The following is a 57,245-nucleotide window of genomic DNA, read 5'->3' as shown; positions in this document are numbered from 1 at the left end:
CAAATCCGCAGCACCTTTTTAAATCACTGGGACTTTCGCTCCCAGAGAAGTATATTGATTTTAGTGCAAACATTAATCCACTTGGCCCTCCTCCTGCCCTAAAAGAGAAATGGAATGATTTTTATCAGGAAATTACCGTGTATCCAGATCCATTTGCAGAAAAGCTAAGGAATAGGATTGCGGATAGGGAACAAATTTCGGCAGATTCTGTTCTAATTGGAAATGGAGGGGCCGAACTTATTACCCTGGTTGCAAGGTTTCTTTCCGGAAAAAAGGTTATAGTGGCAGAGCCGTCTTTTTCTGAATATGAAAAGGCTTGCCGAGTTAACGATTGTGAGATACAGTACCATCCATTAATGGGACCTCATTTCGAGTTAAGTATAGATGAGTTACATCCAAGCTTAAGCAGTGCAGACGCATTATTTTTATGTAATCCAAACAATCCTACTGGTATTCAATATCCAGTGTCAACGGTACTTTCAATCATACAGGAATGCGAAAAACAAAATTGCTTTGTGATTTTGGATGAAGCTTTCTATGATTTTTTAGTAAACTACGAATCTTTTATCCCTTATATTAATAAGTTCTCAAATTTGATCATTATACGGTCGATGACAAAAATGTTTGCCATTCCAGGAATTCGTCTAGGATATTTGGCTGCAGCTCCAGCTTTAATCGCAGAAATTAACAAATACCAGCCTCATTGGAGTATTAATACTATTGCGTTATTGGCAGGGGAATTATTTTTACAAAATGAAGAATTTATAAAAATGACACAAGTCTATATTTCGGAAGAACGGGAGAGATTGTTTACATTTTTTAAGAAGCATCATTTTGTGATGACTTCGTCACAAGTTAATTATTATTTGTTACGGGATTCAAATCTCCATGAACAAAAAAACTTATTTAAATTCTTATTGCTCAAGGGAATCATTCCCCGCCATACTTATAACTTCCCTGGTTTAGAAGGAAAATGGTTACGTTTTGCTATAAAAAGTAAGGAAGAAAATAGTAAATTAATGGAGGTATTGTTGGAATGGCGACAGCTTCATTAATTTTTATTACAGGCGGAGTAAGGAGCGGGAAGAGCAGCTTTGCCGAAAAAATGGCTGTAGAACACGCAAAGGAAAATGGCGGGCAATTAAACTATTTAGCGACCGGTGTCGCTTCGGACCCAGAAATGAGGGAACGAATCGCACAGCACCAGTATGACCGAGGATCTGGAAAGTCTCGTTGGAGAACGATTGAACAGTCACAAAATATTGGTGAGAGTGCAGCTTATTTTAATAAAGAAGATATTATTCTAGTCGATTGCGTGACGACTCTTTTAAATAATGAACTGTTTTCTTCGAAACAGGAATGGGATGAGTCTTTTTTAGCACACGTAATGGAAACGATCATAACAGGTATAAATAAGATACGAGAAAGTCCAAAAGTTTTAATTGTTGTGAGTAATGAAGTTTTCTATGAGTCAATCGCAGAGAATAATCTCGTTTTCTCCTATTCACGAATTCTAGGAAAGATCCATCAACAGTTGGTGAAGGAGGCTGATCAAGCCTTTTTGGTTGAAGCAGGTATACCCATCAACATGAAGGGAGTTAGGAAATGAAAGGAGTTATGATACAAGGAACCTCATCCGATGTCGGTAAAAGCCTCATTGTGACAGCTCTTTGCCGAATGTTCGCCAATGATGGCAGAAGAGTTGTACCCTTTAAATCTCAAAATATGTCCAATAACTCTTATGTGACAAAAGACGGAAAAGAAATTGGCAGGGCACAAGGAATCCAGGCGGAGGCAGCAAAAACTGAGGCCACTGTATGGATGAATCCGATATTATTAAAACCTCGCTCGAATCAAGATTCAGAGATTGTGTATTTAGGAAAGTCATTAAAAACTCTTTCGGGAAGAGGGTATCGGGATACTTTCTACGAAAAAGGACTAGAGGTGATAAAGCAGTCTTTAGACCAATTATCGAGTGAATACGATCTAGTAGTCATTGAGGGAGCTGGAAGTCCAGTTGAAATCAATTTGAAGGATCGAGAACTTGTGAATATGAAGGTTGCCGAACTGGCGGATGTTCCAGTTGTGCTTGTAGCCGATATTGATCGAGGCGGGGTTTTTGCCAGTATTGTTGGTACACTTGAGCTTTTGGATCCAGAAGAAAGACAAAGAGTGGCAGGAGTAATCATTAATAAATTCCGCGGGGACATCAGTTTATTTGAAGATGGGATTGACTGGCTGGAAAAGAAAACGGGAATTCCAGTTTTAGGGGTTTTACCATTTGTAGAGGATCATATGATTGATGGTGAAGATTCCTTGTCATTGAACAATCAATTTTCCAGCAGGAAAAAAGGAAATCTGGATATTGCAGTGATTTGGCTCCCATTTATCTCAAACTATAGTGATCTGGAACCATTTTTATATGAAGAAGATGTGTCCATCCGCTGGGTGAAACAGGCTTCTGAATTTGGCAGCCCTGATGCCGTTATTATTCCAGGGACAAAGAGTACAATCAATGATTTGAAGAGTATAAGAGATAGAAAGTTAGACTCTTTGATACAAACCCATATTGAAAATGGCGGCTATGTTGTCGGTATTTGTGGCGGCTATCAAATACTTGGGGAAGAAATCATTGATGAAGCCGGTTCAGATACAGGGATAGCGAACAATTCCGTGAGAGGATTGGGATTTATTCCAGGGACAACAATCTTTTATGAAGAAAAAGAAACGGTAAGAGCGGCTGGTGTGTACCACGAAAATACAGGTTTGATGGCTGATAGAAACCTGGAAGGGTTTGAAATTCATTTAGGAAAAACGGTTTTACACGAGGAAGGATGCTCATTTTTATCGCTTGAGAATGGTAAAGACGACGGTTATTTTAGCAGAAATGGTCAAATCATTGGGACGTATCTTCATCATCTTTTTCATAATGACGAATGGAGAAATACTTGGTTAAACTTCATTCGGAAAAGCAAAGGATTACATACGAAAGAAACCACTTATATTAGAGAACATTTAGATAAAAGATACGATGAGATTGCAAACCGAATGAAAGAACATTTAAACTATGAAATGCTAAATGACATCATCAACAAGTGGTGCAAGAAATGAGAAAACTTTTAAAGGGTTTCTTAATCAATTTGCAATTTTTCACTGCCATTCCCGTACATCTTGAATTACCAATGGACAAACCACATCTAAAAAGTGCTGTTCAAGCTTTCCCGCTGCTAGGTCTGCTTCAAGGGGGAATATATGCTGGGTTATTGTATCTATTGCTAGAATATACTCCTTTTTCGAATCTCGCAGCGGCATTCTTGCTTTGGCTGATGAGTATTCTTTTAACAGGCGGGATCCACTTGGATGGCTGGATGGACGCAAGTGACGGCTATTTTTCTTACAAAGATCAACAAAAGAGACTAGAGGTAATGAACGACCCTAGAACCGGTGCATTTGGGGTAATTTCGGTCATTGTTTTGTTAAGCTGCCGTTTTCTATTTATATATGAGATAACCGTAAATGTACATGCTGCATCATATCTGATGATTGCTGCCATCCCGCTATTTAGTAAAAGCGTTATGGGTCTGCTGTTATTAACAGTAAAGTCTGCAAAAAAAGAAGGACTTGGAGCGCTTTTTCAAAGTGCGGCCTCACCAAAGGATTTATGGACCTATGCTGTATATATAATTGGATTCCTAGCTCTCGTGATATTGTATGATGGTGGACTCTATTATCTCTCCATATCGCTTGTTGCAGCATTACTTATTTTGCTTTTTTGCCGCCGAAAAGCAATAAAGTGGTTTGGCGGAATTACGGGCGATATTTTAGGGGCAGCCGTAGAAGGGACTGAGTTATTTCTATGGATGACACTGTGGTTGTTGCATTATTTCGTCATGGCCTAACGGGGGAGAATAAACGCAAAGCCTATTTAGGGTGGAATGATTCCCCTCTATGTTCTGAGTCAAAGAAAATCAGCATAAGCAACAGGTATCAGCGCTATTTTTCGAGCGATTTGTCAAGGTGCATAAGCACAGCAAATATTCTTTTTCCAAATAATGATTTGTACCTTCTAAGTCATTTACGAGAAATGAATTTTGGTAAATGGGAAGGAAAAACCTATGAAGATTTAAAGGAAGTCCCTCTTTACCAGCGCTGGCTCTCGGATCCTATATCCTATTGTCCTCCAGAGGGGGAGTCATTTATGGACTTCACAAGAAGGGTTTCTATTGGATGGGATAAGATTACTAAAGAGATTCTCTCTCATAACATTCAAGGATGTGCATTAATGACTCACGGCGGGGTGATTCGATATTTATTATCTGAATTTGCTCCTCAGCACAGTGATTTTTGGTCGTGGCAAGTACCTCATCATCAAGGATATGAACTTGTTTTTGCAAAAGAAGCATTTAGGAGGCGTGAACGTTGCACTTTATTACGGGAGGTGCCTTTAACGGCAAAAGGGCTTGGGTAAAGGAAAATTACGGGTTAAGCGGTACTTGGCTTTCAGCCTATCAGGACCATCATCTGACCACTGATCGTAACCAAATACAAAGTAATTTGCTCGTTTTAGAAGGTATTGAAGTTTGGCTGAAGGATTTAACGAAATCCTACGATTCTTACAGGTGCCGTGAAATCTGGAATAGCATCATGAACGATTGGCTTATCTGGGAGAAAACAGAGTCTAACCGAAAGCTTGTGGTGATTGGGACGGATATTACTAAGGGAATTGTCCCGTTGGAGAAAGAAAATCGTCTATGGCGGGATGTAACAGGCTGGGCATATCAAGATCTGACTGCAAAAGCAGATAAAGTAGATATCATTTGGTATGGTTTAAATCAAACAATCAAAAAAACGGGGGATGGAAAGCTATGAGACTTTATACGAGAACTGGTGACAAAGGAAAGACAAGTATTATTGGAGGAAGAGTCGACAAGGATGATATTCGAGTGGAAGCTTACGGAACCGTAGATGAAGTCAATTGCTTTGTCGGCCAAGTGATGACTGAACTAGCTGTAGAATCATTTAAGGATGTACTAGCTGATCTTGAAAAAATACAGCATGAATTATTTGATTGTGGAGGGGACCTTGCCAATATCTCTGACAAGATTGAGTATAAGCTGCAGAACGATGCCATTGACTATTTAGAAACCAAAATTGATGAATATATTCAAGAAGCTCCAGAGCTGGAAAGGTTCATTTTACCTGGTGGAACGAAACCAGCAGCTTCGATTCATATTGCTAGGACAGTGACCAGAAGAGCAGAGAGATTAGTTGTTTCCTTAATGAAGACCGACGAAAAAACTCCTGAATTAGCGTTAAAATATTTAAATCGTCTTTCCGATTATTTCTTTGCATTAGCAAGAGTAGTAAATTATCGACTTAACGTAAAAGATGTAGAGTATGTTAGAAGTGCGAAAGTATTCAGGGATGGGAAACGTAAAGATGACAAGTAGAATGTTAAGTTTACTGGCATTGTTTTCTGCACTATCCGCAGTAGGTGCTGCGGTAAAAATTCCTGCCATCGTAGGCAGTGTCGCTTTTGATGTGTTTCCAGCTTTGCTTGCTGCAGCCTTGCTAGGCAGCGGGGCAGGAGCAATGGTCGGTGCGTTAGGGCATTTGTTATCGGCCTTAATCGCAGGTTTTCCATTAGGTCCAATGCATGTATTGATTGCAATCGAAATGGCCATTCTTGTCTATATCTTTGGTGTTCTTTATAAAAAGAATAAAAAAGGTACTGCTGGTATTCTCTTTATCCTTGCCAATGCATTTGCGGCACCCTTGCCGTTTATCATTTTAATGAATAAAGCTTTTTATGCTGCAGTAGTTCCATCCTTGTTAATCGGTTCAATCATTAATACGGTTATCGCTTTAATAGCTATTCCACGGCTAAAAGCTTTCTTTAAACAAGATTTGATGAATAAAGATGTGAGATTATGAGGGATATCATTACCATACCGATTACTAGTGCCGAGTCGCTTATCATCGCAAGTGATAATAGCGGCGGCATTGGTATGAAAGCAGAGGATCATGTCCAGGTTTCATACGAAACGGTAGCCTATTATTCATTTAGAGTAGCAGCAATGGAATGTATGGCTGCAGGAGGAGTTCCAGTTTCAGTTGTTCTCCATAATTTTTGTGGAGATCACACATGGAGTGAACTTATAAAAGGCATTCAAAAAGGTTTAGCAGAATTAAATCTAGAGGATGTAGCGATTACAGGCAGTACGGAGAGTAATTTTCTTTTACAGCAATCCGCGGTTGGATTAGTGGTTCTCGGTAAAAGGTCTATATCTAAAAAATCGGAGAATATTTTTTCTAATCAGATGAAGTTCGCCGTAATTGGCAGCCCATTAGTTGGGAATGAAGTAATGGACCATGGTGATCAGGTCGCACCTTTATCGGTTTTTCGAGAAGTCAATAAACTTGAAGAAATCATCATTTGGCCTGTTGGCTCAAAAGGAATCTTATATGAGTTTAATCAAATTTTTACAAATAAAGAATTTACGAAAGAAATGCTTCATACGAAACTTGACGTATTAAAATCATCTGGACCTGCAACCTGTTTTATTATTGCCTTTGAACAAGATCAAGAAGAGGAATTGAAAAAAACTACAGCAGGGTATTACCATTCCATTACTGTTAAATAAAATAGCACGCCGCTGCGGCGTGCTATTTGTTTAAACCTTGAAGTTTTTGGATGATCGTATCAATGCCTTTTCCGATTGAAAACATGGCATCCTCGAAGCCTTTTTTCCAAACGGGAGCTTGTTCTTGAAGCTTTTCACCTAGTTTTTGGGCATTTTGATTTAATTCCTCTTTTATTTTTTCTGCCTGCTTTTTGATTTCTTCTCTTGTTTGAACTTTTCCAGCCAATTGGTCATTGATTGAAATAACATCAAATTGTTCATTTTCTCTATGCGGGATTGATGCCCTCATGATTTCCTTGAAAATCGGAACCACATTTCCAGAACCGCTGCTTGGCAGATAATGTTGTCGATCGGTTTGGTCATAACCAATCCATATTGCTGCCACCAAATTAGGCGTATATCCAACCATCCATTGATCCTTCGTACCATTAATATCATTAAATGGAAGCTGGGTGGAACCTGTTTTTCCTGCGATCTGAACATCTGGAATACGTGCGTTTTTGCCAGTACCAGTTTCTACCACGTTTAGAAGCATGGCGGTCATCTTATCAGCATTGTCTTTTGACGTTACCTTTGTGGTTTCCGGTTCACGTTCCGCAATGATATTTCCGGTAGGACCTACAATTTTAGTGATCAGATGGCTGTCTTGCCGCTTACCGCCATTTGGATAGGCGGAGAATGCATTTGCTAATTGAAGCGGTGATATTCCTTTGCTCATTCCGCCTAGTGCAATCGCAAGGTGTTTATCTTCTTTTTCGACTGGCAGTCCGAAGGTTTTGAGCTTGTCTAATCCTTTTTCAAGACCAATCTTATTTAAGAGCCAAACTGCTGGGACATTTAACGATTCCTCTAAAGCTTTGTACATCTGAACCTTACCTTGATAAGTTTTTGAGAAATTTTCTGGTCTGTATTCTCCAAAAGAAGTAGGCTCATCAACGAGCTCTGAGTCAAAAGTATAACCTTCCTCAAGGGCTGGTGTATAAACCGCGAGCGGCTTAACCGTTGAACCTGGCTGAGCTTTTAATTGGGTGGCGCGGTTAAAGCCTCTAAACACATGCTCACCCCGTCCTCCCACAAGGGCGAGTACACCTCCCGAAGCAGGGTCCATAAGAACAGAACCACTTTGAACAATGGTATCACCAGAACTTTTCGGAAAAAGTGACTTATTATTGTTTACCTTTTCGAGGCCAGTTTGCAGGTTTTGGTCTAATTCAGTATATATCCGATAACCCCTCGTTAATATCTCTTCCTGTGTTAATCCATATTTAGAAATCGCCTCATTTAGTACAGCATCAACATAATAAGGATATTTCCGTTCAACCAAACTTCCACTTCCGATATTGATCTTATTCTTTTCGTTTTTTGCCTCATTGTACTGTTCCTTGGTAATCATACCAAGTTCGTTCATCTTGCCTAGGACCAGATTTCTCCGTTTGATTGCCACGTCATAATTTTTTGTTGGATCAAGGTAACTCGGTGATTGCAACAGCCCAGCGAGCAGTGCTGCCTCGCTAATCGTAACTTCCGTAATCTCTTTATTAAAATATCTTTGTGAAGCATTACCAATTCCCCATGCGCCATTTCCAAAATAAACTTGATTTAAGTACATTTGTAAGATTTCATCTTTTTTATAGACTTTTTCAATCTTCACGGCTAAAAATAACTCTTCCGCTTTTCGTTTATAGGTTTGTTCAGGGGAAAGCAATGCGTTTTTCGCTAATTGCTGTGTGAGTGTACTGCCGCCGCCAGTAATCTCTCCCGCAAATAAATTGTTGAACAAAGCCCTCGTAATGCCCTTAAGATCAAATCCGTTATGTTCATAAAAGCGCTCATCTTCAATCGCAACAACCGCACCTGGAACATATTTCGGGAGCTCCTCAATCTTAACCCCCTGAGTCCGATTGGTTGCAACATTTGTAGCGACACTTTCATTACGATCATAAATGACGGTCGGCTGGCTAAGACCTTCCTTTAATGTCTGGACATTTGCTCTTGATGCGAGCCAGCCGAAATAAACAATGGTTACAAGTACAACAATCAGAATCACTAATAATAATAGCTGTGTGACATGCTTCTTTTTCCAGAAACGGACAATCATTTCCCAATATGGGCGTAATTTTTCCATTGTGTCTCCTTTCCTTCAAAAGGATTTTTGCTTTATTCATTATAAATTTTTTAGCGTAAAAACTCCAATAATAGCCTTTTTTGGCGAATACCACGAAAAATTACATAAAACTGTAGGGGTCTGGTAAAGAGCCATCGTCTATTAAGGTGAAGTAGGGGAAACAGGAGGAAATTATGATTACAATAAAACATTTAAGCCATGAATTTGTGATAGGTAAAAAGGGAAAACAAACATTTATACCTGTCCTAAAGGATATTTCTTTCGAGGTTGAAAAAGGGGAGATTGTCACGATAGTTGGTCGGAGCGGATCTGGTAAATCCACTTTATTAAATCTAGTAAGTGGTTTTATTCATCCAAAAGAGGGTGAAATCTGGATTAATGGCGAAATGGTTTCGCAAATGAATGAGACAAAATTTGCTGATTTTAGAATTAAAAACCTTGGCTTCATTTTTCAAAGCTTTCAGTTGATTCCTAGTATGACTGCTTTTCAAAATGTTGAACTTCCATTAATTTTAAAAGGAGTCAGTGAAGCTGTAAGGAAAAAACAGACAGAGGAGATGCTGGCGAAGGTCGGATTGCTAGATTACCAGGACCACTATCCTGGAGAATTATCAGGGGGGCAACAGCAAAGAGTAAGTATTGCTCGTGCGTTAATCGTAAATCCACCTATCATTCTAGCGGATGAACCTACGGGAAGTCTAGACAGTGAAACAGAAGAAGATTTATTGAAGTTTATCAAGGAGTTAAACACTGAACTAGGAATAACATTTCTAATTATTACACATGACGAAAAGGTTGCTAATATCGGTCACCGGACGATTGAATTGAAAGATGGACAGATTAACGAGGGGGTGCTTGCATGAAGCTTAAAGATCAATTCCGTTTCGTCCGCCAAAACATGAAGAAAAATAGAACACGAGTTTACATGACCATCCTAGCGACAGCAATGGGCTGTGCATTCTTAATTGTCCTTGCGTCTGTTGGCTTCGGATTACAAAAATCTGTGGTTAAGGAAATGACAGAACGACGAATCATGACACAAATTGATGTCTACGGTCAAGAAACAAATGAGAATGGCGGGTATCGTCAGTTAGATGGTAAGGACGTTCAGGTATTTGAAGAAATGTCTGACGTGAAAGCCGTAACTAGAAGAAAAATGCTGCAGCAGGAAGGCTTCTATTCGATTGGAAATTACCAGCAGAGCACACAAACAGTGGTAGCAAACTTTCCTTCTGAAATAAAGGCTGGTTTTGAATTGTCAGAAGGAAGCCTTGGAAAGGATAAGGCTGAAGTAGTGGTTGGATATAATTTTCCACTCAATCTTGCGGTGAAAGGTGAACAAACAGAAGAAATGTTTGACGAACAAGGTCAATTAAAAGAAGAGTTCCGCTATAACGGAAAGCTAATTGCAGAAACCATTGAATTAACGGTTAGTAAGATGGAAGATGGGAAACAGATAGAAAAAGTATTTCCAGTAAAGGTCGCAGGGATATCTAAAAAGCCAACGAAGGAATGGGCAGAAGACAGGAGTGTCTATATTTCGGAGGAACTATTAAAGGATATCGAGGCGTTTACCGGAACACCAAAAGGAATCGTTTTGGATTCAGCAAATCAGGTAAATCTAGCAGATTTAGAAACTTCAAAAAATACCTTTGATGATGTAAAGGTCTATGCGAAAAACATGGAAGCGGTCCAGGGTATTGTGGATAAACTTAAGGAAAAAGACTATGCCACCTATTCCGTAGTCAATGAATTAAAAGAAGTTAATTTGATGTTTGCGATAGCGAAGGCAGGACTTATCTTTATCGGGACCATTGCGATTCTGATTGCTTCTATTGGAATATACAATACGATGACGATGGCCGTAACAGAACGTGCACCGGATATCGGAATTATGAAAGCAATTGGAGCAAATCCTCGTACCATTAAGAGAATCTTTTTGTTAGAGAGCAGTTATATTGGTTTGATTGGGGCATTCATTGGGACCGTCGTTTCCTATTGTCTTAGTTATGCAGTCAACTTTGTGATACCCATAATCATTAAACAGGCTTTTGGGGAAGAAACACCTCCTGACATTGTTTTTAGTGATATTCCACTGAGTCTTCCAATTATCTGTATCGTCATCTGTTATGGAGTAACCATACTCTCAGGTCTTCGTCCTGCCCAAAGAGCAACAAAAGTAGATGTACTCAGAGCCATGAGAAGAGAAGTTTAATTGTCGATTCTGTGATATTGGCGGACAACCATTTTCAGTCCAAGCATACCTTAATAGAAAGAACGTCTTTAACATAGAAAGGGGATGTGAGAATGATCAACTGGAAAGTCCGCTTTAAGAACAGAAGCTGGGTGGTGGCCTTTGCTGCTCAGTTGATGATAGTGGCGCAAATGCTTTTGCAAGGATTAAATGCATTAGGGATTACTGAGTTTCAACTTACAGATGCGATACAGCAATCCATTTTAACCTTTATTAATGCAGTATTTATTTTATTATCATTGATGGGCATCGTTCAGGATCCAACCACTAAAGGTATGAGTGACAGTGAACGTGCAAAAACATATAAAGAACCAAACTAATCATATAGAGTGAAGAAACGCTTGGATGCTGAATTATAGGCAAAGTTCGAGCGTTTTTTTATTTATGTAGAATTTTGTAAAAATAAGGAGATTTAAATTTCTGAATTGTCGAAGGGGTAGGGGGTATAATGAAGATGGGAACAATTTACAGAAAAGGGCAGGCAATACATGAGAAAGGGGTTCTTGATATGTGGTACTGGATTTCGATAGCAGCAGGAATATATATTCTTTTTATTATCCTTGAGGAGTCTGTTTATTACCTTTGGAATCGTTATGTTTACGGTCCAAAAGAGAGAAAATCAAGCCGTTGGAAAAGTTTCATATTGGGAATGGCCTTTATCATTCGATTACAGATAATAGAAATACGACGTAAACATATACAAAAAGTAAGTTCAGGTAAACAATCTGCATAAAAAAGTTCCTTTACAATTCGTAAAGGAACTTTTTTTATGCAGTTACTTTTGAATGACCGCTGGCAGCTGTTGAATTTTGTTCCACAGGTAAGGTAATGTTAACGGTTGTTCCGACGCCAATTTCACTGTTGAAAACGATATTTCCTTTGTGGGATTGAACAATTTTATAGCTGACTGTTAATCCTAAGCCTGTCCCTTTTTCTTTTGATGAATAGAAGGGTTCACCGATCTTTTGCAGTCGTTCCTTTGAAATACCACAGCCATGGTCCTTTACGGTAATGGCTAATCGGTTATCTTCAATTAGACCAAGACAAATCGATATTTTACTGTCACTTTTCGAAGCTTCAATTGAATTTTTGATTAAATTAATAAATAACTGCTTCAACTGATTTGGCTCGCATTCAATGATGATATCCTCTTTTGGAAAATTTGATTCAATCTGCACATTGTAAAGGGTTGCTTCAACGGCTAATAATGAAATGACATCGTTTAGTATTTTTTGAATCGCTGATTTTGAATATTTTAAATGCTGCGGTTTCGCCAAGAGCAGGAGCTCGCCTACAATATGATTAATTCGATTTAATTCATCTAGCATAATTTGATAATAATCTTGGTGTTTATCATCTTCCATTTGCAATAATTGCACAAACCCTTTTAACGAGGTTAGGGGATTTCTAATCTCGTGGGCGACACTGGCAGATAATTCACCGACAACGGAAAGCTTTTCCGTTCTGCTAAGACGCTCTTCTGTCTGTCTTAGAGTCGTAATATCGCGGCCAATAATAACTAGTCCTTCCCTGCTTCCATCCTCATGAAACAACGGAACTTTAATCGTATCAAATATTTTAGATGTTCCATCGGGCAGTGGAACAACCTCTTCACAGCGTGTTACGGTACCATTTTGCCACGTTTCCTCATCAGATACTTCACAGTATTTGAGTGCGTCTGAATAGAACTCCGTGTATTCTGCCAATTCAGAGTCTTTTTTCCCCAGGTAATCAACATTCTCAAGCTGAAACAATTTCAGTCCAAAATCATTGGCTTGAATCCAGCGGCCTTCGCCATCTTTAAAGTTTACAAAATCCACCATTGAGTTAATGAGGGTAGATAAGCGTTTTTCTTGTTCTTTCGTCGTATCAAGTTCTTCTTTTTTAAGGATGAAAAAATAGAAGATTCCACCCGTTACAAGAATATAGAAAATTTCTTTCCCTCGTTCTAAATAATTATTAAGGGGCGAAGGGATATAATGTGCCAGGATATAGTTACTTGCGTAAATCCAAATTAAGCTAGTAATTAAGAAAAGAATTACTAATTTCGTTTTCTTCATTATTACTCCTATCCTCTCTTGGAAGGAAAGTTCCTTGATTTTCATAGTTGCACATTCTATACTACTAAAAATTTAGGTAATTGGGAATATCTGAAACCTGGAAATCTACATAATTACATTAAAAAGGTTACAAATAGGTAACATCCTAGGTGAAAAGTGGTTACCGATGTGTAACCCTTTTATTGGTAAAAAAAAGTAACCAGGAACATTTTAACGAAAGCAGCAAGTTAACGAAAGAGAACTTGCTGTTTTTTCTGTGGTTTGATTAATTTTGATGATTTAAGAATAAAAAACTTGTTTTATCTGAAAGTTCAGAATAAAATAAAATAGACATACCAACCGGTAGGTATGTATCCGGTTTTGCCAGCATAATTATATTTAGCGGCTATTATACTAAATTCTAAAAAATGAATGGAGTGAAAGGTATGCATTTACGTCTGACAGATGAGCAAAAAATGGTCCAAAAAACAATTAGAAGATTTGTAGAAAAAGAGTTAATTCCCTTAGAAAATGATGTGCTAAGAAATGAAAGAGAAGGAAAGCCAAGTCTTCCTCTAGGTATACTGAAAGAACTCCAGTTAAAAGCAAAGGAAGCGGGTTTCTGGGGTATAAATACACCAGAAGAGTATGGCGGAGCGGACCTTGGACAAATGATGATGGCCATCGTATTGATGGAGGTTTCAAAGACGTTTGTTCCCTTTAGCTTTGGCGGATCGGCAGACAATATCCTTTATTACGGTAACGAAGAACAAAAGAAGAAATATCTAATTCCAACTATTAATGGTGAGAAAAAATCTTGCTTTGCGATGACGGAACCAGGTGCAGGGTCCGATACGAGAAATATTAAAATGACAGCAGTAAAAGATGGAAATGACTGGGTGTTGAATGGGGAAAAAACATTTATTACAGGTGGTAATGAAGCAGACTTTGTTATGGCGATTGCCATCACAGATAAAAACCTTCACCAATCAACACAGGGGCGGGAAGGGGTTACCTGCTTTATTGTTGACCGGGATATGGGCTGGAAATCGGAGTATATACATACCATGGGAGAATGGGGACCAGCCGGCCTTGTATTTGAGAATGTTCGAGTACCAGAAGAGAATATTCTTGGTGAATTACACAAGGGTTATAATCTAGGATTGGAATGGATAGGATTTGCGAGATGGGTAGTCGGTGCCAGAGCTGTAGGTGCAGCAGAGCGATTATTACAAATGGCAATTGATTATTCTAAGGAACGGATCACCTTTGGGAAGCCAATTGCGGAAAGACAAGCCATTCAGTGGCAAATTGCTGACTCTGCTGTTGAAATTGAAGCAGCTAAATGGCTGGTACTAAATGCAGCCTTCACGCTTGATAACGGAGAAGATAATCGCCACTTGGCATCGATGGCAAAACTCTACGGCGCGAATATGGGGAATAATGTTGTCGACCGTGTTCTGCAAATTCATGGAGGAATGGGCTATACAAGAGAACTGCCAATCGAGCGCTGGTACCGAGAAGCAAGACTCTGGAGAATTTATGACGGTACAGACGAAATTCAACGCATGATTATTGCAAGAAATCTAATTAAAGGACATGTTAAAGTAGGTCAATACGTATGATTAATTTTGAAAGCGTTATCTAAAAAATAGGTTAATAGATTTTGTTAGGAGGAAGAGAAATGGCAGGTAGATTTTCAGGAAGAGCTGCTTTTGTAACTGGCGGAAGCCGTGGAATTGGAAAAGGGATTGTAGAACGTTTCGCAGAAGAAGGTGCGAAGGTAGCATTTATTGATTTAAATGAAGAAGCACTTGTAACGACAACAAATGAACTAAGAGAAAAAGGATATGAGGTTTTTTCAAGGGTTGCAAATGTAATTGACGCTGAGCAGGTAGAAGCTGCGATCAAGGAGGCATATGAAGCATTTGGCTCAATTGATATTCTCGTTAACAATGCTGGAGTAATCCGTGATAACTTATTATTCAAAATGACAGACTCAGATTGGCAGACTGTCATGGATGTTCACTTAAAAGGATCTTTTAATGCTGCACGTGCGGCCCAAAAATACATGGTCGAAAACAAATACGGCAGAATCATTAATATATCCTCTACTTCAGCACTTGGTAATCGTGGTCAAGCGAATTATGCTGCTGCAAAAGCAGGATTGCAGGGCTTCACAAAGACACTTGCGATTGAGCTGGGGAGATATGGAATTACGGCAAACTCTGTTGCACCTGGGTTTATTGAGACTGAAATGACAATGGAAACCGCCGCTAGAATAGGTGTGCCATTTGAAAAATTAATCGAAGCAAGTGTTGCCGCTATCCCTGTTGGAAGAAGTGGAAAGCCTGCAGATATTGCCAATGCTGTGGCATTCTTTGCCGATGAACAATCTTCTTTTGTGAATGGTCAGGTTATTTATGTAGCAGGCGGACCAAAAAATTAATCGATTAAAGTGAGGCGAAGATACATTGTTCAGTGAACAAGTTGGTAAACGCTCCAATAAAGTGAAAAACGTTGTCGAGAGAGGCGCGGTTAAAAAATTTGCAGAAGCAATTGGAGACCTCCATCCTATCTACTTTGATGAAGAAGCAGGCAGAAATTCAAGGTATCAAAACAATATTGCACCGCCTACCTTCCCTAGGACGTTTGATTATGGAGTGATTGACGGCTTAAATCTGCCGAATAAAGGATTAATTCACGGGGAGCAAACCTTTCATTACAAGCGTCCCCTAGTCGTTGGTGAAGAACTTCTTTGTTATTCCGAAGTGAAGAAATACTTTGAGAAGAAAGGTAATTTTGGTGAAATGGGTTTTCTTGTCTTGGAGAGCTTTGGTGAAGATGCAGCTGGGAACGTGATATTTAGTTCAACATCAACTGTTGTTATTTCTGAAGCTGTGAGGAAGGTGCTGACAAAATGAGTACTCTTACGCAATTACAAGTTGGTGAATCACTTAAAGAAATCCAGTTAGACCCGGTCTCACGGATTGATTTAATAAAATATGCAGGTGCCTCCGGCGACTTTAATCCGATTCATACCATCGACGAGGAAGCGAAAAAAGCCGGATTACCAGGGATTATTGCTCATGGTATGTGGACAATGGGGAATCTTGCAAAGCTTTTCACGCCGTATGTTGAAGATGGATTTGTTCAGGATTATTCGATCCGATTTAAAGGAATGGTCTTTTTAAATGATGTCATTACCCTTAAGGCAATCTTAAAAGAAGCAGTAGACAATAAATTACGCTTTCAGGTTCAGGCTGTTAACCAAAATGGAAATGAAGTTTTAAAAGGGGAAGTTTTGTTTACCCAATACTAAAACATTGATAACCCGGCCAAAAGTGAGTCTATCTATTGGCTGGGTTTATTACTTGGGTAACTATAAGAGGTTCATAGTTACCCAAAAAGATAAATACAAAGTAGATTGGTCGTTATGAATAGCCTGGAGTGACAGAAGCCTATTAATAAAATTTATTATAAAAATGGCAGCGAGAAATTTGGTGAAAAAATAGTATTGAATATTATAAATATTTTGTATATTATGTCTTTAGCAACATACCAACTAGTTAGTATGTAGAATCTTAAATAGAGAGAGTAAATTATGGCTATAGGAGGAAACGTCGATGCATGTGAGAGAGTTATTTGATTTAACAGGAAAGGTCGCAATCGTTACAGGCGGTGGACGAGGTCTAGGTCAGCAAATCGCTGAAGGATTTGCGGAAGCTGGTGCCAATGTAGTGGTGTGTTCAAGGAAACTTGAGGCGTGTCAGGAAGTCAGTGAGGGGTTAAAGAAAATCGGTGTAGATAGCCTTGCCATAAAATGCGATGTCACCGATCCAGAGGATGTACAAAATGTAGTTGACCTTACGTTGGGAAGATTTGGAAGAATTGACATTCTGGTAAATAATAGCGGTGCTACTTGGGGGGCCCTGGCTGAAGAAATGCCGCTCGAGGCTTGGAAAAAAGTAATCGACGTCAATGTAACTGGAACATTCCTTATGTCACAGACTGTGGGAAAAGTTATGCTAGAGCAGAAATCAGGAAAAATCATAAACATCGCCTCTGTAGCAGGTCTTAAGGGAAGTAATCCTAATTATATGAATGCGATTGGCTACAATACTTCTAAAGGAGCGGTAATTACTTTTACAAAGGATTTAGCGGTTAAATGGGGTCCGCACGGTATTTATGTCAATGCAATAGCACCGGGGTTTTTCCCTACGAAAATGTCAAAAGGATTGCTAGATAAAGGAGGCGAAGGAATTTTACAAGGCACTCCATTACGTAAGTTTGGTTCAGATACCGATCTAAAAGGAGTTGCCTTATTCCTAGCTGCACCCGCCTCTGATTTTATCACAGGGGATATTGTTGTCGTGGATGGCGGCGCACACGCAATGTAAAGTGACAGCTTGTATTTAAAAACAGTTAATAAGGTTCAGTAATGGCTCAAGGGAGCAGCTAATCTAGGGCTCCCATATGAAATCGTTGAATATAAAAGGAGGGAACCAATGGAGATTCTTCTTCAGCAATTATTTAATGGCTTGACAATTGGAAGCGTTTACAGTCTTGTGGCATTAGGCTTAACGCTCGTTTATGGGATCCTCCACATACCAAATTTTGCACATGGTGCATTATATATGATGGGTGGATACATAACGTTAACGATGATGACCAAATACGGATTACATTATTGGATTGCTATTTTTGTATCGATTTTGGTTGTTGGCATTATAGGTGCCTTAATGGAAAGATTTGTATTTCATCCTCTAAGAGAAGCACCTCCAATCCATGATAAAATTGCAGCCATCGGGATCCTCTTATTCTTGGAAGCTTTTGCTCAATTTGTCTGGGGGGCAGAATTCCAAAGCATGCCAACTCCATATGGTCAGGTTGTAGAAATCTTTGGTCTAACGTTTACGATGCAGCGCTTGCTTATTGTTATTTCAGCCATTGTCGTTATGATTCTATTAACTTTATTTTTGAAAAAAACCTTTACCGGTTCAACCATAATTGCGATGTCACAAAATCGTGAAGGAGCAAACTTAGTTGGCATTAACACGAACAAAGTTGCCATGCTCACTTTCATGATATCTGGTGGTTTAGCGGCTATCGCTGCGTCGTTAAGTGCACCTATCAATCTTGTATTTCCTGCTATGGGACATCTAGTCATTTTAAAAGCGTTTGTTATCATCATCCTTGGCGGTATGGGAAGTGTACCTGGAGCCATTTTAGGCGGCTATATTTTAGGATTTAGTGAAAGCTTAGGGGCAACCTATATTTCCAATGACTATAAGGACATTTTTGCCTTTGTCCTCCTCGTTTTAATACTATCTGTTAAACCTACAGGTCTGTTTTCAAAGGGGGGGCATTAATGTCAAAAATTCAAAGAATTATTATTCTAGTTCTTATTTTACTAGCCATTGTCTTTCCATTAATCAGTCAGAATGATTATTTCATTCACGTGATGACACTTTCCTTTATTTGGATGATTGGTGTTTACGGTCTAAATCTGCTAGCAGGTTATACAGGCTATCTTTCCTTGGCACATGCCGGATTCTTTGCAATAGGTGCCTACTCACTTGGTTTATTAACCGTCAAAGCAGAAATGAATTTTTGGCCGGCACTTGTTCTATCACTCGTTATTACAGGTGTCATTGGATTCTTTGTCGGCCTCATCTCACTTAGGACAAAAGAGCACTTTTTTGCTATTTATACGCTCTGTGTCGGCTATATTATCTATCTAGTCATTGATAAATGGGACAGCGTAACCGAAGGCGTTCGGGGGCTGATAGGTATTCCTGCACCGGCAAACATCGGACCACTTTCTTTTGAAACCTTACAAAGCCACTACTACTTAGTGCTGTTCTTCTTACTCCTAGTCGTCCTCATCCTGTACCGTATTGTTCACTCGCTTTCAGGCAGAACCTATATCGCAATTCGCAATAGTGAAGATTTGGCGCAAACCATCGGGATTTCCACAATGAAAAATAAATTAACGGTATTCGTGATTTCAACAGTGATAGCGGGGTTATCTGGTGCATTGTATGCCTCTTTTGTCCGTTTTATTGGACCAGATATCGGTTCAATTGCGATCGTGTTTGATTTTCTAACTTATTTACTTGTCGGCGGGATTGGCACCTTAAGCGGTCCTATTGTGGGTACGATCCTGATTGTTGTCCTATCGCAGCGGCTGCAGTTTTTACAGGATTATCGGATGCTCGTTTTCGGACCCGTGTTAACCCTGTTAATTATTTTCTATCCGCGCGGAATTGTCGGAGCAGTCGGAAGCTGGACACAAAAACGGAAAGCCTCGGTTCACCAATCAATCATTAGTGCTAAGAAACTGCCTGAAAAACAAGTAAAGGAGGGGTAAGGATGATTTTTTTGGAAACCAAGAAGTTAACCAAAAAATTCGGTGGTTTAGTGGCTGTTAACAATGTTGATTTTACGATTGAACAAGGAAAAATTAACGCCATCATTGGTCCTAATGGTGCTGGTAAGTCTACTTTTTTTAACTTGATCAGCGGTTTTCATCCCCCAAGTTCGGGACAGGTTATTTTCAAAGGGCAGGATGTTACTAAATTACCTTCTAATAAAATAGCACAGCTAGGGGTAGCGAGGACCTTTCAAACTACGAATCTATTCGAGCAATCTAGCGTGCTCGATAATATCATTGTCGGGCATAGGCTGCGGACAAAGTCTAATTTGTTCGATGCGATCTTCAGGACGAAACGGCTTAAATCAGAAGAAGCTCTTTGCCGTGAAAAAGCTATGGAGGTAATTGAGTTTGTTGAATTACAAAAAGCAGCACATAAACCCGTGGCAGGTTTAACACAAGAGGAGAAAAAACGAACAGCTTTTGCATTGGCACTCGCCACCAACCCTGACATTGTTTTTCTTGATGAACCTGCGGCAGGAGTCAATCCAGATGAGACCGAGGGTTTAGCGGTGTTAATGAAAAAAATGGCAGCTAAGGGGATTACCGTTTGTCTGATTGAACACAAAATGCAAATGATTATGAAGCTTGCTGACAAAATCATGGTGTTGAATTATGGAGAAAAGATTGCTGAGGGAAAACCTGAAGAAATCCAAAATAATCAGGGTGTTATAAATGCTTATTTGGGAGGCGGGGCCATTGCTTAGTTTGAAAAACATCTCTGTCAAATATGGCAGCTTTGCGGCGGTTCATGACATAAACATCGAAGTGAAAGAGGGAGAAATCGTCGTCCTATTAGGTTCAAATGGTGCCGGTAAAAGCACAACCTTCCGAACGATTAGCGGACTAAGTAAGCCTGCAGAAGGCGAAATTCTTTTTGAAGGAAAATCCCTAAACAAGGTGTCTGCGGACAAAATTGTTCAATTAGGGATTGGTCAATGTCCAGAAGGAAGAAAGCTCTTCCCAGCGATGTCTGTCCAGGAAAACTTAAGAATGGGTGCTTTTGTTCACAGAAGGAAGAAGGATGAAATTAAAAAGTCTTTACTGCATGTCTACGAACTTTTTCCGATACTCCTTGAGAAAAAAGATGATGCTGCCGGTTCATTAAGCGGCGGGCAGCAGCAAATGCTTGCCATTGCCAGGGCGTTAATGTCGAAACCAAAATTGATTCTACTCGATGAACCATCGGTTGGTCTAGCTCCTTTGATTGTGGAGCAGATGTTTGAGGTCATCCAGCAAATAAATCGTGAGGGGACGACGATCCTCTTGGCAGAGCAAAATGCCAACGCTGCATTAAAAATTGCGGATAAAGGGTATGTGTTTGAAAATGGCTCTATTGTCCTTCAAGGGACATCACACGAATTGTTTGCTAATGATGAGGTTAGGAAGGCGTACATAGGAGCTTAAAATTTGTTTGCCTTCTAAGGGGGTGATGGTTCACTTCACCAGGTAAAGCGACTGAAATTTATATGAAAATACAAGGGGGAAAACCATGAGAAAAATGAAATGGCTTTTTATGTTCAGTATGGTATTCGTATTAATTTTCAGCCTGGCAGCCTGCAATAGTTCAACCAATACATCCGGAGATAATGATCAAAAGGAAGATGACAATAAATCAGAAGAAGCAGAAACCGTTAACATCGGCTATACAGGTCCATTAAGCGGGCCGGCTGCCTTTTATGGTGAGCGAACACTAAATGGTGTCAAAATGGCAGCTGATGAAGTAAATGCAGCAGGCGGCTTTGAAGTGAACGGCAAGAAGTACAAATTAAATATCGTTACCTTAGACGATAAATACCTGCCAAATGAAGCCGGAGCAAATGCCAAGAGATTGGTTCAAGAAAATAAACCGCCGATTATTTTTACACCACACAGCGGCGGAATTTTCGCGTTACAGGTATTTAATCAGCTGGATAAATTTATCATTGGAGCCTATTCAAGTGAACCACAAATTACGGAAGTTGGAAATAAATTAACGGTTCGAATCCCGCCGCGATATGACGGGTATTTACAGCCATTCACTGAGTATGCAATGGAGAACTTTGGTAAGAATGTGGCATTCCTGCCAACTGCTTCTCAGTACGGTAAGGATTGGGCAGCCAACCTAAAGACTTACTGGGAAAAAGAAGGCGGTAAAGTTGTTTATGACTCTGCCATCGATTTTTCCAAAGAAACAGATTTCTTTACGATTTTAACGAACGCGTTAAAAGAGAAGCCAGATGTATTGTTCATCGGCGGTGCCTCTGAGCCTACTGCGAAAGTAGCAAAACAAGCTCGTGAGCTTGGCTTCAAAGGCGGCTTTATCGTTATGGACCAGGCGAAATTTGATGAAATGAAGGCAGTAACAGGATCCTATGACTTATTGAATGGTTCGATTGGTGTTATGCCGCTGGTAGATTCACAAGAAGCTGCGATTCCTGATTTTGTGAAACGATACCAGGAAAAATACAATGAAACTCCAGGTTCAGAAGCAGGTCTAAACTATATTGGCATGCATGTGTTTGTTGAAGCCATGAAAGCTGCTGGTTCGGTGGAGGATGTTGAAAAAATCCGCGCTAATATGCAGGCTGGCTTAGACAATTTAGCAGACGATAAGAAGATCTATGCGGTTGACAAAATTGGTGAAGATGGCGGATTTGAATTTGATTTATCTGTGGCTGCCGTTAAAGATGGAAAAATTGTTCCAATAAAAGTAGATTAATAGAGATAGTTTAGTAGAGCAAGGCATATCTATATAAAGGTCCCTCTTGTGGTTAGTAGAACACAAGGGGGGATTCTTGTGGGATTGGAATTTCATTTTTTTAATAGTTCCTTTAAAAGGAGTTGGTGATGTGAGGCTAAGTGATTTGCTTGAAACAAGCATCAGCGAGTTTGGCGAGTATCCTTTTTTACATTTTAAAGAAAAGCAATATACCAACATGGAATGTAAGATGTTTGCTGACCAATTTGCAGGCGGGCTCAAGAAGCATGGAATTGCTGTCGGTGATAGAGTCATCGTTTGTATGCCAAACTGCCCGGAAGTTATTTTTGCATATCAGGGGATAACGAGATCAGGCGCTATTATTGTACCAGTTATGTTCACCCTCCATCCAAAAGAACTGCATTATATTGCATTAAACTCTGGGGCAAAAGCAGTGATTACCTCCTCACTTATTCTAGGAAACGTAGAGAAAGCACTTGAAGGGTTATCTTCGCAGCCATTAGTTGTCGTTGTGGATCAGCCGACAAATGAAGGCAGGTTAAACTTTTATGATGTAAAAGGTAAGGATTCTTTTGTTTCTCGCAGTGAAGGGAGGGAGGATGATACTGCTGTTATTCTTTACACCTCTGGTACTACTGGAAATCCAAAAGGTGTTCTGTTAACACATAAGAATTTAACGAGTAACGCTCAAAATTCACTTAACCATAACAAACTTGAACGGGGAACAACCATTGGCGTTCTTCCGCTTGCACATGTTTATGGGCTGACCATTTCAAATATTTGCTTGTTAGTGGGCAGTTCGATTGTTATTTTTTCCACCTTTGACACAGGTGAAGTATTTAAAGCGATTGAAAAATATGGAGTAAAGAACTTTTCCGCGGTACCAGCGATGATTCATGCCTTAGTTTCCTATCCTTACGCTGACCAATATAACACCTCAAGTCTTGAATCGGTAAGTTCCGGTTCAGCACCGCTGCCTGTCGCTTTGCTGCATGCTTTTGAAAAAAAGTTTGGTGCTAAGGTGTATGAAGGCTACGGTTTATCGGAGGCTGCTCCTATTGTGACAGCTCATAAAGATGGAATTGAAATTAAACCTGGCTCTGTAGGGATCCCGATTCCAGGAGTGGAAGTGAAAATTGTTGATGACCATGGTAACGAGGCAGCATGTGGCGAGGTTGGTGAGCTTTGTGTCCGCGGAGAAAACGTCACACCCGGCTATTATCAAAATGTTGAAGAATCAAGAAAAGTCCTGATCGATTCCTGGTTACATACGGGTGATATGGCACGAATGGATGATGAAGGGTATGTCTATATTGTTGACCGCAAAAAGGACTTGATCATTCGTGGAGGATTTAATGTCTATCCACGGGATGTTGAAGAAATTTTAAATACTCATGAAACCGTATCTGAAGTCGCAGTGGTTGGCGTTCCTGATGAAAAGATGGGTGAAGAAATGGTGGCCTGTGTTGTGGTGAAACCGGGAGCGGTTGTAAGTGAAGAAGAATTAATTCGCTTTTGTCAGGAGCATGTAGCAAAAAACAAAACACCGCGAAGAATTGTTTTTCTCGAGACTTTGCCAAGGAATGGTGTCGGAAAAATTTTAAAAACACACCTGCGCAAAACGGTCGCAGAAATAGAGGTTAAGTAAATAACTAGGAGGTCTAAAATGACAGAGAGAAAAATGTTAACGACGAGTAAAAGAGGATTATTGGAGGATTCATTCCCGTTCCGTTTATATCAAAAGGCGAAAAGATTAGGAAACTGGAATCCAGCGGATATCGATTTTAGCCAGGATGCTAGAGATTGGAAAACACTTAATCATGAACAGAAGGATGATATTCTTCGCTTAATCTCACAGTTTCAAGCTGGAGAAGAAGCAGTAACGCTGGATTTGCTCCCGCTGATCATGGCGATTGCAAAAGAAGGTCGTCTTGAAGAAGAGATGTTCTTAACAACATTTTTATATGAAGAAGCAAAGCATACAGAATTTTTCCGGCTTGTATTGAATGCAATCGGCGAAAGAGGGGATCTATCCCATTTCCATACAGAGACGTATAAAAAAATCTTCTATGAAATCCTCCCAACTACGATGGGACGTCTTGTGACAGACCAATCTCCAGAAGCAATTGCAGAAGCCTCCGTTGTTTATAACATGTTTGTTGAAGGTGTCTTAGCAGAAACAGGTTATTATTCTTTTTACCAAGCGTTAGAAACTGCCAATATCATGCCAGGTCTCTTAGAGGGCATTGGAAATTTGAAAAAGGATGAGTCCCGGCATATTGGCTATGGCACCTTCCTGCTTCAACGATTAATTTGTGAACACCCTCATCTCTTTGATTTTGTAGCGGCGAAAATGACTGAACTTACTCCTTTATCACTTAGATTAAATGAGGAAGGAATCGCGGGAAGGGAGGTAAGCGCATTTGGCGGGGATCCGGCATTGGTAATGGATTTTACGCTTAAACAGCTGTCAGTAAGGATGGAAATTCTCGCACGTGCAAAAGGCAAAAAAATCGAAGAGATTTATAGATTCTCAGAAACTGAATTAGGCGTACTATAAAAAGGAGGAACGAAAATGACAGTAAAAGTGGAAGTTCAAAGTTTTCCGCTGTTTATTAATGGAAAATGGGAACCTGCTGGCAATCAAGAAACCTTTGATGTCTTTAACCCTGCTACTGGTGAACTCGTGGCAAAAGTGGCAAAAGGTACTGAAGAAGATGTTGATCGTGCAGTCCAGGCTGCAAGAGATGCGTTTGATAACACCGACTGGAAAAATATGAATCCGAAAGAACGCGCCAAGATTCTTTATGCGATTTCCTATCAAATTGCAGCGCATGCTGAGGAGCTAGCTTATTTAGAAGCCATTAGTTCCGGCGGCACAGTACGAAGAATTGGCAACAGCGATATTTTGCAAATGGTTGATCTATTCCAAACACTGGCTAACTTTACCCTAGAATATCCATTCTCGGAAACGTTGCCAGTACCGCCATTTCCAGGACCAGCACATAATTTTGTCTGGCGGGAACCGATTGGAGTGTGTGCTGCCATAACACCTTGGAATTTACCAATGGTCATTGCAACCTGGAAAATAGCTCCTGCGTTAGCAATGGGTAATACGGTGGTGATTAAGCCGGCAAGCTATACACCTTTATCAACACTTAAGCTGGCTGAATTAATTTCCAATGTGGTGCCGCCAGGAGTGATTAACGTAGTAACAGGCCCTGGGGCTGAAATTGGTGAAGCGCTAGTTCGTCATCCAAAGGTAGACAAGGTAGCCTTTACCGGCTCAACAGAAGTAGGCAGAAGGATTATGGGATTGGCTTCTGAAACCATTAAAAATACAACATTAGAGCTAGGCGGGAAGTCACCAAACATTCTTTTAGAAGATGCGGATCTAAGCGTCGCCCTCCCAGGCAGTCTGTTTGGAGTGTTTTTACATTCTGGTCAGCTATGTGAGAGCGGAACCCGCCTGTTTGTACCAGATTCCTTGTACGATCAAGTCGTTGCCGGCCTGGTCGCTTTAACTAGTAAGTTGAAGCTGGGAAATCCGCTTGATCCGATGACAGATGTGGGACCAGTTATTTCAAAAAAACAAAAAGAAAGTATTCTTTCTTATATCGAGGCTGGTAAACAAGAGGGAGCCACCCTTGTTTGCGGTGGAAAGGAAGTTAAGGTAGCTGGCTGTGAAGATGGATACTTTGTAGAGCCAACCATTTTCACCAACGTCACCAATGATATGAAAATTGCACAGGAAGAAATTTTTGGACCAGTTTTATGTGTGATTCGCTATTCGGAGTTAGACGAAGCGATTAAGATGGCCAATGATACGATATATGGTTTGGCGGCAGGTGTTTGGACACGCGATGTCAATAAAGCGTATCAAGTTGCAAGAAAACTGCAGGCTGGTGTTGTTTGGATAAATGACTGGCATATGCTTAGAAGCGACGCGCCATTTGGCGGTTATAAACAAAGTGGAATTGGCAGAGAAATGGGGCAGCAATCACTAGACGCCTATACCCAAACAAAGCATGTCCACACTTCAATGTCGCCAGAGCTTGAAAGACGGAGCTGGTATGGTATTCTGTTTGGCCAAAACTAATGAAGAGGTGAAGAAGATCATGAAAACTTCCTTATCACAGTTTATGCTTCGCACTGGTATTTACAGCGGTTCAAATTCAAGGGCAATGGTACCAAGCTTGTTTGCGGGCATTGGTGCCAAAAGAGTCGTCCTTTTAAGTGACAGAGGGCTGGAAAAAGCCGGTGTCGTCCAAAAAGTTGCAGAAATATTTCATTTAACTGGTCATGGAAGCGGACCGCAGTTGGTTGGACAATTTCTAGATATCTCTCAGGATGCGGAAAGCCGCTGTATCAATGAGGCTGTCCGTTATGTAAAAGAAGTGGGTGGAAACGCCCTGCTGGCAGTTGGCGGAGGCAGTGTATTGGATACCGTAAAAGGGGTAAAATATGCACTTCATAAAGGATTAACGGATATAAAAGAGGCGATTCCAGGCGGACTGTTATATGAACAATTCCCAAAGGCAAACTTTATTCCAATTCCACATATCGCGATTCCGACAACTGCAGGTACAGGGTCAGAGGTTTCACCGATTGCGGTTATTTTTAATGAAGATATTCAAATGAAGACAAACATCATCAATCCATTCATAAATGCCGATATGGCTGTCCTAGATCCTGATTTAACGGTTGGACTTCCACCCTACATCACGGCCTTTACCGGTTTTGACGCCTTGACACATGCAATAGAAGCACTTGCTTCGCCAACGGCGACAGCGCTCACAGACGCTTATGCCCTGCATGCAATTCGGTTAATTGAAAAAAATCTCCCAGTCGCCGTGGCAGAAGGTACGAATGTAGCCGCCCGAATGGATTTATTACAGGCAAGCCTAATGGGTATAACCGCATTTAGCTTTGCCTTGAATGCGATTCCGGTACACAATATGGCACACGCCTACGGTGCGTTTTTCCGCATTCCACATGGCTTAGCCAATGCAGTCTTCCTGCCTGTTGTTATGGAAATGGTTCCTGCATTATACCTGCCAAAGGTAAAGGAGCTTGCTGAAGTATTAGATGTTGAGGTGAAAGGTGATACTGCAGAAGCGGCATTAGCAAAGGTGGTAGAAAAGATACGTTTGCTTCAGCACAAGGTTGGTCTTCCTGCAGATTTCAAACAATACAATATCTCGGAAGAAAATCTCGCACAAACGGTGCAAGCCGTCATGAAAGATCCAGCAGCACTAAGCTTCCCAATGCCAAAAGAATTAATCGCAGCAATTGGACAAAGAGTTGTCCCTCTTGGAGTAAAATAAAATTTGTGACCTAGCCGGCGAATTGATTATTCGTTGGCTGGGTTTTAATTTTTTTTTTGAATACTTTGAAAGAATCATATATAATTTTCGTTAGGGTCAAACTCAGTTATGGAGCTTGTCTACATATATTAATATGATTAGGAGTTAAAACAATGGAAAAAGTACTTATTTTCGGCCACAAAAACCCTGACACAGATACGATTTGTTCTGCTATTGCATATGCAGATTTGAAAAAACAACTTGGAATGGATGTAGAGCCAGTCCGTTTAGGAAGCGTGAATGGTGAAACGCAATATGCTTTGGACACGTTCAAAGCAGAGGTACCACGCTTAGTTGAAAATGTGGCTTCTGAAGTGAATTCAGTTATTTTAGTTGATCATAATGAGCGCCAGCAAAGTGCCAATGATATCGCAAACGTTCGTGTCTTAGAAGTAATCGATCACCACCGAATCGCTAACTTCGAAACAAGTGATCCTTTGTACTATCGTTGTGAGCCAGTGGGCTGTACAGCAACTATCTTAAATAAAATGTACAAAGAAAATGGCAAGGAAATTAAAAAGGAAATTGCTGGCCTTATGCTATCAGCGATTATTTCAGATTCATTGCTGTTTAAATCCCCAACTTGTACGGCTGAAGACGTTGCGGCTGCAAAAGAATTAGCTGAAATTGCAGGTGTCGATGCTGAAAGCTATGGCTTAGAAATGCTAAAAGCTGGTGCAGATTTAAGTGACAAAACAATTGAACAATTAATTTCACTTGATGCAAAAGAATTCGAAATGGGTTCAAGCAAGGTAGAAATCGCTCAAGTAAACGCAGTTGATACTGCTGAAGTACTAGCTCGCCAAGAAGAATTAGAAGCTGCGATTTCAAAAAACATTGAAGAAAAGAACCTAGACTTATTCTTATTTGTGGTTACGGATATCTTAACAAATGACTCTGTTGGTTTAGCACTTGGAAGTAAAACCAATGCAGTCGAAAAAGCATACAATGTTACCTTAGAGAATAATACAGCCGTTCTAAAGGGCGTTGTTTCCCGTAAGAAACAAATCGTTCCAGTGCTGACTGATATTTTTAATCAAGGGGTTTAATAATAAGGAAAACCGTTCTTATATTATATGAACGGTTTTTTTTATTTTTAGGTTAAGATAAAGGGAAAATGTTGATTTTAGAACCTGTTGATTTGTGCGGAAGGCGCGAGACTCCTCGAAAATGCTATCGCATTTTCTTCGTGCGTGGGCGGATTCAAGGATGAAAATCAATGTCCTGCAGGAGGACGGGACAGGGGAGTCCCCGCAGGCGCTTTAGCGCCGAGGAGGCTTCCCGAACCGCCTGGAGCACAAATCAACAGCCTATTCTTTTAGTCAAAACTACTACGTTGACTGTACAGTTTTAGTTATGATAATATTATATAATAATAGAAAGGGGTGGGTAAGTTGGGAAGTTGTATCGTATCGGCGAAATAGCTAAGTTAATGAACATCTCCAAAAGAACAATCGATTATTACACCCAAATAGGCTTACTAAACCCTATTCGGACGGATTCTAATTATCGATTGTATGGAGAAGACTGTATTCAAATTATGCATTTAATTGAACACTATAAAAATCTTAATATGCCACTTGAGGAGATTAAGTCTTCGATTGAGCTAATTAAGACGGAAAACTGTGTTGATAAGCAAAAGGTAGAAAAGCATTTTGAACAGATTGGGATTCTAATGCGTCATCTAAAAGAAGAAATCGAAGCAATTGAACCAATTCTTGACAAACTAAACAGCGGTCAAAAAGAAATGGTGAAAAATAAACTTTCTTCACAAGGTGTACCTTTAGCTCAAACTTTATTATTATTACTAAGTTAACTTACTTTTACAAAAACCAGGAGGTGTATTCCTTACTCATTCTTTGAGTATGGAGACCATTGACCATTATTAACTTGATTGTGATTGCAATTTTAATTGGCTTTACGGCATTCTTTGTGTCTTTCGAATTTGCCATCGTAAAAATCCGTAGTACACGAATTGATCAGCTCGTAGCAGAAGGCAATAAAAAAGCAATTGCGGCTAAGAAAATTGTTTCAAATTTAGATGAATATTTATCAGCATGTCAATTAGGTATTACCGTTACTGCTTTAGGATTAGGCTGGCTGGGTGAACCAACCGTTGAACACTTACTACATCCATTGTTTACTCATTTAAACATACCTGAATCTGCAGCAGGAATTTTGTCCTTTGTTATTGCTTTTGCATCTGTAACCTTTTTGCACGTTGTAGTCGGAGAACTTGCGCCAAAAACGATTGCCATCAATAAAGCAGAGGCAGTTACGTTACTTTTTGCAAAACCAATGATTATTTTTTATAAAATCATGTATCCATTTATTAAAACATTAAATGGTTCTGCTCGTATAATCGTTGGACTCTTTGGTTTGAAGCCTGCTTCAGAACATGAAGACGCACATTCAGAGGAAGAACTTCAATTAATCATCTCTGAAAGCTACAAGAGCGGTGAAATTAATCAGTCTGAATACAAATATGTAAACAATATCTTTGAATTTGACGATCGGATTGCAAAAGAAATCATGGTTCCACGAACTGAAATCGTCGCTTTCGACAAATCCCAAACATTACAAGAATGTTTGGAAATTGTAAAAGTAGAAAATTATACTAGATATCCAGTCATTGATGGTGAAAAAGATAACATCGTCGGTATGTTGAACATGAAGGAAGTTTTAACAGATTATATCAGCGGTAAAAATCTTGATACATCCATTGAAGAATATACCCGTCCGGTGATTCAGGTCATCGAATCGATTGCCATCCATGATTTATTAGTTAAAATGCAAAAAGAACGCGTTCATATGGCTATTTTAATGGATGAATATGGCGGGACAGCAGGTTTAGTGACGGTTGAAGATATTCTCGAAGAAATTGTAGGGGAAATTCGCGATGAATTTGACGAAGACGAAGTACCGGAAATCAACAAAATTAGTGAACATAAGACAGTTGTCGACGGGAAAGTTTTAATTGACGAAGTAAACGATTTGTTTGGTCTAGACATTCATGACGATGAAATGGATACGATTGGCGGATGGGTCCTTTCTGAAAAAATGGATGTCGTTGAAGGTGACAAAATCAACTACGGCGATTATGAATTTAAGGTTCTCGAAATCGATGGGTACCATATTAAATTATTAGAAATTGTAAAATTAATGAAACACGAATCTATAGCTTAAAACTCCACCCTCTTGTATATACGGCAAGAGGGGTTTTTATTGGCAAGAATAGTTTGAATATTCATGAAATATTACAAATTATGTGCGAAAAAGTGATTTTAGTTAGTATTTGTCGAAGAAATATAATAGGGATTTAGGAAGTTTTCACTTAATATATAGTGTAATAGATTTACTTCTAAAGTACTATTTTTTCGAGGGTCATTTGTACTATTAATATTTTCTATTGAATAGTATTTAGAAAAACGGAAGGAGGATTATCTTGAAAAAATTCAGCCTGCTGATTTTGTGTCTATTAGTCTTGTTACCTTCTGTGGTTTCTGCCCATACCCATCTTTCAGAATCTAACCCGATAGAGGGACAGGTAGTTGTCGATGAGTTAAAAGAAATCACGCTGACCTTCGATGGGAACATAGAAAAGTTAAGCTCCATGAAAATAGTAAAGAATGGTTCAGAATTGACTGCTCACCAGGTACAGATTGAAGCAGAAAGCGACCTTTAAATGGGAGCAGGTAAGCGGTCCTGCAGTTACACTTAGCGATTCAGGCGCATCTAACCCAACGCGTTTCCTAAACAGTTTGTTCCGGTTGGCTTTAAATTAACGGTTACAGGCTTAAATGGTCAATCTTCGACAAATGAGTCAATTGTTACCATTACACCAGCTCCAGACAATCTTACTGCACCACGAGGTACTTTTGTGCAAAGTACAGGTACATTAACTGTACCTGGAACTAGTGATGTATTTGGACCAGGAGTAACAATCACGATATCAAAAAGTAATCAAACCACTCCTCTTGGTACAGCAGTGGTGGGACCTGATGGTAAATGGGTCTTCTCGAAAAGGGGACTTACATTTGTAACAGGTGAAACGTTAACAATTGTATCTAGTTCAGGTGGTAAACTCAATAATGTGCCTGTATTAATTTCAACTAGATAACAAGTCAGCTGGAAAGAAACTCAATTGTAGAGTTTCTTTCCTTTTTATGTAAGGAGAAAAAATGGGCTTTATCTCAGACTCTGTTTCGGAACGAAAGGCATTATTTATTCGTCTAATGAATAAAAGGTCCTGAAAGGGTTGAAGATATGCTATTCTTAGTGTTATTTCTTATCGGGCTGCTGATTCCGTTTTTATTAATAAAGGTTAATCCAAGCTGGATTGTTTGGGTACCTTCATTTGTTTTATTTATAGCTGCTATTGTTATTTATGGAAAAGCAGTGTTTTTTCCGGGAGAGGGAATGGCCGATTTGGCGGAGCGTCTATACTTTATCATTTTTGGATTGACCGCCATTGGCTCGATTGTGGGTGGACTAATCGTACATTTTTTAAGAAACAAATAACTTTTATTACAGTGTCAGGTCCACTAGCATGGATCTGGCTTTTTTTCTTAATATCCATCTGCATGTAACTAGGAATACAGTCATATGGTGTAAAAAGGAGGTATCAAATGATTAGTTTAAATGGCCGAATTGTCAAGCCTGAGGAACTTAGTAAAGACATTACAAGCACCGAGCAAAAGGTGATTATAAAACAAATGGCGAGTTACCCTGTGATTTATCATTATGAATCAATACAGCAGCTAAAGTTTGAATTATTATTTAGGGTAAATACTATTAAAGCGGCAACGGCATTAGACAAAAGCGGTGCAAAGTTTACGACTTTCGCTTATTCCTTTCCTAACAGAAAATACTGGTATCGATTACCAAACGGAGGGTTTCTTTTACGAGAGGGAGTAAATCCTTCAGAAGGAATCGAAGATATCGTGAAAAATGGGGAGCTCTATGCCTTTGAATGTGCTACTGCAATTGCCATTGTGTTGTACATTTCTGTCCTGTATACAATTGGACCGAGGGCATTTAATACGTATTTTAGGCGTCTATACTTAATGGATTGGCAATTTGACGAGGATCTCCCGGTTTACCAAAAAGATGGAGAGGATTTTCTTATTGGGGACGTTTTACATTTTAAAAATCCAGATTTTGACCCTAAGCAGCCATGGTGGCGTGCCGAAAATGTAATCTTTTTTGGTAATGATAAATTCTATGGGCATGGAATTGGAATTAGAGATTCTAAGGCGATTATTAACTTTTTAAACGGAAAGAGAAAAGAAAACGCGGATGAATCTGCCTACCTTATGCGTATGATCACAAGACCAAATTATAAAACCATTAGCTTGTTACGGTAAAAAGTAAGGAGCTTCCATTACGGAGGCTCCTCATATATATTAACCGTGCAGTCTTCCATCGAAATTTGCGTACAGCTGTTTACATAACAGATGGTCCAGCTCACGCCGTCTTTCAACTTCCATTCTCACATTTAATTTACGTTTATAGACTTCATAACAAACTCCATGTGCACTCAGCAGACCTTTTTCCATCTCATTTGTGTACTTCAGTTTCAAATAATGGATAATGAATCCCTCCGGTTTTTACCGTTTATTACGGCTTAATGTTTAATACAGTACTAATGATAACACTGCGAATTTTTCCTTACAAAGTCGAAAAAACGCCATATCTAGCTGTCAGCTTTGCTGACATGGATACTCGTGAAAATAACTCACAGGTTCTTAAAATAGAAGCCATATCCTTCCATTAAGAGCTTGTACTGTATTTTTAACCAAACAAAAAGAAAGCCCATTGCTTCTGCAGCAATGGGCTTTCTAAATAATTTCTTTTTTAATTCATAGATTTATCTAACATGAAATCGGCTTTTGGTAATGTAATAATCTTGCCGCCAATTTGTACGTGTACGGTATCGTTGAAAATGGCTTTTACAATTCCCTTTAGTGAGACGCTTGAGTTGATTGAGATATCTTTTTTATCAGATTGGTTTGCCATATTAATCAACACCTTCCAAAGTTAATTATAAAATATTATATATGAATAAAAACAAAAAAAGCGAGTAAAAAGTCTCAAAATAACAAAAAATAAATAATTTGTTCATGTTATTTATAACTAATGTCAAGGGGTGTGAACATAAGTTGAAAATAACATGAACTATAGTTCAAGTATTACATGATTAAGTGATTCTGTCAATGGAAACATGAACTAGGGTTCAATATTTGTGTTTTGTGTTATAATAGGGATGAGGTGAGAAAAATGTCAGACCGAGAAGACCAGCTGACGGGTGAGTTTCCATTAATTCCAAAGCAGGAACGTGCCCAGATAAAAAGAGAGTTGCTGCTAAAAAGTGGTCATGAATTATTTATTTTAAAAGGATATGAGCATACAACGGCAAAGGAAATCGCAGCACATGCAGGGGTAGCAACCGGTACTTTTTATCGGTACTTTTCGGATAAACGACAGCTATTAATGTCTCTGTTAGAGGATCAAATCGAGATGTTAATGCCGCCTGAACCAAAATGGGGTGTCGCAGATCCAGAAACCACGCTGGCTTCCCTCTTAGAAGCACATGATAAACGCATTAAGGAGATGGGAATGCAGCGAGTCCTTCCTGAATTGCTGGCTAAGGATATAGAATTTGTTGAGGTACTTGGAGCAGCAAAACGAAAAATATTTAATCGAATTCTTATAGGATTAACGAAGGCATATGAGAAGGGGCTAACCTGGAAAGATTTAGATTTAAATACAGTTACGTGGTCGCTGATGACTTTGGCAGAGCATGCACCCGAAAAAATGAAACAATGCGGGAATGATACTGATTATCGTGAAGTTGCAAAAGTAATTTGCCGATTAATTTTTCCGCCAGAAGTGATCAAAAAATTACAATCAAATGAAACGGAAGAAAAGTAATGGTTTTTGAAAGGATGTAACCGCTGGGAATGGAAAAGACCCTTGATTTGAATAATATAAAAGCAATTAAAATTGAACTGACTCGTTTTATGATGGCCTATAAATTTGCCCTCGATGAAATGACAACAAAAATTAATATACTTAAAGATGAGTTTAATTATATTCATGATTATAACCCAATAGAACACGTAAAATCTCGGTTAAAATCACCTGAGAGTATTTTTAAAAAAGTACAAAGAAAAGATTGTGATTTTACGTTAGACAGTATAAAAACTACTATTAAAGATATTGCCGGAATCAGGATAACCTGCTCATTTATTTCAGATATTTATGAAATAAGCAGGATGATTGCCAATCAGAAAGATATTCGAATTATAGAATATAAGGATTATATCAAAAATCCAAAACCAAATGGTTATCAAAGTCTGCATATGATTGTGGAAATTCCGATCTTTATGTCCGACCGTGAGGAGCTAATTATGGTTGAGATTCAAATCCGTACCATTGCTATGGATTTCTGGGCAAGCCTGGAACATAAAATTTATTATAAGTACAACAAAGAAATCCCTCAAAAAATGCTTGATGAATTAAAAGCAACCGCTGAGATGGCTGCACATTTGGATCGAAAAATGGAAGGGCTTCATAAAGAAATGGCGAAAATGAAGAGAGCAGATGAGGCGGAAGAAAAATTTTTGCTTCCGCTTGGAATGGGAAATAACAAACTTAAATTATTTGAAACTTTTATGGAAGAACAACTGGGAATTAAGTAACAGTAAGCCTATTCTATAAATAGGATTCTTTTGTATATCGCTTTAGGGTACGGGGGTATGATATAATAACAGAAAATGAGGTGATGGAATGTCTTTTGAACATGAATATGAGGAAGAAATGAATGATGACTCCTGCTGTGCGACCTCAGGCAGCCACCGTAAAAGCCATCATTCTGATAAGGTAAAGAGTAATCTTGTTACAAGGCTTAATCGAATTGAAGGGCAAATTCGCGGAATTAAAGGAATGATCGAAAAGGACACCTATTGTGATGATGTAATCACGCAGATTTCCGCAACGCAATCTGCATTGAATAGTGTTGCAAAACTCTTGTTAGAAGGTCATCTGAAAACGTGCGTAATCGAAAGAATTCAAGAAGGAGACCAAGAAGTTTTAGACGAGGTTCTCGTTACCATTCATAAATTAATGAAGAAATAAAAGCATTCATCAAGCCGTACTTATTGTACGTCTTTTTTTATTTCTATTAAGTTATTTGCTAGAAGGAATAAGAAAATAGTATGAAGAATATTATAGTTATAATATTCTGAAAACTAAGAGGGGTGAGGAATATAAAGGCGACGAAAATAATCCTAATGGTATTTGCTGGACTTGTACTTTCTTATAGTGTTTATGCTTATACAGTGTTTTACGGAACACCTTGGGGTAAACAACAAAATAAAAAACTTATGCAAAGCTACATTACCGAAAAATATCAAACCGGATTTGTGCTTTCCAAAGTTAGTTATAACTTTTTAAGCGAAACATACCAGGGATTTGCCTATCCAAATGAGCACTCGAACCTCTTGTTTATGATTGAGGAAGACATCGACTCTTCTGCTGGCTATTCGGATAATTACCCTAAAGTTATGTGGGATAGTGAGTTAGCGGCCAGCCTTAAAGAACAAATAAAAGGACTTTTTCCAAATTTAGATGAAGGAATGTTTAAAGCACTGCAAATTAAGGACAAAGGGGAATTCTTTGGTCCGAATATACCTACTTATGAAGAAACCAACATTTCGATTCTCTCCACCTCCATTCCTATCGATATAAAAGCAAATTGGACACAATTGAATCAAAAAAACGAGATACAGAAAATGAAGAAGCTTAGTCAATTTCTGCAACAAGCCAATTTTCCGGTCCTAATGGAGATACGCTATTATCAAGATGAAATGAATGATCAGGCTAAAGTCTTCTTTATTACGGAAAAAGGCGAAATCATTGAAAAATAGTGCTGCCACTCATGGTGGAGCACTTTTTTTATGGTTGTATTAATTTGTGATGAGGATTCAGCAGGATGTTGTTTAATGTTCTCCTTCTGATCATGAGCAGGCCAAGGTTGTTATTGGTTTCCATGATAGAATTATTTTCTAATGTTTGATAGTTTACAGCATCCTTCCATAAAAAGGTGTTTGAATTATGACCTTTTCGGACTTCTTTAATGTGATAGGAAGGGGTACAAACACGTTGAATTTCGTTGTTTTTTCTTTTTATAGCATTAATGGCCATAATCTGTTTCATCAAGATCCCCCACAAACCGCCGAAGCTCATATTTTTTAGTGGAGAACTAGTAAATTGATTAATCGTGAGTTTTTGCCCATTTTTAAAGGAAACAGTAGCTGTAACAGCAGAGGCATAATGAACATCACCCGATAAAATAATACACCTGCTCGGTTTCCATGCGGCCACCTGATGGAGAAATTCAGTAAATCCTTTTCCATTATACTTCCACGCTTCAAAATCAAACCTCGTATGAACGTTTACTCCCAATACTTTTAACGGATATACAAAATCATGTAAAAAGGTTTCAATCAGGCCCAGTCCATATAACGGTGTTGCCGAAACAATGATTAATGGCCTGCCGCTCTTCCATTCGCTATCAAACAGACTGCCGGTTACAAGCTCCCAGCCTTTTTGACTAATCAGCTGCGGAGCCCAGATTGATTCCTCGATAAGTTGACCCCATTTCTCTGGTCTTGGTTCCATGTTATATTCTCTTTGTGTACGTGTGTCCAGAAAGAGTGCTTTTGGATTTGTCGGAGCAACAAAATGCCAAGAGTCAAAGTTCCAAAGAGTGTTTTTCCACTCTTCTTGATACGTCATGATTTTTCCAATGCTTAGCATTTTAAAATAAGTTTTCATCATCCAAAGGAATTGATCATCATAGGATTGCGGCGCATTACCTCATCCTTGAAAGGCCCAATAAGCAGATAATCCATTGGCAATCACATGACTCCCTAGAGCGGAGTTTCTAACATTTTCCTTCCACTTATAGGATATATTCCAATCATCGGTAATATCATGGTCATCAAACATCATGTAGGCTGGTATGTTTGCAAGAAGACGCCGTATACGATAAAGAGACTTTTTCATATCTCTCTTCTTTTGGAAAAACAAAATAAATTTGATCCTCTTTTACACAGTCATCGTAGTGTTCGAAGAGTGCATATTCTTGTGCAGTTTCCCAAAGCTGCGGGCTCCATGACAGCAGATACATGGCAGCATACTCTCCGAATGTCATTAGGTGATTGCTTGCGTGGGATGAGGTGAAATGGCAAAAATTCTCCATAATATATTGCCTGCCGTTGACTTGGTTCAACGCCGTTTGGAAGGGCTCCTGGTTTAGCCGCGCATCTACTAATTCGAGGGGCTCACTCGCACCAATTAATTCCTCGCTAAGTTTAGAAATGACGGGAAACAATGGGTCTGCGACATCATCTGCATAGATTTGGTCTACCATCAAAAATAATGTGCTAGGACGAACTAGTAAATTATTATATTCCTTTTCTAGCAGCATGTCCGCAGTAGAGAGTGTATCCTCCTCATCGCCATGAGGTTTTCGACATGAACCATACAGGACATTGCAGCGTTGTGCCGAGCTGTTAAGAAAAAAGGCAGGGTAGTCAAGGCCGCCGTAGGTGATGGAGTACGGATTATCTTTCGATAGCAGCCCTAAAGATTTCAAGTCTTGAAGTTCAGAGCCTCGTTTAAAATCAATATTGTATCCGAGTAAGGTATCTGTGGGGAAGGCATCGCGATCAGGGGAGAGTTGGATTAAATGAATAAACAATTGTTTACCCATCCGTATTCTATTCGTCTCACATTTTGTTTGGATAACATGATAATCAAAAGAATGGGTTTCCTTACCTGAAGTGATACGATAAATCGCAGCATGAATTCGGTAACTTTTACTGGTCGCAATCCAAATTGTTATTTGATTGGGTTCTGCTCTGCGAACAATTGGTCCAGACAAGATCATTGGTAAGGTAATGGAATTCATTTTTATCACCTCATCATTATATTATTTTGGTCTAACTATTTTATTCCAGTACTTGGGATTTGGTGTGGAACTTGGGATTGCTTGTGCAGGAAGGTGAATTGTAGAAATATTGCCAATATTTTTTCGGGATATGGTTTATAGCTGCTTTATAATGATAATAAGACAAGAAAAAGTCGACAGGATAACGTTCGTTCGTAAATAGAGTGAAAATTTTCCATGGAGGGTAGGATGATTTATGAAGACATTGATTGTTTATTGCTCATCTCATGGCACAACAGAAAAAGCTGTCCAATTGGTGAGTGAGTGGATGGAAGGAGAAGTCCTGGCAGTTGATTTAAAACGGGATAAAATCACTTTTGAAGTACGCGATTATGACTTCGTAATCATTGGTGGCTCGATCCATGCCGGAAGTATTCAAGGGAAAATAAAGCATTTTATCGGCAGGCATTATGAAGAGCTGTTAACAAAAAAACTGGGTCTTTTCCTTTGCTGCTGGCACGACGGAGAGACAGCGTTTGAACAATTTGACGCTGCCTTTCCAGAGGAATTAAGAAATATATCAATTGCTAATGGTATTTTTGGCGGAGAATTCCTAGTCAGTAAAATGAACTTTATTGAGAGACAAATTGTTAAAAAAGTAAGTGGAATTACAGAGGACACATCGAACTTAGATACAACGGCTATCATGACCTTTGTTATGAAAATCAATGCAGCCTTTGCACATGTATAAAAAACGCCTGACCCGCTCTGGGTCAGGCGCTTTTTATAGAGTTAACAGATTTTTTGTATCAGTTCAATTGAATTGTTCTTCGGTGAATTAACGAGCGGGCTGACTTCATAAGCTTCCATTAACGCATGATCCAACGGTTTCAGTAATGGGTTGAGCTTAGTAGTGTCAGTAATGGAAGGATCAAGCCAATACTTTTCATCTTCTGGTTTTAATATCACAGGCATCCGGTCGTGAATGTCCTGCACTAGCTCATTAGGACTGGTGGTAATCACGGAGCATGAATAGACTGCTTTTCCATCAGGCGATTTCCAGTTCTCCCAAAGACCAGCCATCGCAAATAAATCATTTGATTTTAGTTTTATCCTCATTGGAATTTTGGTTTTACTATCAATTCTCTTCCATTCATAAAAACTATCTGCGACAATTAAGCAGCGTTTTTTCTGATAAGCATTTCGAAAGCTGGGCTTGTCTGTTAAAGTCTCGGCACGAGCATTAATCATTTTATAACCAATCGACATATCTTTTGCCCATGGCGGAATCAACCCCCAGCGTAAAAACCCCATCTTATTACGAGTGCCATCATGAATCACCGCCAACACCGACTGAGAAGGAGCCACATTATAACTCGGCAAATACTCCTCCTCCTGAAGAAAAAACTCAATATCAAACCGATCAATCAACTGATCAACCGTGGCAGTCAACGTAAACCGTCCGCACATTTACAATACCCCCTCTTGGTGCCTGTCACCATTTATACATTATATCATCATTTATACATTGATTTATACATTGATGCGGGCAGAGGATGTATAAAATGGAATTTTTAGGTGAATAATGGTTAAGGTTTTTTAGTTTAGAATATCAACGAGAAAGAGGTTACGTATGAGGATTTGGTTTAATAGGTGGTTTACGACGGTTACGCATTTTATGGAGATGATTCGTTCGAATGATGAGGGGCAGCGGTTTGAAATTTTTGGCACCCATTCAAATAAGGACGCTCTCTATTTGCAGTATTGTGATTATGCCTTTACAGAACCCGCCGTATCGGGTGAGGAATATATTGAGTTTTGCCTTGAGTTTTGTCGGAAGCATAAGATAGATATTTTTATCCCAAGGAAAGAAAATGTCCTCATTTCAAAAAGGCTGGCTGATTTTGAAAACATAGGTATTAAAGTGCTGGTATGTCCAGATTCCGAATTAATGGAGACACTGGACAATAAAGCAGCTGCCTATCACTCTATCCTGCAGAAGGAAGAGGATGGGGCAAAACTTGTTTCGATACCAGATTTTTACGTCGTCAATAATATTCATGATTTCAAATCAGCATATGAAAGTTTACGGGCAAAAGGACACAAAGTTTGTTTTAAACCCGTTGTCGGTGAAGGAGCCACTGGTTTCCGCGTTATTGAGGATGAGATAGAGAGTATTGACCAGCTTTTTAGAAGGGCTAGCAGCCGCAGACTCCCTTACCATTACGCATGTGAAATACTTAGCCAGCAAGAGGTTTTCCCTGATTTAATGGTGTTAGAGTATTTAGAAGGTCCGGAATATAGTATTGATTGTGTTTCATCGACAGAGAAGTTATATGCAGCAATTCCTAGGATGAAAGGGGAAGGAAGAATAAGAGAAATCATCAATCATCATGAGCTTATTCAGCTTGCCCATAGGTTTCACCAACACTATCAAATACCGTATCTCTTTAATATTCAGGTTAAATATAATCAGGGTGTCCCTAAGCTTCTTGAAATTAATCCGCGAATGAGCGGGGGAATGCATTTTAGCTGCTTAACTGGTCTTAACCTTCCATACCTGGGAATTAAACTCTTGCTGGGTGAAGAAATCGGCCAGCTAAAACCTAGATTTGGTATTCGAGCGAGTCATCTCGAGAAGGAAATGATACTGGATAAAGATCTTTTTGCATGACAGCAAATAACGCCTTGGGGGAGTCCTAAGGCGTTATTTGCTATGATCGTTATTTAGGATTTACTTGGATTTTTTCAGTCGTTTCTGGCACGCGCATTAAAACGGCGCCGCCTAGGATAAATAATATAACTAAGCTAAAGACGCCAGCATTTGTATTACCAGTGATTTGGGCGGTGAAACCGACTAAAGCTGGTCCAAGGATTGAGGCGAATTTATAAAAAATATTATAGAATCCAAAAAACTCATTTGCATTTTCCTTTGGTACCAGCTTAGCAAAATAAGACCGGCTGAGTGCCTGTATCCCGCCTTGGGAGGAACCAACAAGCATGGCTAAAATCCAGAAATCTAAGGTTGTTTTCATAAAATAAGCATAGATACAGATGATGATATAGATAAAAATACCAACTAATAACATTCTCTTTCCAGTAAATTTATCTGCAAGCTTTCCGTAAACAAGCGCAAAAGGAGCGGCAATCACTTGAGTGGCAAATAGAATGATTAACAGGTTTGTGGATGAAATACCGAGATCCGTTCCATACGCTGTAGACATGGTAATTATCGTATGGACCCCATCAATATAAAAGAAATAAGCAATTAGGAATAGAAATAAAGGACGGTAAGCCTTAATCCGTTTAAGTGTTTGGAGAACCTTTTTAAAGCTGGTAGAAACCGGATTTGCCACTCTCTCGACGTAATAAACCTGTTGAACATTTTTTAACATTGGAATCGTAAAGGTGCCCCACCAAATTGCTGTGATAGCAAAGGCTATTTGCGTTACGACGGTTACAGACAAGGGCAGTATCTCTTGCTGTGATAATAGAATAAGAGCAATGCCAATGATGAAAGGTATGGTACTTCCGATATAACCCATCGCAAACCCGCGAGCAGATATCTTATTCATTCTTTCTTCACTCGTAACATCCACCAGAAAGGCGTCATAAAATATATTGGCTCCTCCAAAACCAATGACGGTAATAACATAACAGATTAAGAGAATAAGCCATTGGCTGCTTGGGACAACGGCCAGCAGTGCAGTAAAAGCAATCCCCAGAATGACAAAAAAGGTAAATAATCTCTTTTTTAAGCCTCTAAAATCACCAATGGTTCCTAAAATCGGTGCACAAATGGATACAAGCAGAGTCCCAAAGGAATTCGCATACCCCAAATATGCAGTAGAGGTAGAACCAGCAAGACCTGCACCATTAGCAGCTGCTTTAAAATATAAAGGAAAAATAGCGGTTGTAATTAAGATGGAGTATGCAGAATTCGCCCAATCATAAAAAACCCAGCTCTTTTCTTGCTTCGTCAAACGACTCATAGAGCGTTCCTCCTATTTAGTTGTATAAGTTTCTAAATCCTTTCTGTCTTTTACATAAATATATGCGGAGCCATCACAACTTTTACAATAGGCCTTCCAATTATTTATCTTCCCTTTAGCATTGGTGAAAATAAGCACGTGTTGATATTAAGGTTTAGCGCGATTGCTAAGACGCTCCATGAAAACCTCCTAACAAATATCTTATATTCCAATTGTACAACAAATAAATAGCTATATTGTTAATTTTTTCTATAAATTTAATCAGTAAAATATATCTGTATTAATTTAGATGAAAGTAATTACCCTTACTCATTTACAATCAAAATTTTCTTTTTATAGTTAAGTGCCCTTACACTTTAGTACCTGATTGAATTTATTATAATAGGCGGTAAATAAGAGGTTTAAGATGAGACAAGCAGGCCAATGTCACGAGGCCGCCAAGTTAATAAATGAATCAAGCTGCAAGCTTATAAAGGAAGGAGGGAATATATGAATATTCAAAATTTAGAACAATGGATGAAAAACATTAAAGTGACAAATATGGTCAATGCAGATGTGGAAGTAGTGAATAACTCACCATTGGTGATGATGGGAAAAGGACGCCAAGGTGCAGTATTTCAATTAACGAATGACATCTGTGTGAAGGTATTTGGGAATACAGAGGATTGCGACCGCGAATATTATGCTTTATCCCTTGGGCAGCAGACCACATTATTTCCAAAGCTTTATGGAAAAGGGCCGCTCTATATTGTGATGGAAATTATCCAAGGTGTTGATTTACGGGAATATTTACAATCGCAGCCGCTAACAAAGGCACTTTCAGCGAAATTAATTGAAATGCTAATCACATTTAAAAAAATTGGATATGAGAGAATTGACCATCATAAACGTCAAATTTACCTCCAGCCAGATGGCAGTCTAAAGGTAATTGACGTAGCAAGAACCATTTGGCGTGATCGTGTCTATCCATACCCGCGTAAATTATTGACTTCTTTAGGGGAGGAAAATAAAGCAATCTTTTTGTCACATGTACAAGAAATGGCACCGGAGTTATATTCAGAATGGCTTCACTATATCCGAATGGAGGAAATATCAAGACAAATCACAGCGTTACTTCTTCCGCAGGAACCGGATAAGAATAAAATTAAAAATATAAGTAACACCTTGTTGACAACAGCAGATGAGAAAAACTATGTGACCAAGCTGCAAGGGTTGGTGCACAAGGTTTTCAAGGAAGAATGGGTGAAAGCCATGCTTGCAAGAGGCGTGGACCCGGAAGCAGTCATGGCCAAAATCGATGAGCATTGGGACCAGCTCGAACAAAATTTTGCTGAACGACACCCAGAAGGCGAGAGTTCCTATGGCGGGGTTAAACGCTTTGAAGGTGATCAACACTCTAAAGGTGATCGTGAATACCGCGAAGGAAAACGCTTCGAGGGAGATAGTGGCCGGCGCAGCAAAGGTGCTAAAGGCGGGAAGGGCGGCAGACATTTCGCAGGAGATCGATACGAGAACCGAGACCGCTATGATGAAAAGCGAGACAAAAAGAAAGATAAGAAGAAAGACAAGGATAAAAAAGGACGTTAAGCTGCTCTAAGGGTTGAATAAAGAGTCCTAACAAGGCTGAGGAGAGCCTGAATGAAAACGAGGGGAACCAGTATGAAAGTATTAATAATCTGGCGTCTGCTTACCGTAGGCGGGGTGAATGCCGGCTGGCGCAATCGCTCGATTTATTTTAAAAAGCATGGAATTGATACAGAGTTTTTGTATACAACCGATCACGGCGGGCTTCATATTATGGAAGATGTGGCCCCCGTTTATTTGACAAAGGATGAACAGGAGATTATCAAAATCATTCAAAACAACAACTATGACGCCATTATTGTCGTTGACACGGGTGCAGCTTTTAAATGGCTTAAGAAAGCAAACTATAAAGGACCCGTATTGGTAGAGGCTCGCACCCCGGAACTGATTAAGCTTAGGCCGCATTTAAAATCATTTAGAGGAATTGAGCCCGAAGCCATCATTGTTCCATCACACTATCAAAAACGATTAGTATCCATCCTAACGGACGAGATTCCGATACATGTCATTTACAATGGCATCGATACGTCCTTTTACCGTGCATTGCCGTGTGAAGAGATAAATTATGAAAGTGACCCGATCCTTCCGCATGGTAAAAAAATTATTGGATGGATTGGCAGATTGGACAAACGTAAAAACTGGCAAATGCTATTGGAAGTGGCAAAACTCATGAAAAGTCAGCGTGATGATATCGAGTTTTGGGTGGTTGGCGGTGCCCAAAGTGTACAGCGGGATGAATTCGCAGCAAAATGGCAGGAGGAGCAGCTCACAGACATAGTTAAGTGGTTTCCGGTGATACCTTATCAGCAAATGCCTCATGTTTACGCGAAAATTCGCCAATCAGGCGGCTGTACACTGGCAACAACTAAAACTGAATCGTTTGGAAATACCTTTATTGAATCGATGGTTAGCGGGGTACCTGTAGTTGCTTCGAAAATGATGCCAGTCACAGAACTAGTCGTCCACGGTGAACACGGGCTGCTTTTTCGTGGTCAAAACGTAGAGGATGCAGTGAAACAGCTATGTACTATTTTGGATGAACCCAGCCTTCATGAACAAATGTCAAAGGCAGCAATCAAACGCGTCCATGAAAAATTTGCGATAGAGGTTGTGGCAGAACAATATGTCCATCTTTTGAAAAAAATAGGCAGAATCGACTCCAAAGAGGTGAATGGAGAATGATTAAACCAGTCGCATACAAGAAAACATTAGAAGGAAAATCGAATGCTCACTTAATAACATTTAATGATGGCCTGGACTATGTCGTGAAATATTTCCAGCCTGGATTTGAAAAAACGCTGGCCAACGAATGGGTCGGCTATTGTCTTGCACGTTACCTAGGACTGCCAATACCTTTCGCACAATTAGTAGAAATCCCCCAGGAGTTTTCCTCACAATACCCTGAACTCTCTCAAATGACGCAAACACAGTTTCAGTTTGCAAGTCTTTACGTGCCAGACTGTTTTGATGGACATCAAGTGACCGAAGTTCCAGCCATTACAAACAAAGAAAATTTAGCAGGTATTATTTTATTTGATTACTGGCTGTGCAATCGTGATCGAACACGGAAAAATATCATTCTATGCGACGACACACCACACTCCTATCGTTTGTGGATCATCGATCATGCCGAAGTGTTCGCTTCCTATAACTGGACACTGCAGGATATGGAATCAATGCCAATCACGATCCTAAAAAGTGCAACCCATCAAATTATGGCCTGTTTTATCGAAAATGAGCAGGAGTTCAACGATCAGCTAGAAATCATTCAAACGCTCCCCATCCATTTAATAGAGGAAATTGTCGCTGTCATTCCAGAAGATTGGCAAGTTACGAGTGAAGAACGAAAAGCCATAGTCAGTACGTTGGTAACGCGGCGGAAAAGAATCCTAAGAAAATTGATGGAAAGGTTTATTAAACGAGTTTATCGGCCAATACAAGAACGTGAAGAATGACTCCCTTGGCTATATTGGTGAAGGGAGTTTTATTATAGTGGATGTCATTTAAATAAACGATATTAATAGGTTACTAACGTGACCGGAGGTTGTCCTCCTGCATATAAAGGATAAAGGGGAAAAGGAAAGGAGGCAGCATATGAAAATCCGTAAGGCTATTATTCCAGCAGCTGGCCTCGGTACTCGATTTTTGCCAGCAACAAAAGCACAGCCAAAAGAAATGCTGCCGATTGTTGATAAGCCAACCATTCAATATATCGTAGAAGAAGCCGTCGCTTCTGGTATTGAGGAGATTATCATCATCATCGGCAGAGGAAAAAGGTCCATTGAGGATCATTTCGATAAGTCGTATGAACTAGAGGATACACTTTTTAGAAAAAACAAACTTGATATGTTAGCAGATGTTCAAAAGATATCAAACTTAGTAAATATCGTTTATGTCCGCCAGAAAGAGCCGAAAGGGCTTGGACATGCTATTCTCTGCGCAAAAAGCGTCATTGGCAACGAACCATTCGCGGTTTTACTAGGGGATGATATTGTTATGTCAGATATTCCCTGCCTAAAGCAGGTCATAGATGTTTTTGAGTATTATAATAGTTCGGTTGTTGCTGTACAGACGGTATCAGACGAAGATGTCAGCAAATATGGAATTATTAAACCAAAAGGTACGATGATTGAGTCAGATTTATTTCATATTGACTCGTTAATAGAGAAACCCAGCATAGAAGAGGCACCTTCAAGATATGCGATTATGGGCCGTTACGTCCTCAGTCCGAAGATTTTTGAGATTTTGGAGAGAATTCCATTAGGCCGAGGAGACGAATTACAGCTGACCGATGCCATCAATGAACTGAATAAACATCAGGCCGTCTTTGCCTATAATTTTGACGGCAGCCGCTATGATATCGGAGATAAAATTGGTTTTATTAAGGCAACGATTGATTTCGCATTAAGCCGTGAGGATATTAGAGAATCAGTGTTAGCCTATTTGCAAGAAGTTACAAGGAAAGAAACCCTTCAAAATAGTATGAGAGAGATTGATTGATATGAAGATTGCTGTTTTAGGTACAGGCTATGTAGGGCTGTCAACAGGAGTTTGTTTATCACAAATCGGCCATCATGTCACATGCATCGATATTAATGAACAAAAGATTAACCAATTACATCAAGGGATTTCTCCAATTTACGAACCAGGTCTAGAAGATTTACTATCTGCGAATATGGGAGCAGGCCGGCTGCATTTTACCACCTCTTTAAGTGAGGCGTTAGCGGATGCAGAAATTATTGTGGTTGCCGTTGGAACGCCACAGGGTGATGACGGGGCAGCAGACCTTTCGTATTTGGTACAAGCTGCGAAAAATCTATCTGCCTATATTACGCGTGATACCATTGTTGTGATTAAGAGTACGGTGCCAGTCGGTACGAATGATTTTGTAAAAAAAATGATCGAAGACCAATGTGGGTTTCCGGTGAAAATGGTTTCGAATCCCGAGTTTCTCCGTCAGGGATCTGCCATTGAGGATACGATGAAGGCGGACCGGATTATTATTGGTTCGGAAAATGCAGAGGCTGCAGGGAAAATTAGGGACATGTATCAGCCATTAAATGTGCCTGTAATTTTCACAAGTACAAGAAGCGCCGAAATGATTAAATATGCATCCAATGCGTTTTTGGCTGCGAAGATTAGTTATATCAATGAAATAGCCAATTTGTGCGAAGCGGTCGGTGCTGATGTAACCGATGTTGCAAGAGGAATGGGGAAGGATAAAAGAATCGGCGAGGCATTTTTGAATGCCGGTATTGGCTACGGCGGCTCTTGTTTTCCAAAGGATGTCAAAGCCTTGCTCCATACTGCAGGATTGAATGGAGTAGAATTTCAGTTATTAAAAGAAACCATTGCTATCAATGAATATCAGCGAAAATTGTTGGTAACAAAGGCAGTAAAAAGGTTTGGAGGATTAAAAGGGAAGAAAATTGCAATGCTTGGACTAGCTTTTAAACCAGAAACGGATGATATGAGAGAAGCACCGTCTATTCCGATTTCAGAAGCACTAACCAAATTCGGGGCAGAAGTCGTTGCCTATGACCCCGTTGCCACTGAGAACGCAAGAAAAATTATTGGCGATAAAATTCGATATGCAGGATCCATTGATGAAGCGATTTTTGAAGCAGACGCCGTGTTCATTGTAACCGAGTGGAACGAGATCAAAGGATTGGATGTAGTGAAAATGGCAGAGAAAATGAAAGAACCTATCATCTTTGATGGCAGAAACTGTCTTTCAGAGGAGAAAATCCGAGCGTGCAGCTCAGTAGAATACTATCCAATCGGAAAACCACCCATTATCATCTAATCAGTGGCATGAACTTTTGCAGGAATGTTTCACTGCAAAAACCATGCCTTTGATTTTTTCATTAGCAGAAAACTTTGATACAATAAAAAAGGTATCAACCGAAAATACATAACACCATAGGAAGGTGTGAAAATATGGCTATTGAGCATGAGCAGTTAGAGCGGAGTGGTTTGACTCGTTATGTTTCTCCGAAAGGGGATTTTATCGGGTTTCGTGATGAGGAGCATTATAAGGAGAAATTGAAGGAGTGGGGGCTTTCTTCTGGGAAGGGGGCGAAGCGGGAGTTTTTGTTTAAGGAACGGAACTATCAGCGTGTGGTAACCATTAAGGGGTATGAAACGTATGGAAAGTCTGATGAGTTTAATACACTCGTGATTGAGTTCCAGGATGAGAATTTGTGCTGCATCCACCCGGCTTTTCTAAAGGAAATGCAGGCTTCAAGTTTTGGTAAGGAAAGTATGCTGCAGGTGGAGGAAAAGGATTTCAGTACAGCAGAACAGGCTGCAGAAACTCAAGCACAGGAAGAGAAACCAGAGCCAAAACTGGAAGCAAAAACTGAACCGAAAAAGCCTAAAGCTGCCAAACCGAAAAAAGAGAAAGAGCCAAAAATTGAACTGCCAGCAGATAAGGTTCATTTTACCGCAAGTGTTAAACAATTCGCCCTTACCTACAATCCATTTAATGAAGAAAATGATGAAGTGGTTGTACTGGAAAATGTGGTCATCGCCGAAGAACCACCGATAGAACTTGGACTAGCATGGTGCAGTCACAGCAAAACACTAAAGAAGTTTGAGCTGCAGCCAGGGGATATGCTGGAATTCGACGGGAAAGTGGCTAAGAAGAAACTTGCCAAAGGCAAAGACGTAGAAGAAGAATTCATCGTTGACGCCGCAGTACTTTATAAAGTCAACAATCCATCGAAAATTGTAAAAAGTTAATGTAAGGAACTCCTCACCATGTAAGTGGGGAGTTTCTTATTTTTACGTTTAGACAATTTTCATAACCTTTCCAAACGGTGCTTTCGGAACAAATTCAGTCGGTACAAGCCAATATACCTCATAAGGAACCTGCATGTCGTCCGGTAAAAAGCCAGTTAAGTCAGTAATATAGAAAACTGTTTCAATTTTCTCCTCTTCCGCCCATTCCAAGGCCAAGGTATAGGAAGCTTTACCGTGTGTGTGATAGTTGATTTCCGTTCCTTGTGTAATCGGATCCGTACTGCGGATTTTGAAATCAGCTTGAACAAGTGTGGTTTCTGGAGTTAGTTCTTTGAAAAAAGTTACAATGTTAGCGATGAGGTCAGTTTTTGTTTCCGTTGTTGAGGTATCTACGATTAAAGCAAGTTTTTTACCTTGGCGGTCCTGTATGATTTTAAGTAAATTTTTGTGCCATTTCATTCTTGAATTTCCCCTCTCGTCAATAGTCACAAAAATTATTATGCTCATAATGAACCTATGAATTCGATTTAAATTATTTCATTTCATGAATAAGAAATTAAAACGAATGATAGTTGTTTTGCTGTATAGGATGTATACTTTTATTATATTACTAGCACTATTTATAGATGGGGGAGAGCGTCATGGAAGGAAAATGGCTGATTGCGGATCGGGACTTAAATGAACGTGAAGGATTAAAATGGCTGTTAAAATCATCCTCTATTCCTGTAACAGGGATACTACTCGCCTCTAATTTTCACGATTTTATTGTAGCTTTTGAAAAAGAAACCCCTGATATCATCCTTTTAGAGCTCGATATGGTCAGCAGTGAGAATTGGTCTAGCTTCCGAGAATTAATGCAGATTTATCAGCCTATTCTGCTGTTAACGAGTGCAGAGGCTACCTTTGAAAAGGCCCGGATGGCGATTGATCTTCAAGCTTTGGAGCTGTTGATCAAACCGTTTTCTGCTACTAAGGTAAAATCTGCTTATCAAAAAGCAACGAAAGCACACGATAAAAAACATAATTCTAAAGAGAAACCGATTACTCAATTCCGAAGCAATTCAACTTATGAGTCACTGTTTATTTCCGATTCGGCAGTTTTAGAAGACTATATCATCGCCGCGCTCAAAGTGGAAAATAGTGAGAAAGTTGGAATGTTATATTCCTTCTTATCAAATTACCCTTTCAAGGAAATTCATGGTATTTTCCCTTTAAGCGATAGGGTTGTTCTTCTATTTAAGGAAACTTGTCAAAATAGTAAAGAGCAGTGCCAAAAGGCAATGAGAAAGTGGGAAGAAGAATTCTCTGATCCGCTTGCGATTGTGGTTAGGAGCGAAAAATCACCACACATAAGTCTCAATGAAAAGTTTATAGAAACGCAGAAAATGCTAGAGTTTACCTATTATCATGGTTATAGGCAAATTGTTGAGTTTGAGCATACGGCCGACTGGGTACATATCGATCCTTTTTTGGCTCCTCCAGAACAAAGGGCTTGGGTCGACATGCTGGCAAATCATGATATAGAAGCGATTAAAACATGGTTATACGATGAATTTCTGCAATTAGAGGATCCGTATCCAGATCCGGGATTGGTAAGAATTAGGCTTACGAGCATTCTCGCACAAATTAGACGATTCATGAAAACCTACGATTTAGATGAACAGCAAAGCTGTGAAAAAGAGTACCGAGATATTTTCCATTCGATTTTATATGATAGTGTACTCTATCGGTCCGTACAAAATCTAATCTTGTTTATTCAAAGGATATTTTTAGCAGCTGATTCCAGCCGGCAGATGGTTAAACAGGATCCAATTGAGCGGGGTATTTCCTATATTGAGTCTCATTTTTCAAACCATGAACTAAAGCTTGAGGATGTGGCTAAATACGTTGATAGGAATCCCTCCTATTTGAGTCATTTGCTCATTTCAAAAACAGGCAGAAGTTTTACAGAAATCCTGTCAGGTATAAGAATGAAAGAAGCGAAAAGGTACCTGCTTGAGACAAATAAACCGGTAAAGGAAATTTCCCACATCGTTGGTTATCATAATCCGAATTATTTTAGCAGAACATTTAAGGAATTCATCGGAGTTACGCCGAGAGAATTTCGGATGAGAAAGAGATAAGAAGATGAGATTCAGAGGGCTCTGAATCTTATTTTTTTCTAAAAAATTTAACGTTTTCTAAAAATAGTTTAGTTTTAGGCTAAAAATAAACGAGTTATACATATAAATAATGCTGCTTTTCTAGGGAATGATTTGTATTTTTCAGAAGATTTTATTTTTATAATGAAGGAGTGGAAAAAGTATTTAAGGGAGTGAGAATATTGGAAACAAACACGGCAAAATCAAGAGTGATTAAAAATTATAAAGGAACAGAACTACATGCAAAAGGATGGATTCAAGAGGCTGCACTTCGGATGCTGATGAACAATCTTGATCAAGAAGTAGCTGAGAGGCCAGAGGATTTAGTGGTTTATGGAGGAATCGGCAAGGCTGCACGTAACTGGGAAGCTTATGACGCGATTGTCAAATCACTGATTGAACTAGAAAATGATGAAACACTGTTAATTCAGTCTGGTAAGCCAGTTGCGGTTTTTAAATCACATAAGGACGCACCTCGAGTATTATTGGCAAACTCGAATTTAGTTCCGGCTTGGGCGAACTGGGAGCATTTCCACGAGTTAGATAAAAAGGGATTAATGATGTACGGACAAATGACAGCTGGCAGCTGGATTTATATTGGAACACAAGGAATTGTCCAAGGAACCTATGAAACTTTCGCGGAGCTTGCCCGTCAAGAATTCAGCGGGTCACTAAAGCATACGATTACATTAACTGCCGGTCTTGGAGGCATGGGTGGCGCGCAGCCTTTAGCTGTAACGATGAATGATGGTGTCTGCCTAGCGATTGATGTCGATGAAACAAGAATTGACCGCCGGATTGAAACCGCTTACCTCGATGTGAAAACTAGCGATTTAGAAGAGGCTATTAATCTAGCACAGGAAGCAAAGAAAGCCGGGAAGCCTCTCTCAATTGGTCTTATTGGAAACGCAGCTGAGCTGCTGCCGATTATGATTGAAAAAGGATTTAACCCGGATGTGTTAACCGACCAAACTTCTGCCCATGATCCGTTAAATGGTTATGTTCCTATAGGTTTTAGTTTAGAAGAGGCAGCCACTCTTAGAAAAGAAGATCCTTCTAAATATGTAAAACGATCAAAGCGAAGCATGGCAATCCACGTAAAGGCTATGCTGACCATGCAGCAAAAAGGTGCCATAACGTTTGATTATGGCAACAATATTCGTCAGGTGGCGAAGGATGAAGGGGTAGAAAATGCGTTTGATTTCCCAGGCTTCGTGCCAGCTTATATCCGACCATTATTCTGTGAAGGAAAAGGACCTTTCCGCTGGGCGGCATTGTCAGGGGATCCTGAGGATATTCGAAAAATTGATGAAGTCCTGCTTCGTGAATTTAAGGATGATGAGCACCTTTGTAAATGGGTGAGGATGGCACAGGAAAAAATCAGCTTCCAAGGACTTCCTGCTCGGATTTGCTGGCTTGGTTATGGAGATCGTGCCCGCTTAGGAAAAATCATTAATGATCTTGTGGCCTCTGGTGAGGTTTCTGCTCCGATTGTTATTGGCCGGGACCACTTAGATGCAGGCTCTGTAGCATCTCCTAACCGGGAAACAGAAGGAATGAAGGATGGAAGTGACGCAGTTTCTGACTGGCCAATCCTCAATGCGATGATCAATGCAGTCGGAGGTGCGAGCTGGGTGTCACTGCACCACGGAGGCGGTGTAGGAATGGGGTATTCTCAGCATTCCGGAATGGTCATTGTAGCAGATGGTACAAAGGAGGCGGAAGTTCGTTTACAACGAGTTTTAACAACTGACCCTGGTATGGGCGTTGTCCGTCATGCCGACGCAGGCTATGAACTAGCGATTAAGACAGCAAAGGAAAAAGGCATCAAAATGCCAATGCTGAAACAAGACTAAGAGGGTGATTAGGTGAGTAAGCCAATTTTTATAAGGAATGCTTCTCAGCTCGTTACTTTACTGGGGAGTTCACATGCTCCCCTTGTAAAGGAAGCGATGTCTGAGCTGGGAATCATTGAGAATGGCAGCATATGGATGGAGAACGGTGTCATTTGTGATATTGGAAAAGATCAGGTGCTTTTTGAAAAATATGGAGATCGACTGGGTGAAGCGGAGATTGTTGATGCAACTGGAAAGCTTGTAACACCAGGTCTTGTAGACCCTCATACCCACCTAGTTTTTGCAGGAAGCAGAGAAAATGAGTTTAATATGAGGCTGCAAGGTGCCTCCTACATGGAAATCATGAATAGCGGCGGCGGGATTCATGCAACAACTAGAAGAACAAAGTCAGCCTCTTATGAAGAGCTATTCGAAGAAAGCTTTGAACGCTTAAATCAATTCCTGCGTCACGGTGTGACTACGGTCGAAGCGAAAAGCGGCTATGGGATGGAGTGGGAAACTGAACTAAAACAGCTGGAAGTTACCAAATTGCTAAACGAAAAGCATGCCATTGATATAGTTCCTACCTTCATGGGCGCGCACGCCGTGCCAAAACAGTATAAAGAGAATCCTGACGCATTTGTTGATTTGTTGATTAATGAAATGATTCCAAAGGTAGCGGAGCTGGGATTGGCAGAATTCAATGATGTTTTTTGTGAGCATGGTGTTTTTACCCCAGAGCAATCAAGGCGAATTCTGGAGGCAGGTAAGAAATACGGGCTAAGACCGAAAATTCATGCGGATGAAATTGAACCGTATGAAGGAGCAGAGCTGGCTGCTGAGGTCGGAGCGATATCCGCTGATCATTTATTAAAGGCGTCTGAAAAAGGCATGAAAGCGATGGCTGAAAAAGGTGTGGTCGGAGTACTTCTGCCAGGGACGGCTTACTTCTTAATGGCTGAGTCCGCCAATGGCCGTAAAATGATTGACCTTGGGGTACCTGTTGCTTTGTCCACCGATTGTAATCCTGGGTCATCCCCAACGGTTTCATTGCCATTTATCATGAATTTAGGGTGTCTGAAAATGGGAATGACACCTGCAGAGGTTATTACCGCAGCAACGATTAATGCAGCACATGCGATTAATCGCGGTCGTGATATTGGCAGTTTAGAGGTTGGTAAGAAAGCCGACATTACAATTTTCAATGTGGATAATTATATGAAACTTCAATACTCCTATGGGGTGAATCATACGCATACCGTCGTGAAGTCGGGAAAGGTAGTTGTAAGGGGAGGTCAATTACTTGAAGAGCTTTCTCTATCCAAAAATTAATCCTTCGAGTTTTATGTGGCTGCGGTCAGATAATGGGGTAATGAGTAAGGTTCATGAATGGATACAGCCCATATCATCAGTAACTGATCCAGAAGAGGCTAAGAACGCCGAGGTGGTAATCCTCGGTGTTCCCTTATCACGGTCATCGATTAGTGCATCAGGTGCCTCTGAATTTCCCGAAGCCTTTAGACGTTCTTGGCGGAGTTTTACAGCCTATAATCTTGATGATGATATTGATTTGGCAGAAATGACTGCACTTGACGCCGGGGATGTTCCAATGCACGTCACGGATATTGCTAAGTGTCATGAAAACATTATTGAGGCCTCAGCCACTATTCATCATCATTTTCAAAACTCGAACGTGTGTGCAATTGGCGGAGACCACTCCATCACAGCGATGATGGTGAAGGGTATGAATCAGGCAAATCCTCTGGAAAAAATTGGCATACTGCAATTTGACACCCATTTTGATTTGCGGGATATGTCAGATAATGGACCTTCTAACGGAACACCAATGCGTAATTTAATCGAAAGCGGTGTGGTAGAAGGCAGTAATATGTACAACATTGGTCTGCATGGTTTTTTTAATACAAAGGATCTAAAACAGTACGCCGATGAAAAAGGAGTCAACTACTTTACCCTTCGTGCAGCTAGAAAGAAGGGAATAGAAGAAACCGTTCAGCAATGTTTAGAGGAGTTATCTTCAAAGGTTGATACCATTTATTTAACAGTAGATATGGATGTGTTAGACATTGCCTATGCTCCAGGGGTACCGGCATCAACACCGGGGGGCATGACAACAGAAGAACTGCTAGAAGGGGTACTAGCAGCAGGGCGGCACCCAAAAGTCAAAGCCATGGACATCGTCTGCCTTGATCCATTAAAAGACACACTCGTCCAGCCAACCGTTAAACTAGGAACACACGTATTCCTTACTTTCCTAACGGGAGTCATGCTTCGACAAAGTGATAGCGAATAGATAGCGGATGATAGCGGATAGATAGTTATGGTGACAGGCACCACAAAAAGACATTTCATCCAATTTGTCCACCTCAGGTGGACAAATTGGATGAAATTAGGAAGGTAAATTATACTAGGGGGATGGGTATGGGTATGGGTGCACCAAATCATAAGATAAAGGTAGAACCAAATGCTAAACAAATTTATTCTACTAGAAATATTCTGAAATTTTTGATTTATAGTTTAATAGGAAGTTTTATGTTTTTTATTCCTATTACCTTAAATAATGTTTCGTCAATTCCTATTGATCATATGGTAACGTGGATTAAACAAAGTTTCCCTTCTTACGTTTCTGTTTATGCTTTCATTGTTATTTTATTAGGGGCTGTTTATCCTTTTATTTCAAAAACATGGAATAAGGACAAGGTCACGATGGTCTTTTCTATCTTAAAGGTACTAGGATTTCTTGTTGCCATTCTAATATTTTTTAAGGTAGGACCTGCATGGTTGATGGCTCCAAATATGGGTCCATTCCTTTTTGAAAAGTTAGTTGTATCTGTAGGTCTAGTTGTTCCAATAGGTTCTTTATTTTTGGGGCTCCTTATCGGATACGGCTTACTAGAATTTATCGGGGTACTAATGCAGCCAATCATGAGACCGATATGGAAAACACCTGGACGTTCAGCTGTAGATTTGGTAGCTGATTTAGTAGGTGGTTACTCTCTTGGATTATTAATGACCAACCGCCTTTATAAAGAAGGAAAATACACGGCAAAGGAAGCGGCCATTATCGCAACAGGGTTTTCAACCGTTTCTGCAACATTTATGATTGTGGTAGCGAAAACTCTCGGTATTATGCATCTATGGGGTTTGTATTTTTGGGTCTCATTAGTGATCACGTATGTAGTTACCGCACTTACTGCAAGACTTTGGCCACTTAATAAAATGAGCGAAGTGTATATTTCGGATAAAGCAGACCCAGAAGTAGTGATTAAGGAAAAGTTTTTGCAGCATGCATGGAAACATGCAATGGAAGGTGCAAACAATTCCTTAAGTCTTGGGAAGAATTTATGGGAAAACCTACGCGATGGATTTATTATGACCATGGGTATTCTACCGTCCATTTTATCTGTCGGACTTATTGGTTTAGTTTTGGCTGAATATACACCTGTATTTGATATACTAGGCTATATTTTTTATCCATTTACTTGGGCTTTACAAATTCCAGAACCTTTCCTTGCAGCAAAAGCTTCTGCAGTTGGAATTGCTGAGATGTTCCTGCCTGCGCTACTCGTAGTGGATGCTCCTTTAATAACAAAGTTTATTATCGCAACGGTTGCCATTTCATCCATTCTATTCTTTTCGGCATCTATTCCTAGTATCCTTTCAACTGAAATACCGATAAGTATTCCACAGATAATCGTAATTTGGTTTGAACGGACAGTATTAACATTAATTTTAGTAACGCCAATTGCTTTCTTGTTCCTTTAATTGAAAGATTACCAGAGCCAAAAGAAAAAAACTGTTCCTTTTTGAACAGTTTTTTATGTGCGCTTGGCAGCGCATCGCTCTTATGGGTGAAAGTCCCTAACATGCCGTTGTGGCGGAAATGTATAGCTGACAGGTAGTGCGAGT

61 protein-coding genes (2 of these 61 only partly in view) are annotated in these 57,245 nt (G+C 39.7%); 52 read left to right on the top strand and 9 right to left on the bottom strand.

Annotation, left to right across the window (positions count from 1 at the left end; translation table 11 throughout):
* On the top strand, positions 1–22 hold the 3' portion of the coding sequence (gene cbiB, locus ACIQAA_RS19730; RefSeq protein WP_402622567.1) for an adenosylcobinamide-phosphate synthase CbiB. The gene continues 962 nt to the left of window position 1, outside the view; 22 of the gene's 984 nt are visible here — the last part of the coding sequence; the start codon falls outside the window, past its left edge; the stop codon is at positions 20–22.
* On the top strand, positions 1–1,055 hold the 3' portion of the coding sequence (gene cobD, locus ACIQAA_RS19725) for a threonine-phosphate decarboxylase CobD (protein ID WP_402622565.1). It extends 22 nt beyond the left edge of the window; 1,055 of the gene's 1,077 nt are visible here — the last part of the coding sequence; the start codon falls outside the window, past its left edge; its stop codon occupies positions 1,053–1,055. Before cbiB ends, cobD begins: the two co-directional genes overlap by 44 nt.
* On the top strand, positions 1,037–1,609 hold the full coding sequence (locus tag ACIQAA_RS19720; RefSeq protein WP_402622564.1) for a bifunctional adenosylcobinamide kinase/adenosylcobinamide-phosphate guanylyltransferase: 573 nt from the start codon (positions 1,037–1,039) through the stop codon (positions 1,607–1,609). Before cobD ends, ACIQAA_RS19720 begins: the two co-directional genes overlap by 19 nt.
* Complete coding sequence (locus ACIQAA_RS19715) at positions 1,606–3,111, top strand: cobyric acid synthase (protein ID WP_402622562.1); 1,506 nt, start codon at positions 1,606–1,608, stop codon at positions 3,109–3,111. Before ACIQAA_RS19720 ends, ACIQAA_RS19715 begins: the two co-directional genes overlap by 4 nt.
* On the top strand, positions 3,108–3,899 hold the full coding sequence (cobS, locus tag ACIQAA_RS19710) for an adenosylcobinamide-GDP ribazoletransferase (RefSeq protein WP_402622561.1): 792 nt from the start codon (positions 3,108–3,110) through the stop codon (positions 3,897–3,899). The genes ACIQAA_RS19715 and cobS overlap by 4 nt, the downstream gene beginning before the upstream one ends.
* Positions 3,857–4,468, top strand: coding sequence for a histidine phosphatase family protein (locus ACIQAA_RS19705; protein ID WP_402622559.1), 612 nt, complete (start codon positions 3,857–3,859; stop codon positions 4,466–4,468). Before cobS ends, ACIQAA_RS19705 begins: the two co-directional genes overlap by 43 nt.
* A complete protein-coding gene (locus ACIQAA_RS19700; RefSeq protein ID WP_402622558.1) occupies positions 4,420–4,869 on the top strand; it encodes a bifunctional adenosylcobinamide kinase/adenosylcobinamide-phosphate guanylyltransferase in 450 nt (149 codons plus the stop codon). The genes ACIQAA_RS19705 and ACIQAA_RS19700 overlap by 49 nt, the downstream gene beginning before the upstream one ends.
* A complete protein-coding gene (locus ACIQAA_RS19695; RefSeq protein WP_402622556.1) occupies positions 4,866–5,450 on the top strand; it encodes a cob(I)yrinic acid a,c-diamide adenosyltransferase in 585 nt (194 codons plus the stop codon). The genes ACIQAA_RS19700 and ACIQAA_RS19695 overlap by 4 nt, the downstream gene beginning before the upstream one ends.
* On the top strand, positions 5,440–5,934 hold the full coding sequence (locus tag ACIQAA_RS19690) for an ECF transporter S component (RefSeq protein WP_402622554.1): 495 nt from the start codon (positions 5,440–5,442) through the stop codon (positions 5,932–5,934). The genes ACIQAA_RS19695 and ACIQAA_RS19690 overlap by 11 nt, the downstream gene beginning before the upstream one ends.
* On the top strand, positions 5,931–6,644 hold the full coding sequence (locus ACIQAA_RS19685; protein ID WP_402622553.1) for an ATP-binding protein: 714 nt from the start codon (positions 5,931–5,933) through the stop codon (positions 6,642–6,644). The genes ACIQAA_RS19690 and ACIQAA_RS19685 overlap by 4 nt, the downstream gene beginning before the upstream one ends.
* Positions 6,645–6,666: 22 nt before the next feature.
* On the opposite strand, the gene ACIQAA_RS19680 is transcribed toward ACIQAA_RS19685, so the two are convergent.
* The gene (locus tag ACIQAA_RS19680; RefSeq protein WP_402622551.1) at positions 6,667–8,769 is read right to left on the bottom strand and encodes a PBP1A family penicillin-binding protein; all 2,103 of its coding nucleotides are present in this window, start codon (positions 8,767–8,769) and stop codon (positions 6,667–6,669) included.
* Positions 8,770–8,942: 173 nt separating this feature from the next.
* On the opposite strand from ACIQAA_RS19680, the gene ACIQAA_RS19675 reads away from it, so the two are divergent.
* From ACIQAA_RS19675 to ACIQAA_RS19660, 4 genes are all read left to right on the top strand, one after another.
* Positions 8,943–9,632: an ABC transporter ATP-binding protein gene (locus ACIQAA_RS19675; protein WP_402622549.1), complete on the top strand. Its 690-nt coding sequence runs from the start codon at positions 8,943–8,945 to the stop codon at positions 9,630–9,632.
* Positions 9,629–10,984 carry an ABC transporter permease gene (locus ACIQAA_RS19670; RefSeq protein WP_402622547.1) on the top strand — a complete coding sequence of 452 codons (1,356 nt, stop codon included), beginning with the start codon at positions 9,629–9,631 and terminating at the stop codon, positions 10,982–10,984. The genes ACIQAA_RS19675 and ACIQAA_RS19670 overlap by 4 nt, the downstream gene beginning before the upstream one ends.
* A gap of 92 nt (positions 10,985–11,076) precedes the next feature.
* A complete protein-coding gene (locus tag ACIQAA_RS19665; protein ID WP_402622546.1) occupies positions 11,077–11,343 on the top strand; it encodes a phage holin in 267 nt (88 codons plus the stop codon).
* A 134-nt stretch (positions 11,344–11,477) separates the two neighbouring features.
* Positions 11,478–11,756 (top strand): hypothetical protein, encoded by a 279-nt coding sequence (locus ACIQAA_RS19660; RefSeq protein ID WP_402622544.1) that lies wholly within the window; start codon positions 11,478–11,480, stop codon positions 11,754–11,756.
* 34 nt (positions 11,757–11,790) lie between these two features.
* Here the strand turns inward: ACIQAA_RS19660 and ACIQAA_RS19655 are convergent, their stop codons facing one another.
* Positions 11,791–13,083, bottom strand: a complete 1,293-nt coding sequence (locus tag ACIQAA_RS19655; RefSeq protein WP_402622542.1) for an ATP-binding protein — start codon at positions 13,081–13,083, stop codon at positions 11,791–11,793.
* Positions 13,084–13,508: 425 nt separating this feature from the next.
* Here ACIQAA_RS19655 and ACIQAA_RS19650 point away from each other — a divergent pair, with 425 nt between their 5' ends.
* From ACIQAA_RS19650 to ACIQAA_RS19550, 21 genes are all read left to right on the top strand, one after another.
* Positions 13,509–14,687: an acyl-CoA dehydrogenase family protein gene (locus ACIQAA_RS19650; RefSeq protein WP_402622541.1), complete on the top strand. Its 1,179-nt coding sequence runs from the start codon at positions 13,509–13,511 to the stop codon at positions 14,685–14,687.
* 59 nt (positions 14,688–14,746) lie between these two features.
* A complete protein-coding gene (gene fabG / locus ACIQAA_RS19645; protein ID WP_402622539.1) occupies positions 14,747–15,511 on the top strand; it encodes a 3-oxoacyl-ACP reductase FabG in 765 nt (254 codons plus the stop codon).
* A 25-nt stretch (positions 15,512–15,536) separates the two neighbouring features.
* Entirely contained in the window at positions 15,537–15,986 is a 450-nt protein-coding gene (locus ACIQAA_RS19640; protein WP_402622538.1) for a MaoC family dehydratase N-terminal domain-containing protein, read from the top strand.
* Positions 15,983–16,384, top strand: coding sequence for a MaoC/PaaZ C-terminal domain-containing protein (locus ACIQAA_RS19635; protein WP_402622536.1), 402 nt, complete (start codon positions 15,983–15,985; stop codon positions 16,382–16,384). Before ACIQAA_RS19640 ends, ACIQAA_RS19635 begins: the two co-directional genes overlap by 4 nt.
* A 304-nt stretch (positions 16,385–16,688) precedes the next feature.
* Complete coding sequence (locus tag ACIQAA_RS19630; protein WP_402622534.1) at positions 16,689–17,462, top strand: SDR family oxidoreductase; 774 nt, start codon at positions 16,689–16,691, stop codon at positions 17,460–17,462.
* 108 nt (positions 17,463–17,570) lie between these two features.
* Positions 17,571–18,434 (top strand): branched-chain amino acid ABC transporter permease, encoded by an 864-nt coding sequence (locus tag ACIQAA_RS19625; protein WP_402622532.1) that lies wholly within the window; start codon positions 17,571–17,573, stop codon positions 18,432–18,434.
* Positions 18,434–19,435: a branched-chain amino acid ABC transporter permease gene (locus ACIQAA_RS19620; RefSeq protein WP_402622530.1), complete on the top strand. Its 1,002-nt coding sequence runs from the start codon at positions 18,434–18,436 to the stop codon at positions 19,433–19,435. Before ACIQAA_RS19625 ends, ACIQAA_RS19620 begins: the two co-directional genes overlap by 1 nt.
* Before the next feature lie 2 nt (positions 19,436–19,437).
* Positions 19,438–20,205: an ABC transporter ATP-binding protein gene (locus ACIQAA_RS19615; protein ID WP_402622528.1), complete on the top strand. Its 768-nt coding sequence runs from the start codon at positions 19,438–19,440 to the stop codon at positions 20,203–20,205.
* Entirely contained in the window at positions 20,198–20,905 is a 708-nt protein-coding gene (locus ACIQAA_RS19610) for an ABC transporter ATP-binding protein (RefSeq protein ID WP_402622526.1), read from the top strand. The genes ACIQAA_RS19615 and ACIQAA_RS19610 overlap by 8 nt, the downstream gene beginning before the upstream one ends.
* Before the next feature lie 85 nt (positions 20,906–20,990).
* The gene (locus ACIQAA_RS19605; protein WP_402622524.1) at positions 20,991–22,199 is read left to right on the top strand and encodes an ABC transporter substrate-binding protein; all 1,209 of its coding nucleotides are present in this window, start codon (positions 20,991–20,993) and stop codon (positions 22,197–22,199) included.
* A 76-nt stretch (positions 22,200–22,275) separates the two neighbouring features.
* The gene (locus ACIQAA_RS19600; RefSeq protein ID WP_402622522.1) at positions 22,276–23,847 is read left to right on the top strand and encodes an AMP-binding protein; all 1,572 of its coding nucleotides are present in this window, start codon (positions 22,276–22,278) and stop codon (positions 23,845–23,847) included.
* Between the two features lie 18 nt (positions 23,848–23,865).
* Positions 23,866–24,759 carry a R2-like ligand-binding oxidase gene (locus ACIQAA_RS19595; RefSeq protein WP_402622521.1) on the top strand — a complete coding sequence of 298 codons (894 nt, stop codon included), beginning with the start codon at positions 23,866–23,868 and terminating at the stop codon, positions 24,757–24,759.
* A 15-nt stretch (positions 24,760–24,774) separates the two neighbouring features.
* Positions 24,775–26,298, top strand: coding sequence for an aldehyde dehydrogenase family protein (locus ACIQAA_RS19590; RefSeq protein ID WP_402622520.1), 1,524 nt, complete (start codon positions 24,775–24,777; stop codon positions 26,296–26,298).
* A gap of 19 nt (positions 26,299–26,317) precedes the next feature.
* Entirely contained in the window at positions 26,318–27,526 is a 1,209-nt protein-coding gene (locus ACIQAA_RS19585; RefSeq protein WP_402622518.1) for an iron-containing alcohol dehydrogenase, read from the top strand.
* Between the two features lie 152 nt (positions 27,527–27,678).
* On the top strand, positions 27,679–28,614 hold the full coding sequence (locus tag ACIQAA_RS19580) for a manganese-dependent inorganic pyrophosphatase (protein WP_402622517.1): 936 nt from the start codon (positions 27,679–27,681) through the stop codon (positions 28,612–28,614).
* A gap of 353 nt (positions 28,615–28,967) precedes the next feature.
* The gene (locus ACIQAA_RS19575) at positions 28,968–29,381 is read left to right on the top strand and encodes a MerR family transcriptional regulator (protein ID WP_307195897.1); all 414 of its coding nucleotides are present in this window, start codon (positions 28,968–28,970) and stop codon (positions 29,379–29,381) included.
* A 59-nt stretch (positions 29,382–29,440) separates the two neighbouring features.
* Complete coding sequence (locus ACIQAA_RS19570) at positions 29,441–30,751, top strand: hemolysin family protein (protein ID WP_402622515.1); 1,311 nt, start codon at positions 29,441–29,443, stop codon at positions 30,749–30,751.
* A 259-nt stretch (positions 30,752–31,010) separates the two neighbouring features.
* Positions 31,011–31,250 carry a copper resistance protein CopC gene (locus ACIQAA_RS19565; protein WP_402622514.1) on the top strand — a complete coding sequence of 80 codons (240 nt, stop codon included), beginning with the start codon at positions 31,011–31,013 and terminating at the stop codon, positions 31,248–31,250.
* Positions 31,251–31,445: 195 nt separating this feature from the next.
* Entirely contained in the window at positions 31,446–31,685 is a 240-nt protein-coding gene (locus ACIQAA_RS19560; RefSeq protein ID WP_402622512.1) for a hypothetical protein, read from the top strand.
* A 146-nt stretch (positions 31,686–31,831) separates the two neighbouring features.
* Entirely contained in the window at positions 31,832–32,086 is a 255-nt protein-coding gene (locus ACIQAA_RS19555) for a hypothetical protein (protein WP_402622510.1), read from the top strand.
* Between the two features lie 107 nt (positions 32,087–32,193).
* Positions 32,194–32,931 (top strand): protein-glutamine gamma-glutamyltransferase, encoded by a 738-nt coding sequence (locus tag ACIQAA_RS19550; protein ID WP_402622508.1) that lies wholly within the window; start codon positions 32,194–32,196, stop codon positions 32,929–32,931.
* Between the two features lie 39 nt (positions 32,932–32,970).
* On the opposite strand, the gene ACIQAA_RS19545 is transcribed toward ACIQAA_RS19550, so the two are convergent.
* Together ACIQAA_RS19545 and ACIQAA_RS19540 are read right to left on the bottom strand one after the other, a co-directional pair.
* Positions 32,971–33,147: a YuzK family famiily protein gene (locus ACIQAA_RS19545; protein WP_402622507.1), complete on the bottom strand. Its 177-nt coding sequence runs from the start codon at positions 33,145–33,147 to the stop codon at positions 32,971–32,973.
* A 274-nt stretch (positions 33,148–33,421) separates the two neighbouring features.
* Positions 33,422–33,583 (bottom strand): hypothetical protein, encoded by a 162-nt coding sequence (locus ACIQAA_RS19540; protein WP_165979054.1) that lies wholly within the window; start codon positions 33,581–33,583, stop codon positions 33,422–33,424.
* 261 nt (positions 33,584–33,844) lie between these two features.
* On the opposite strand from ACIQAA_RS19540, the gene ACIQAA_RS19535 reads away from it, so the two are divergent.
* From ACIQAA_RS19535 to ACIQAA_RS19520, 4 genes are all read left to right on the top strand, one after another.
* Entirely contained in the window at positions 33,845–34,498 is a 654-nt protein-coding gene (locus ACIQAA_RS19535) for a TetR/AcrR family transcriptional regulator (protein WP_402622505.1), read from the top strand.
* A gap of 29 nt (positions 34,499–34,527) precedes the next feature.
* Positions 34,528–35,268 (top strand): GTP pyrophosphokinase, encoded by a 741-nt coding sequence (locus ACIQAA_RS19530; protein WP_402622503.1) that lies wholly within the window; start codon positions 34,528–34,530, stop codon positions 35,266–35,268.
* A gap of 88 nt (positions 35,269–35,356) precedes the next feature.
* Positions 35,357–35,704, top strand: a complete 348-nt coding sequence (locus ACIQAA_RS19525) for a metal-sensitive transcriptional regulator (protein ID WP_402622502.1) — start codon at positions 35,357–35,359, stop codon at positions 35,702–35,704.
* A 122-nt stretch (positions 35,705–35,826) separates the two neighbouring features.
* A complete protein-coding gene (locus ACIQAA_RS19520; protein WP_402622501.1) occupies positions 35,827–36,495 on the top strand; it encodes a YfjL-like protein in 669 nt (222 codons plus the stop codon).
* A gap of 28 nt (positions 36,496–36,523) precedes the next feature.
* Here the strand turns inward: ACIQAA_RS19520 and ACIQAA_RS19515 are convergent, their stop codons facing one another.
* Complete coding sequence (locus tag ACIQAA_RS19515; protein ID WP_402622499.1) at positions 36,524–37,405, bottom strand: metallophosphoesterase family protein; 882 nt, start codon at positions 37,403–37,405, stop codon at positions 36,524–36,526.
* A gap of 166 nt (positions 37,406–37,571) precedes the next feature.
* Complete coding sequence (locus ACIQAA_RS19510) at positions 37,572–38,543, bottom strand: hypothetical protein (RefSeq protein ID WP_402622497.1); 972 nt, start codon at positions 38,541–38,543, stop codon at positions 37,572–37,574.
* Positions 38,544–38,778: 235 nt separating this feature from the next.
* On the opposite strand from ACIQAA_RS19510, the gene ACIQAA_RS19505 reads away from it, so the two are divergent.
* Complete coding sequence (locus ACIQAA_RS19505; protein WP_402622495.1) at positions 38,779–39,273, top strand: flavodoxin domain-containing protein; 495 nt, start codon at positions 38,779–38,781, stop codon at positions 39,271–39,273.
* A 41-nt stretch (positions 39,274–39,314) separates the two neighbouring features.
* Here ACIQAA_RS19505 and ACIQAA_RS19500 read toward each other — a convergent pair whose 3' ends face one another.
* Complete coding sequence (locus ACIQAA_RS19500) at positions 39,315–39,992, bottom strand: SOS response-associated peptidase (RefSeq protein WP_402622494.1); 678 nt, start codon at positions 39,990–39,992, stop codon at positions 39,315–39,317.
* Between the two features lie 163 nt (positions 39,993–40,155).
* Between ACIQAA_RS19500 and ACIQAA_RS19495 the strand changes: the two genes are divergently transcribed.
* A complete protein-coding gene (locus ACIQAA_RS19495) occupies positions 40,156–41,196 on the top strand; it encodes an ATP-grasp domain-containing protein (protein WP_402622492.1) in 1,041 nt (346 codons plus the stop codon).
* A gap of 49 nt (positions 41,197–41,245) precedes the next feature.
* Here the strand turns inward: ACIQAA_RS19495 and ACIQAA_RS19490 are convergent, their stop codons facing one another.
* Positions 41,246–42,514 (bottom strand): MFS transporter, encoded by a 1,269-nt coding sequence (locus ACIQAA_RS19490; RefSeq protein ID WP_402622490.1) that lies wholly within the window; start codon positions 42,512–42,514, stop codon positions 41,246–41,248.
* 489 nt (positions 42,515–43,003) lie between these two features.
* Between ACIQAA_RS19490 and ACIQAA_RS19485 the strand changes: the two genes are divergently transcribed.
* The 6 genes from ACIQAA_RS19485 (at position 43,004) to ACIQAA_RS19460 (ending at position 49,342) form a co-directional block, all read left to right on the top strand.
* Positions 43,004–44,101 carry a hypothetical protein gene (locus ACIQAA_RS19485; protein WP_402622489.1) on the top strand — a complete coding sequence of 366 codons (1,098 nt, stop codon included), beginning with the start codon at positions 43,004–43,006 and terminating at the stop codon, positions 44,099–44,101.
* 72 nt (positions 44,102–44,173) lie between these two features.
* Positions 44,174–45,280: a glycosyltransferase family 4 protein gene (locus ACIQAA_RS19480; RefSeq protein ID WP_402622488.1), complete on the top strand. Its 1,107-nt coding sequence runs from the start codon at positions 44,174–44,176 to the stop codon at positions 45,278–45,280.
* Positions 45,277–46,053, top strand: coding sequence for a HipA family kinase (locus tag ACIQAA_RS19475; RefSeq protein ID WP_402622487.1), 777 nt, complete (start codon positions 45,277–45,279; stop codon positions 46,051–46,053). Before ACIQAA_RS19480 ends, ACIQAA_RS19475 begins: the two co-directional genes overlap by 4 nt.
* 139 nt (positions 46,054–46,192) lie before the next feature.
* Positions 46,193–47,098 carry a UTP--glucose-1-phosphate uridylyltransferase GalU gene (gene galU, locus ACIQAA_RS19470; RefSeq protein ID WP_402622485.1) on the top strand — a complete coding sequence of 302 codons (906 nt, stop codon included), beginning with the start codon at positions 46,193–46,195 and terminating at the stop codon, positions 47,096–47,098.
* A 1-nt stretch (position 47,099) separates the two neighbouring features.
* Positions 47,100–48,404, top strand: a complete 1,305-nt coding sequence (locus tag ACIQAA_RS19465) for a UDP-glucose dehydrogenase family protein (RefSeq protein WP_402622484.1) — start codon at positions 47,100–47,102, stop codon at positions 48,402–48,404.
* 134 nt (positions 48,405–48,538) lie between these two features.
* Positions 48,539–49,342 (top strand): hypothetical protein, encoded by an 804-nt coding sequence (locus ACIQAA_RS19460; protein ID WP_402622482.1) that lies wholly within the window; start codon positions 48,539–48,541, stop codon positions 49,340–49,342.
* Between the two features lie 48 nt (positions 49,343–49,390).
* On the opposite strand, the gene ACIQAA_RS19455 is transcribed toward ACIQAA_RS19460, so the two are convergent.
* A complete protein-coding gene (locus ACIQAA_RS19455; RefSeq protein WP_402622481.1) occupies positions 49,391–49,801 on the bottom strand; it encodes a VWA-like domain-containing protein in 411 nt (136 codons plus the stop codon).
* A gap of 182 nt (positions 49,802–49,983) precedes the next feature.
* Between ACIQAA_RS19455 and ACIQAA_RS19450 the strand changes: the two genes are divergently transcribed.
* The 5 genes from ACIQAA_RS19450 to ACIQAA_RS19430 all read left to right on the top strand — a co-directional run bounded on the left by ACIQAA_RS19450 (position 49,984) and on the right by ACIQAA_RS19430 (position 57,101).
* On the top strand, positions 49,984–51,465 hold the full coding sequence (locus ACIQAA_RS19450; RefSeq protein WP_402622479.1) for a helix-turn-helix domain-containing protein: 1,482 nt from the start codon (positions 49,984–49,986) through the stop codon (positions 51,463–51,465).
* 200 nt (positions 51,466–51,665) lie between these two features.
* A complete protein-coding gene (gene hutU / locus ACIQAA_RS19445; protein ID WP_402622477.1) occupies positions 51,666–53,339 on the top strand; it encodes a urocanate hydratase in 1,674 nt (557 codons plus the stop codon).
* 12 nt (positions 53,340–53,351) lie between these two features.
* The gene (hutI, locus tag ACIQAA_RS19440) at positions 53,352–54,650 is read left to right on the top strand and encodes an imidazolonepropionase (protein WP_402622476.1); all 1,299 of its coding nucleotides are present in this window, start codon (positions 53,352–53,354) and stop codon (positions 54,648–54,650) included.
* The gene (locus tag ACIQAA_RS19435) at positions 54,622–55,629 is read left to right on the top strand and encodes an agmatinase family protein (protein WP_402622474.1); all 1,008 of its coding nucleotides are present in this window, start codon (positions 54,622–54,624) and stop codon (positions 55,627–55,629) included. The genes hutI and ACIQAA_RS19435 overlap by 29 nt, the downstream gene beginning before the upstream one ends.
* A gap of 128 nt (positions 55,630–55,757) precedes the next feature.
* The gene (locus ACIQAA_RS19430; protein ID WP_402622472.1) at positions 55,758–57,101 is read left to right on the top strand and encodes a YjiH family protein; all 1,344 of its coding nucleotides are present in this window, start codon (positions 55,758–55,760) and stop codon (positions 57,099–57,101) included.
* Positions 57,102–57,245 lie beyond the last annotated feature (144 nt).

The organism is Neobacillus sp. NPDC093182 (assembly GCF_044754045.1).
Note: the sequence above shows the minus strand (reverse complement) of the source record. Positions and strands in the feature narration are given on the sequence as shown.

Excerpts from the sequence above, each read along its gene's own strand:
- ACIQAA_RS19490 (WP_402622490.1), bottom strand. The coding sequence starts at position 42,514 with ATGAGTCGTTTGACGAAGCAAGAAAAGAGCTGGGTTTTTTATGATTGG.
- ACIQAA_RS19595 (WP_402622521.1), top strand. The coding sequence starts at position 23,866 with ATGACAGAGAGAAAAATGTTAACGACGAGTAAAAGAGGATTATTGGAG.
- ACIQAA_RS19635 (WP_402622536.1), top strand. The coding sequence starts at position 15,983 with ATGAGTACTCTTACGCAATTACAAGTTGGTGAATCACTTAAAGAAATC.
- ACIQAA_RS19605 (WP_402622524.1), top strand. The coding sequence starts at position 20,991 with ATGAGAAAAATGAAATGGCTTTTTATGTTCAGTATGGTATTCGTATTA.
- ACIQAA_RS19465 (WP_402622484.1), top strand. The coding sequence starts at position 47,100 with ATGAAGATTGCTGTTTTAGGTACAGGCTATGTAGGGCTGTCAACAGGA.
- ACIQAA_RS19705 (WP_402622559.1), top strand. The coding sequence starts at position 3,857 with ATGGATGACACTGTGGTTGTTGCATTATTTCGTCATGGCCTAACGGGG.
- ACIQAA_RS19655 (WP_402622542.1), bottom strand. The coding sequence starts at position 13,083 with ATGAAGAAAACGAAATTAGTAATTCTTTTCTTAATTACTAGCTTAATT.
- ACIQAA_RS19455 (WP_402622481.1), bottom strand. The coding sequence starts at position 49,801 with ATGAAATGGCACAAAAATTTACTTAAAATCATACAGGACCGCCAAGGT.
- ACIQAA_RS19685 (WP_402622553.1), top strand. The coding sequence starts at position 5,931 with ATGAGGGATATCATTACCATACCGATTACTAGTGCCGAGTCGCTTATC.
- ACIQAA_RS19555 (WP_402622510.1), top strand. The coding sequence starts at position 31,832 with ATGCTATTCTTAGTGTTATTTCTTATCGGGCTGCTGATTCCGTTTTTA.
- ACIQAA_RS19675 (WP_402622549.1), top strand. The coding sequence starts at position 8,943 with ATGATTACAATAAAACATTTAAGCCATGAATTTGTGATAGGTAAAAAG.
- ACIQAA_RS19665 (WP_402622546.1), top strand. The coding sequence starts at position 11,077 with ATGATCAACTGGAAAGTCCGCTTTAAGAACAGAAGCTGGGTGGTGGCC.
- ACIQAA_RS19690 (WP_402622554.1), top strand. The coding sequence starts at position 5,440 with ATGACAAGTAGAATGTTAAGTTTACTGGCATTGTTTTCTGCACTATCC.
- ACIQAA_RS19525 (WP_402622502.1), top strand. The coding sequence starts at position 35,357 with ATGTCTTTTGAACATGAATATGAGGAAGAAATGAATGATGACTCCTGC.
- ACIQAA_RS19530 (WP_402622503.1), top strand. The coding sequence starts at position 34,528 with ATGGAAAAGACCCTTGATTTGAATAATATAAAAGCAATTAAAATTGAA.
- ACIQAA_RS19450 (WP_402622479.1), top strand. The coding sequence starts at position 49,984 with ATGGAAGGAAAATGGCTGATTGCGGATCGGGACTTAAATGAACGTGAA.
- ACIQAA_RS19615 (WP_402622528.1), top strand. The coding sequence starts at position 19,438 with ATGATTTTTTTGGAAACCAAGAAGTTAACCAAAAAATTCGGTGGTTTA.
- ACIQAA_RS19495 (WP_402622492.1), top strand. The coding sequence starts at position 40,156 with ATGAGGATTTGGTTTAATAGGTGGTTTACGACGGTTACGCATTTTATG.
- ACIQAA_RS19670 (WP_402622547.1), top strand. The coding sequence starts at position 9,629 with ATGAAGCTTAAAGATCAATTCCGTTTCGTCCGCCAAAACATGAAGAAA.
- ACIQAA_RS19715 (WP_402622562.1), top strand. The coding sequence starts at position 1,606 with ATGAAAGGAGTTATGATACAAGGAACCTCATCCGATGTCGGTAAAAGC.
- ACIQAA_RS19480 (WP_402622488.1), top strand. The coding sequence starts at position 44,174 with ATGAAAGTATTAATAATCTGGCGTCTGCTTACCGTAGGCGGGGTGAAT.
- ACIQAA_RS19590 (WP_402622520.1), top strand. The coding sequence starts at position 24,775 with ATGACAGTAAAAGTGGAAGTTCAAAGTTTTCCGCTGTTTATTAATGGA.
- galU (WP_402622485.1), top strand. The coding sequence starts at position 46,193 with ATGAAAATCCGTAAGGCTATTATTCCAGCAGCTGGCCTCGGTACTCGA.
- ACIQAA_RS19460 (WP_402622482.1), top strand. The coding sequence starts at position 48,539 with ATGGCTATTGAGCATGAGCAGTTAGAGCGGAGTGGTTTGACTCGTTAT.
- ACIQAA_RS19485 (WP_402622489.1), top strand. The coding sequence starts at position 43,004 with ATGAATATTCAAAATTTAGAACAATGGATGAAAAACATTAAAGTGACA.
- ACIQAA_RS19585 (WP_402622518.1), top strand. The coding sequence starts at position 26,318 with ATGAAAACTTCCTTATCACAGTTTATGCTTCGCACTGGTATTTACAGC.
- ACIQAA_RS19620 (WP_402622530.1), top strand. The coding sequence starts at position 18,434 with ATGTCAAAAATTCAAAGAATTATTATTCTAGTTCTTATTTTACTAGCC.
- ACIQAA_RS19515 (WP_402622499.1), bottom strand. The coding sequence starts at position 37,405 with ATGAAAACTTATTTTAAAATGCTAAGCATTGGAAAAATCATGACGTAT.
- cobS (WP_402622561.1), top strand. The coding sequence starts at position 3,108 with ATGAGAAAACTTTTAAAGGGTTTCTTAATCAATTTGCAATTTTTCACT.
- ACIQAA_RS19510 (WP_402622497.1), bottom strand. The coding sequence starts at position 38,543 with ATGAATTCCATTACCTTACCAATGATCTTGTCTGGACCAATTGTTCGC.
- ACIQAA_RS19550 (WP_402622508.1), top strand. The coding sequence starts at position 32,194 with ATGATTAGTTTAAATGGCCGAATTGTCAAGCCTGAGGAACTTAGTAAA.
- ACIQAA_RS19475 (WP_402622487.1), top strand. The coding sequence starts at position 45,277 with ATGATTAAACCAGTCGCATACAAGAAAACATTAGAAGGAAAATCGAAT.
- ACIQAA_RS19535 (WP_402622505.1), top strand. The coding sequence starts at position 33,845 with ATGTCAGACCGAGAAGACCAGCTGACGGGTGAGTTTCCATTAATTCCA.
- ACIQAA_RS19505 (WP_402622495.1), top strand. The coding sequence starts at position 38,779 with ATGAAGACATTGATTGTTTATTGCTCATCTCATGGCACAACAGAAAAA.
- ACIQAA_RS19625 (WP_402622532.1), top strand. The coding sequence starts at position 17,571 with ATGGAGATTCTTCTTCAGCAATTATTTAATGGCTTGACAATTGGAAGC.
- ACIQAA_RS19630 (WP_402622534.1), top strand. The coding sequence starts at position 16,689 with ATGCATGTGAGAGAGTTATTTGATTTAACAGGAAAGGTCGCAATCGTT.
- fabG (WP_402622539.1), top strand. The coding sequence starts at position 14,747 with ATGGCAGGTAGATTTTCAGGAAGAGCTGCTTTTGTAACTGGCGGAAGC.
- ACIQAA_RS19500 (WP_402622494.1), bottom strand. The coding sequence starts at position 39,992 with ATGTGCGGACGGTTTACGTTGACTGCCACGGTTGATCAGTTGATTGAT.
- ACIQAA_RS19540 (WP_165979054.1), bottom strand. The coding sequence starts at position 33,583 with ATGGCAAACCAATCTGATAAAAAAGATATCTCAATCAACTCAAGCGTC.
- ACIQAA_RS19720 (WP_402622564.1), top strand. The coding sequence starts at position 1,037 with ATGGCGACAGCTTCATTAATTTTTATTACAGGCGGAGTAAGGAGCGGG.
- ACIQAA_RS19660 (WP_402622544.1), top strand. The coding sequence starts at position 11,478 with ATGGGAACAATTTACAGAAAAGGGCAGGCAATACATGAGAAAGGGGTT.
- ACIQAA_RS19650 (WP_402622541.1), top strand. The coding sequence starts at position 13,509 with ATGCATTTACGTCTGACAGATGAGCAAAAAATGGTCCAAAAAACAATT.
- ACIQAA_RS19430 (WP_402622472.1), top strand. The coding sequence starts at position 55,758 with ATGGGTATGGGTGCACCAAATCATAAGATAAAGGTAGAACCAAATGCT.
- ACIQAA_RS19695 (WP_402622556.1), top strand. The coding sequence starts at position 4,866 with ATGAGACTTTATACGAGAACTGGTGACAAAGGAAAGACAAGTATTATT.
- ACIQAA_RS19680 (WP_402622551.1), bottom strand. The coding sequence starts at position 8,769 with ATGGAAAAATTACGCCCATATTGGGAAATGATTGTCCGTTTCTGGAAA.
- ACIQAA_RS19580 (WP_402622517.1), top strand. The coding sequence starts at position 27,679 with ATGGAAAAAGTACTTATTTTCGGCCACAAAAACCCTGACACAGATACG.